The sequence below is a fragment of the Shouchella rhizosphaerae genome, from assembly GCF_900142675.1.
In the GTDB taxonomy this organism is placed as follows: domain Bacteria; phylum Bacillota; class Bacilli; order Bacillales; family Bacillaceae_D; genus Shouchella; species Shouchella rhizosphaerae.
The window spans coordinates 287473-345143 of record NZ_FRBS01000001.1; the positions used below are offsets into that span (position 1 = coordinate 287473).

General features: G+C 44.9%; 57 protein-coding genes and 1 riboswitch (1 of these 58 running past the window's edge). Of the genes, 31 read left to right on the forward strand and 26 right to left on the reverse strand.

Features of this window, described 5'->3' with window-relative positions; genetic code table 11:
- Window positions 1-133: 133 nt before the first annotated feature.
- The 7 genes from BUC05_RS01455 to BUC05_RS01485 all read right to left on the reverse strand — a co-directional run bounded on the left by BUC05_RS01455 (window position 134) and on the right by BUC05_RS01485 (window position 6294).
- Window positions 134-583: a hypothetical protein gene (locus tag BUC05_RS01455; protein ID WP_011246448.1), complete on the reverse strand. Its 450-nt coding sequence runs from the start codon at window positions 581-583 to the stop codon at window positions 134-136.
- A gap of 20 nt (window positions 584-603) precedes the next feature.
- A complete protein-coding gene (locus tag BUC05_RS01460) occupies window positions 604-2136 on the reverse strand; it encodes an ABC transporter substrate-binding protein (RefSeq protein ID WP_073303990.1) in 1533 nt (510 codons plus the stop codon).
- A 3-nt stretch (window positions 2137-2139) separates the two neighbouring features.
- Window positions 2140-2970 (reverse strand): ATP-binding cassette domain-containing protein, encoded by an 831-nt coding sequence (locus BUC05_RS01465; protein WP_011246450.1) that lies wholly within the window; start codon window positions 2968-2970, stop codon window positions 2140-2142.
- A 75-nt stretch (window positions 2971-3045) separates the two neighbouring features.
- Complete coding sequence (locus tag BUC05_RS01470) at window positions 3046-3849, reverse strand: ABC transporter ATP-binding protein (RefSeq protein ID WP_011246451.1); 804 nt, start codon at window positions 3847-3849, stop codon at window positions 3046-3048.
- Window positions 3839-4735 carry an ABC transporter permease gene (locus BUC05_RS01475; RefSeq protein WP_011246452.1) on the reverse strand — a complete coding sequence of 299 codons (897 nt, stop codon included), beginning with the start codon at window positions 4733-4735 and terminating at the stop codon, window positions 3839-3841. The genes BUC05_RS01470 and BUC05_RS01475 overlap by 11 nt, the downstream gene beginning before the upstream one ends.
- A 16-nt stretch (window positions 4736-4751) precedes the next feature.
- Window positions 4752-5666, reverse strand: coding sequence for an ABC transporter permease (locus BUC05_RS01480; RefSeq protein ID WP_011246453.1), 915 nt, complete (start codon window positions 5664-5666; stop codon window positions 4752-4754).
- A 16-nt stretch (window positions 5667-5682) separates the two neighbouring features.
- Window positions 5683-6294, reverse strand: a complete 612-nt coding sequence (locus BUC05_RS01485) for a TetR/AcrR family transcriptional regulator (RefSeq protein ID WP_011246454.1) — start codon at window positions 6292-6294, stop codon at window positions 5683-5685.
- A gap of 490 nt (window positions 6295-6784) precedes the next feature.
- Between BUC05_RS01485 and BUC05_RS01490 the strand changes: the two genes are divergently transcribed.
- Window positions 6785-9607, forward strand: coding sequence for an alpha-amylase family glycosyl hydrolase (locus BUC05_RS01490; RefSeq protein WP_244153276.1), 2823 nt, complete (start codon window positions 6785-6787; stop codon window positions 9605-9607).
- A 180-nt stretch (window positions 9608-9787) separates the two neighbouring features.
- A complete protein-coding gene (locus BUC05_RS01495; protein WP_244153277.1) occupies window positions 9788-9931 on the forward strand; it encodes an uL11 family ribosomal protein in 144 nt (47 codons plus the stop codon).
- 10 nt (window positions 9932-9941) lie between these two features.
- Here BUC05_RS01495 and BUC05_RS01500 read toward each other — a convergent pair whose 3' ends face one another.
- From BUC05_RS01500 to BUC05_RS01510, 3 genes are all read right to left on the reverse strand, one after another.
- Window positions 9942-10556 carry an NUDIX hydrolase gene (locus BUC05_RS01500; protein ID WP_035204566.1) on the reverse strand — a complete coding sequence of 205 codons (615 nt, stop codon included), beginning with the start codon at window positions 10554-10556 and terminating at the stop codon, window positions 9942-9944.
- Between the two features lie 181 nt (window positions 10557-10737).
- Entirely contained in the window at window positions 10738-11730 is a 993-nt protein-coding gene (locus tag BUC05_RS01505; RefSeq protein ID WP_011246457.1) for a lipoate--protein ligase, read from the reverse strand.
- Window positions 11731-11854: 124 nt separating this feature from the next.
- Entirely contained in the window at window positions 11855-13261 is a 1407-nt protein-coding gene (locus tag BUC05_RS01510; protein WP_063609700.1) for a YfcC family protein, read from the reverse strand.
- Between the two features lie 122 nt (window positions 13262-13383).
- On the opposite strand from BUC05_RS01510, the gene BUC05_RS01515 reads away from it, so the two are divergent.
- Together BUC05_RS01515 and BUC05_RS01520 are read left to right on the forward strand one after the other, a co-directional pair.
- A complete protein-coding gene (locus BUC05_RS01515) occupies window positions 13384-14556 on the forward strand; it encodes a M20 family metallopeptidase (protein WP_011246459.1) in 1173 nt (390 codons plus the stop codon).
- Between the two features lie 90 nt (window positions 14557-14646).
- Complete coding sequence (locus BUC05_RS01520) at window positions 14647-15609, forward strand: bile acid:sodium symporter family protein (protein ID WP_073303993.1); 963 nt, start codon at window positions 14647-14649, stop codon at window positions 15607-15609.
- 21 nt (window positions 15610-15630) lie between these two features.
- Here the strand turns inward: BUC05_RS01520 and sigK are convergent, their stop codons facing one another.
- Together sigK and BUC05_RS21375 are read right to left on the reverse strand one after the other, a co-directional pair.
- A complete protein-coding gene (gene sigK, locus BUC05_RS01525) occupies window positions 15631-16338 on the reverse strand; it encodes an RNA polymerase sporulation sigma factor SigK (RefSeq protein ID WP_011246461.1) in 708 nt (235 codons plus the stop codon).
- A 371-nt stretch (window positions 16339-16709) separates the two neighbouring features.
- A complete protein-coding gene (locus BUC05_RS21375; protein ID WP_011246462.1) occupies window positions 16710-16880 on the reverse strand; it encodes a hypothetical protein in 171 nt (56 codons plus the stop codon).
- 691 nt (window positions 16881-17571) lie between these two features.
- Here BUC05_RS21375 and BUC05_RS01530 point away from each other — a divergent pair.
- The 7 genes from BUC05_RS01530 to BUC05_RS01560 all read left to right on the forward strand — a co-directional run bounded on the left by BUC05_RS01530 (window position 17572) and on the right by BUC05_RS01560 (window position 28034).
- On the forward strand, window positions 17572-17922 hold the full coding sequence (locus tag BUC05_RS01530) for a hypothetical protein (RefSeq protein ID WP_073303995.1): 351 nt from the start codon (window positions 17572-17574) through the stop codon (window positions 17920-17922).
- Window positions 17923-18131: 209 nt separating this feature from the next.
- Window positions 18132-19505 carry a uroporphyrinogen-III C-methyltransferase gene (gene cobA, locus BUC05_RS01535; RefSeq protein ID WP_035203892.1) on the forward strand — a complete coding sequence of 458 codons (1374 nt, stop codon included), beginning with the start codon at window positions 18132-18134 and terminating at the stop codon, window positions 19503-19505.
- A gap of 39 nt (window positions 19506-19544) precedes the next feature.
- On the forward strand, window positions 19545-21986 hold the full coding sequence (gene nirB / locus BUC05_RS01540) for a nitrite reductase large subunit NirB (protein ID WP_035203895.1): 2442 nt from the start codon (window positions 19545-19547) through the stop codon (window positions 21984-21986).
- Entirely contained in the window at window positions 21986-22309 is a 324-nt protein-coding gene (gene nirD, locus BUC05_RS01545) for a nitrite reductase small subunit NirD (RefSeq protein ID WP_035203897.1), read from the forward strand. Before nirB (BUC05_RS01540) ends, nirD begins: the two co-directional genes overlap by 1 nt.
- 23 nt (window positions 22310-22332) lie before the next feature.
- Complete coding sequence (gene nirB, locus BUC05_RS01550) at window positions 22333-24636, forward strand: nitrite reductase large subunit NirB (RefSeq protein WP_073303997.1); 2304 nt, start codon at window positions 22333-22335, stop codon at window positions 24634-24636.
- A 36-nt stretch (window positions 24637-24672) separates the two neighbouring features.
- Window positions 24673-26832 (forward strand): assimilatory nitrate reductase catalytic subunit NasC, encoded by a 2160-nt coding sequence (nasC, locus tag BUC05_RS01555; RefSeq protein ID WP_073303999.1) that lies wholly within the window; start codon window positions 24673-24675, stop codon window positions 26830-26832.
- Window positions 26829-28034 carry a nitrate/nitrite transporter gene (locus tag BUC05_RS01560; RefSeq protein ID WP_011246469.1) on the forward strand — a complete coding sequence of 402 codons (1206 nt, stop codon included), beginning with the start codon at window positions 26829-26831 and terminating at the stop codon, window positions 28032-28034. Before nasC ends, BUC05_RS01560 begins: the two co-directional genes overlap by 4 nt.
- Window positions 28035-28109: 75 nt before the next feature.
- Here the strand turns inward: BUC05_RS01560 and BUC05_RS01565 are convergent, their stop codons facing one another.
- Window positions 28110-29771, reverse strand: coding sequence for a BCCT family transporter (locus BUC05_RS01565; protein ID WP_011246470.1), 1662 nt, complete (start codon window positions 29769-29771; stop codon window positions 28110-28112).
- 350 nt (window positions 29772-30121) lie between these two features.
- Here BUC05_RS01565 and BUC05_RS21990 point away from each other — a divergent pair, with 350 nt between their 5' ends.
- Complete coding sequence (locus tag BUC05_RS21990) at window positions 30122-30352, forward strand: WYL domain-containing protein (RefSeq protein WP_350006515.1); 231 nt, start codon at window positions 30122-30124, stop codon at window positions 30350-30352.
- On the opposite strand, the gene thiD is transcribed toward BUC05_RS21990, so the two are convergent.
- From thiD to BUC05_RS01620, 10 genes are all read right to left on the reverse strand, one after another.
- The gene (gene thiD / locus BUC05_RS01575; RefSeq protein WP_035203906.1) at window positions 30342-31169 is read right to left on the reverse strand and encodes a bifunctional hydroxymethylpyrimidine kinase/phosphomethylpyrimidine kinase; all 828 of its coding nucleotides are present in this window, start codon (window positions 31167-31169) and stop codon (window positions 30342-30344) included. The genes BUC05_RS21990 and thiD overlap by 11 nt on opposite strands.
- Before the next feature lie 85 nt (window positions 31170-31254).
- Window positions 31255-31353: riboswitch (TPP riboswitch) on the reverse strand.
- A 17-nt stretch (window positions 31354-31370) separates the two neighbouring features.
- A complete protein-coding gene (locus tag BUC05_RS01580) occupies window positions 31371-31646 on the reverse strand; it encodes an HU family DNA-binding protein (RefSeq protein ID WP_011246472.1) in 276 nt (91 codons plus the stop codon).
- A 240-nt stretch (window positions 31647-31886) separates the two neighbouring features.
- Window positions 31887-32309, reverse strand: a complete 423-nt coding sequence (gene mnhG / locus BUC05_RS01585) for a monovalent cation/H(+) antiporter subunit G (RefSeq protein WP_011246473.1) — start codon at window positions 32307-32309, stop codon at window positions 31887-31889.
- Entirely contained in the window at window positions 32296-32571 is a 276-nt protein-coding gene (locus tag BUC05_RS01590) for a Na(+)/H(+) antiporter subunit F1 (RefSeq protein WP_011246474.1), read from the reverse strand. The genes mnhG and BUC05_RS01590 overlap by 14 nt, the downstream gene beginning before the upstream one ends.
- A complete protein-coding gene (locus tag BUC05_RS01595; protein ID WP_011246475.1) occupies window positions 32564-33052 on the reverse strand; it encodes a Na+/H+ antiporter subunit E in 489 nt (162 codons plus the stop codon). The genes BUC05_RS01590 and BUC05_RS01595 overlap by 8 nt, the downstream gene beginning before the upstream one ends.
- A gap of 4 nt (window positions 33053-33056) precedes the next feature.
- The gene (locus tag BUC05_RS01600) at window positions 33057-34538 is read right to left on the reverse strand and encodes a Na+/H+ antiporter subunit D (protein ID WP_011246476.1); all 1482 of its coding nucleotides are present in this window, start codon (window positions 34536-34538) and stop codon (window positions 33057-33059) included.
- Window positions 34531-34869: a Na(+)/H(+) antiporter subunit C gene (locus BUC05_RS01605; protein ID WP_073304001.1), complete on the reverse strand. Its 339-nt coding sequence runs from the start codon at window positions 34867-34869 to the stop codon at window positions 34531-34533. The genes BUC05_RS01600 and BUC05_RS01605 overlap by 8 nt, the downstream gene beginning before the upstream one ends.
- Window positions 34869-35303, reverse strand: a complete 435-nt coding sequence (locus tag BUC05_RS01610) for a Na(+)/H(+) antiporter subunit B (RefSeq protein WP_011246478.1) — start codon at window positions 35301-35303, stop codon at window positions 34869-34871. The genes BUC05_RS01605 and BUC05_RS01610 overlap by 1 nt, the downstream gene beginning before the upstream one ends.
- Entirely contained in the window at window positions 35300-37711 is a 2412-nt protein-coding gene (locus BUC05_RS01615) for a Na+/H+ antiporter subunit A (protein ID WP_073304002.1), read from the reverse strand. The genes BUC05_RS01610 and BUC05_RS01615 overlap by 4 nt, the downstream gene beginning before the upstream one ends.
- Before the next feature lie 489 nt (window positions 37712-38200).
- Window positions 38201-38341: a sporulation histidine kinase inhibitor Sda gene (locus BUC05_RS01620; protein WP_035203910.1), complete on the reverse strand. Its 141-nt coding sequence runs from the start codon at window positions 38339-38341 to the stop codon at window positions 38201-38203.
- A gap of 391 nt (window positions 38342-38732) precedes the next feature.
- Here BUC05_RS01620 and BUC05_RS01625 point away from each other — a divergent pair, with 391 nt between their 5' ends.
- Genes BUC05_RS01625 through BUC05_RS01665 form a run of 9 tightly spaced genes read left to right on the forward strand, consistent with a single transcriptional unit; the run spans window position 38733 to window position 44631 of the window.
- On the forward strand, window positions 38733-39254 hold the full coding sequence (locus BUC05_RS01625) for a YqeG family HAD IIIA-type phosphatase (RefSeq protein ID WP_011246480.1): 522 nt from the start codon (window positions 38733-38735) through the stop codon (window positions 39252-39254).
- Window positions 39251-40369 (forward strand): ribosome biogenesis GTPase YqeH, encoded by a 1119-nt coding sequence (gene yqeH / locus BUC05_RS01630; RefSeq protein ID WP_073304003.1) that lies wholly within the window; start codon window positions 39251-39253, stop codon window positions 40367-40369. Before BUC05_RS01625 ends, yqeH begins: the two co-directional genes overlap by 4 nt.
- Before the next feature lie 23 nt (window positions 40370-40392).
- Entirely contained in the window at window positions 40393-41220 is an 828-nt protein-coding gene (aroE, locus tag BUC05_RS01635) for a shikimate dehydrogenase (protein ID WP_073304004.1), read from the forward strand.
- An 18-nt stretch (window positions 41221-41238) separates the two neighbouring features.
- Complete coding sequence (gene yhbY, locus BUC05_RS01640) at window positions 41239-41535, forward strand: ribosome assembly RNA-binding protein YhbY (protein ID WP_073304005.1); 297 nt, start codon at window positions 41239-41241, stop codon at window positions 41533-41535.
- An 18-nt stretch (window positions 41536-41553) separates the two neighbouring features.
- The gene (locus tag BUC05_RS01645) at window positions 41554-42132 is read left to right on the forward strand and encodes a nicotinate-nucleotide adenylyltransferase (protein ID WP_073304007.1); all 579 of its coding nucleotides are present in this window, start codon (window positions 41554-41556) and stop codon (window positions 42130-42132) included.
- Window positions 42113-42697 carry a bis(5'-nucleosyl)-tetraphosphatase (symmetrical) YqeK gene (yqeK, locus tag BUC05_RS01650; protein ID WP_035203918.1) on the forward strand — a complete coding sequence of 195 codons (585 nt, stop codon included), beginning with the start codon at window positions 42113-42115 and terminating at the stop codon, window positions 42695-42697. Before BUC05_RS01645 ends, yqeK begins: the two co-directional genes overlap by 20 nt.
- A gap of 10 nt (window positions 42698-42707) precedes the next feature.
- Window positions 42708-43043, forward strand: a complete 336-nt coding sequence (gene rsfS / locus BUC05_RS01655) for a ribosome silencing factor (RefSeq protein WP_035204205.1) — start codon at window positions 42708-42710, stop codon at window positions 43041-43043.
- A complete protein-coding gene (locus tag BUC05_RS01660; RefSeq protein WP_035203920.1) occupies window positions 43037-43894 on the forward strand; it encodes a CvfB family protein in 858 nt (285 codons plus the stop codon). Before rsfS ends, BUC05_RS01660 begins: the two co-directional genes overlap by 7 nt.
- Window positions 43891-44631: a class I SAM-dependent DNA methyltransferase gene (locus tag BUC05_RS01665; protein ID WP_073304009.1), complete on the forward strand. Its 741-nt coding sequence runs from the start codon at window positions 43891-43893 to the stop codon at window positions 44629-44631. The genes BUC05_RS01660 and BUC05_RS01665 overlap by 4 nt, the downstream gene beginning before the upstream one ends.
- A 60-nt stretch (window positions 44632-44691) precedes the next feature.
- On the opposite strand, the gene comER is transcribed toward BUC05_RS01665, so the two are convergent.
- Window positions 44692-45540: a late competence protein ComER gene (gene comER / locus BUC05_RS01670; RefSeq protein WP_257006673.1), complete on the reverse strand. Its 849-nt coding sequence runs from the start codon at window positions 45538-45540 to the stop codon at window positions 44692-44694.
- Window positions 45541-45601: 61 nt separating this feature from the next.
- Here comER and BUC05_RS01675 point away from each other — a divergent pair, with 61 nt between their 5' ends.
- From BUC05_RS01675 to BUC05_RS01685, 3 genes are read left to right on the forward strand one after another with little or no spacing between them, the layout of a single operon-like run.
- On the forward strand, window positions 45602-46216 hold the full coding sequence (locus BUC05_RS01675; RefSeq protein WP_011246490.1) for a helix-hairpin-helix domain-containing protein: 615 nt from the start codon (window positions 45602-45604) through the stop codon (window positions 46214-46216).
- A 54-nt stretch (window positions 46217-46270) separates the two neighbouring features.
- Window positions 46271-46861, forward strand: a complete 591-nt coding sequence (locus tag BUC05_RS01680; protein ID WP_011246491.1) for a ComE operon protein 2 — start codon at window positions 46271-46273, stop codon at window positions 46859-46861.
- Complete coding sequence (locus tag BUC05_RS01685) at window positions 46858-49164, forward strand: DNA internalization-related competence protein ComEC/Rec2 (protein ID WP_073304011.1); 2307 nt, start codon at window positions 46858-46860, stop codon at window positions 49162-49164. Before BUC05_RS01680 ends, BUC05_RS01685 begins: the two co-directional genes overlap by 4 nt.
- A gap of 109 nt (window positions 49165-49273) precedes the next feature.
- Here BUC05_RS01685 and BUC05_RS01690 read toward each other — a convergent pair whose 3' ends face one another.
- Window positions 49274-49411 (reverse strand): YqzM family protein, encoded by a 138-nt coding sequence (locus BUC05_RS01690; protein ID WP_011246493.1) that lies wholly within the window; start codon window positions 49409-49411, stop codon window positions 49274-49276.
- A 549-nt stretch (window positions 49412-49960) separates the two neighbouring features.
- On the opposite strand from BUC05_RS01690, the gene holA reads away from it, so the two are divergent.
- Complete coding sequence (gene holA / locus BUC05_RS01695; RefSeq protein ID WP_011246494.1) at window positions 49961-50983, forward strand: DNA polymerase III subunit delta; 1023 nt, start codon at window positions 49961-49963, stop codon at window positions 50981-50983.
- An 84-nt stretch (window positions 50984-51067) separates the two neighbouring features.
- On the opposite strand, the gene rpsT is transcribed toward holA, so the two are convergent.
- Window positions 51068-51334, reverse strand: coding sequence for a 30S ribosomal protein S20 (gene rpsT, locus BUC05_RS01700; RefSeq protein ID WP_011246495.1), 267 nt, complete (start codon window positions 51332-51334; stop codon window positions 51068-51070).
- A gap of 195 nt (window positions 51335-51529) precedes the next feature.
- Here rpsT and gpr point away from each other — a divergent pair, with 195 nt between their 5' ends.
- The 6 genes from gpr to hrcA form a co-directional block, all read left to right on the forward strand.
- Window positions 51530-52648 carry a GPR endopeptidase gene (gene gpr, locus BUC05_RS01705; RefSeq protein ID WP_011246496.1) on the forward strand — a complete coding sequence of 373 codons (1119 nt, stop codon included), beginning with the start codon at window positions 51530-51532 and terminating at the stop codon, window positions 52646-52648.
- Between the two features lie 98 nt (window positions 52649-52746).
- Entirely contained in the window at window positions 52747-53925 is a 1179-nt protein-coding gene (locus BUC05_RS01710) for a stage II sporulation protein P (protein WP_035203933.1), read from the forward strand.
- A complete protein-coding gene (locus BUC05_RS01715; protein WP_035203934.1) occupies window positions 53922-54269 on the forward strand; it encodes a hypothetical protein in 348 nt (115 codons plus the stop codon). The genes BUC05_RS01710 and BUC05_RS01715 overlap by 4 nt, the downstream gene beginning before the upstream one ends.
- Window positions 54270-54339: 70 nt before the next feature.
- Window positions 54340-56163: a translation elongation factor 4 gene (lepA, locus tag BUC05_RS01720; RefSeq protein ID WP_011246499.1), complete on the forward strand. Its 1824-nt coding sequence runs from the start codon at window positions 54340-54342 to the stop codon at window positions 56161-56163.
- A gap of 218 nt (window positions 56164-56381) precedes the next feature.
- On the forward strand, window positions 56382-57548 hold the full coding sequence (hemW, locus tag BUC05_RS01725) for a radical SAM family heme chaperone HemW (RefSeq protein WP_084140010.1): 1167 nt from the start codon (window positions 56382-56384) through the stop codon (window positions 57546-57548).
- A gap of 91 nt (window positions 57549-57639) precedes the next feature.
- On the forward strand, window positions 57640-57671 hold the 5' end (the start) of the coding sequence (gene hrcA / locus BUC05_RS01730; protein ID WP_011246501.1) for a heat-inducible transcriptional repressor HrcA. Its footprint extends 997 nt past the window's final position; the window shows 32 of its 1029 coding nt (coding positions 1-32); the start codon lies at window positions 57640-57642; its stop codon lies off the right edge, out of view.

Sequence of the window (57671 nt, forward strand, 5' to 3'; positions counted from 1 at the left end):
GTGCAGCCGAGGGAAGATGCGAATAGAACGGGGGTTCATGAGCATATGAGTGAGGCAAACGACGAAGTATGCGAGCGTTTGTCTACAGTCTGAAGCCCTAAGCAAAAAAGCTTAGGGCTTCATTTTGATAAGGTTAGGTGTTGTGTACAAGGGTTGCATGGAGAATGGAGACGGTAAAAGTCCCATTTCCATTAATTTCGTTAAACACTTTCCAGTTTGGCGACAACATTGCTTTAAATTCAGCTAATTGTGCCGCTGTAAGCGTAAGATTGTCAAACCGGTCGTCTGCCATTTGGTAGTCGATGCCTTCCTCCAGTCCATATTTTAAACCAAGCAAGCGTTTAATTCCGAATTTCGACACAAACTTAATGGTGTAGCCTACTTGCACTGCTTGCGTAAGGTTGTCGAAAGCTGTTTCAGCAGCTGTAATCAGTTCATGATAATCGAAGGTGTCATCAAAGTTGTTCAGTGTTTCCGCATCTTTTGCTTTCAGCAAGTTAATGAGTGTTTGTCGCTCCATGCCTTTGGCAAGCAACGTTTCCACCATAAAAGCTTCCCATTGCGATAAAGCTGGAAGGTCCATGAGTTTATTCTCCTTATGCCTTATTCGGCCAATTTGATTTCGTTTGCGTAATAGAGCTCATCAAGTCTTGGTTTGTAATCCAAACGGTCACTCACCCCGTAGCGGCCTTGAAGTTGGAATAAATAAACAGCGCCGCGATCTTCAGCTAATTGTTGTTGAACTTGTTGATATTGGTCGGCACGTTCTTCCTCATCCATATTATAGGCAGCATCTTCAAGCAGCTGTTCAATCTCAGGGTTGGTATAAGGGGCGACCCCTTCTTCTTTAAAGAAATCGAGCACGCTTGCATCAAACATGTCATTTCCCCAGCCGACAAAGATCGCTTCTTCTAATTCACCGTTAAATAATCGGTTGGCAAACTGGCTTTGTTCAATTAGTTCGATATTGGCTGTAATGCCGACATCGGCTAGCATGCCGCCAACCACTTCCGCCATTTCCGTATAGTAATTATTAACAGACATATTGATTGTTACGCCATCTTCATAGCCAGCGTCAGCAAGAATTTCTTTTGCTCGTTCTGGATCGTACTCGTACGTGTCATATAAAGATGGATCAGCGCCAAAGTTTCCGGGCGTGATATGAGTCCGTGTGGCTGTAGCGCTGCCTTGAAGAATTTCATCGATAATCACCTGATTGTCGATAGCCAAATCAATCGCTTCTCTTACTGCCGGGTCAGCTGTAGTTTCTCCTTCCTCATTAGACAGCCAAATTTGAATAACACGTTGAATCGGTTCTAATGCCATATGGGTGCCATCATTGTTGTCAATCCGTTCCATGTCAGCGGTAGGAATATTGAAGGCGATATCGACGCCGCCGGTAAGAAGTTCAGATACACGGGTTGAGTCTTCAGGCACCACGCTAAAGCGAACAGTTTCCCAATTTGGCTCACCTTCAAAATAGCCTTCATATTTGCTTAATACAACAGCCTCATCTTGTTGCCAAGATTCAAATTGAAATGGTCCTGTTCCAACCGGGGCTTTGAAAAACTCATCAGCGCCTACTTCTTCAAAATAGTCTTTCGGCAACATGCTTGCTGCTGGAGTAGAGAGGCGACTGAGCAATTGTGGGTCAGGTTCAGCAGTTGTAATTTGAATGGTATGGTCATCCACTACGTCCACGTTTTCAATTTGGCTAAATGTGGCATATTGCTGGAGCGTCGTATCGTTGGCAACTCGTTCCAATGAGAATTTCACATCTTCCGCGGTAAATGGATCGCCGTTATGAAAAGTAACATCATCACGTAATTGGAATTCCCAAGTTACATCATCTATCGTGTCCCAACTCTCCGCCAACTCAGGAATGATTTCTCCTGCTTCATCCCGTTTTAACAACTTACTGTATACATTTACGAGTACAGCCGAAGTCGTAATGACGCTATTATTATGAGGGTCAAACGTAGTGATGTCGGCAGGGTTAGCAATCGTCAGCTGGCCATTGCCAGACGCTGTATCGTCATTGGTTGTTTCGTTTGCATCAGGATCTTCAAAACCGCAGGAAGCAAGGAGCGCCAGTGAAACAGCAGAAATGGTTATAAAAGAAACTGGTTTTTTCATGTTTTATCCTCCAATAGATGGTTTGTGCCTGTCTCTAGGATGAGAGGGCGGCACGGCTTTTAACAGTGATTTTGTATAAGTGTGTTTCGGCGACTGGAAAATGTCGTTTGTTTCTCCGATCTCGACAATCTTGCCTTTATGCATAATCGCGACACGGTTGCTAAGCTGTTTCACAGTCGGCAATCCATGGGCAATAAAAATATAAGAGAGCCCATATGATGTTTGCAGGGACTTGAGCAATTTTAAAATTTGCGCTTGGATCGAGACGTCAAGGGCAGAGACAGCCTCATCACATATGATGAGATCTGGTTTTAAGGCGATCGCTCTGGCAATGCTTAACCGTTGGCGCTGCCCACCGCTAAATTCGTGTGGGAACCGATTTAAATGCTGTTCACTTAAACCAACCTCATGCAACAATTCTAGCGCCTTGTCGTCCCGTTTTTTCTTGTTTAATTGCTTATGGAGAATGAGCGGTTCTGTGACAATTTCCTTAGCTCTCATTCTCGGGTTTAACGACGCATATGGGTCTTGGAACACTGCCTGCATACGCCTTTTAGTCGCTTTGCTTTCCGCTTTTGACTGGTTGGCAAGGTTTTGCCCTAAAAAATAAATTTCCCCGCTAGTTGGTTCCAAGAGCTGCAAAATCATTTTTGCCACCGTTGATTTTCCACTGCCTGACTCGCCGACAATCCCCAATGTTTCTCCTTTAAAAACTTGGAAACTGACGTCATCTACTGCTTTAAAGGAAGATGCTTTGTTTGTTTTGCTCTTTTTCAATGGAAATGTTTTGCTTAGATGACGTACATCAAGAAGCGATTCACTCGTCGGTTCCATTTTTTGTTTCCTCCTTTCCTGGATACTGACAATCCATTGGCCAAGCTTGGGGGATTGCCAAGAATGGGCTAAGGACTAAAAACTTGTGTCTAATGTCGGCATTGCCTTTAACAGGCCAAGTGTATAAGGGTGTTGCGGTTTGTCAAATAAATCAAACACCGTCGCTTCTTCGACAATTTTGCCGGTGCGCATTACAAGAACTCGGTCAGCGATATCAGCGACGACACTTAAATCATGAGTTATAAATACGATTCCAGTGCCGTTTTGTTTGTTTAACCGTTTCATAAGCGCTAAGATTTGTGCTTGCGTCGTGACATCGAGTGCTGTTGTCGGTTCATCTGCAATTAACAATTTTGGTTGACAGGCGATGGCGATGGCAATCATCACCCGTTGCCTCATGCCTCCAGACAATTGGTGTGGAAAGCGTTTTGCTGTTTCTTCAGGGTTTGGAATGTCCACTTGTTCAAGCAAATCAATGACTTTTTTAGCAATCGCTGATTTACTCCAGCTACGGTTATGGATTTTAAGCACTTCGGCAATTTGCGTCTGAATGCGCAGCATTGGATTTAAAGAGGACATCGGCTCTTGGAAAATCATCGACATTTCTTTGCCACGTAACCGTCTGCGTTCAGTTGCCGACATAGTCAGTAACTCTTGTCCTTCATAAAGGATCGATCCGCTGATCGTGGCGTTTCGATTTAACAGCCCCATAATTGAAAGAGAGGTCACACTTTTACCGCTACCTGATTCGCCGACAATGGCTACAATTTCACCCGGATAAACATGAAAGGAAAGGCCATTGACAACTGGTTTGAAGTCGCTGCCAGAAGCAAATGTTGCGACAAGGTCTTTTACACGAAGCAAAGGGCTATTTGTCATCCTTTATGCCTCCTCGTATGAAGCGTGGGTCTAATAAGTCCCGTAACCAATCTCCTAGAAAGGTAAAGGAAAGAACGGTGACTGTAATGGCTATACCAGGAAATGTCGCAACCCACCAGCTTGTGGCAAGGTAGTTGCGCCCGTCGTTTAGCATTCCTCCCCAAGTGATGTCAGGGGGCTGGACGCCAAAGCCAAGAAAACTAAGAGAGGACTCTGTTAAAATGGCTGTGCCGATCCCAATGGTCGCGATCACAATAAAAGAAGACAAAACGTTTGGCAAAATATGTTTTCGAACAATATAAGTGTTGCTTGCTCCAAGCGTGTTGGCAGACTGGACAAACTCCCTTTCCTTTACACTAAGCACTTCCCCACGGACAACGCGAGTATACTGAACCCAACTTGTCAGTCCAATGATCAAAATGAGTGTGGCAATCGACGGTTCAAGCATTACCATTGCTACAAGGACAAGCAACAACGTTGGAATGGCAAGCATAGCGTCAACAAAGCGCATGATGAGTGCATCGAGCCAACCGCCTAAATAGCCAGAGGCAAGGCCAAGTGTCAGACCAATGAAACCAGCAATCACAACAGAGACGATGCCGACAAAAAGGGAAACACGTCCTCCGTAAATAAGACGGCTGAGCACATCTCTCCCTAGATGGTCGGTGCCGAGCCAATGCAAGCTGGAGCCATTTTCCATCCATGCTGGCGGGATTAGGCGTTGTGTCGCATCAATTTGAAAAGGATCGTGAGGAACAATCCACGGTGCAAAGATAGCAAGTACGGCGATTAGGAAAACAGTGACCAACCCTGCCAAGCCTAAAGGAGAGAGGTGGGCAAAAAAACGAGCCTGATTCGCTTTCTTTTGTTTAGAAGTAGCCTCCATGAACGATTCTCCTAGCCTAGTTGTATTTAATGCGTGGGTCAAGCACGCGATAAAGCAAATCGGTCAATAAATTTACAACAATCGTAATGAGCGCAATGACAAATACAATGGCTTGAATGACTGCCATATCGCTTACTCCCATTGAGGAAAGCAACAAGCGGCCAACCCCTGGCCATGAAAAAACGGTTTCGACAACAATGGCACCGCCAATCAACTGTGGAAATTGTAGACCGATGATCGTTATAACGGGAATTAACGCATTTAAAAACACATGTTTAAAAATGACAATGCTCTCTTTTTGACCTTTGCTTCTCGCTGTTTGGACATATTCTTGGTCGATTACTTCCAAAATACTAGCCCGTGTGAGCCGCGTCATTTCCGCCGCTAGGGCGATGCCAAGCGTAAAGGCTGGCAATACAAAATGAAGCGGTGTCGCTGCGCCTGAAACGGGAAAGATGGGAATGGCGACAGCTAGAAAGAGAATCAGCATAATCCCAATCCAAAAATTAGGCATCGCCTTGCCGACAATCGACAATCCTGAAATGAGTACATCAACAAACGTATTCCGCTTAATGGCAGCATAAATGCCTAGGGGGATGGAAATCGCAATCGCGATTAGCATCGCTACAATCGACAGAGCTAACGTTGCCCACAAACGGCTGAACACAAGGTCAATGGCTGGCTGCTGGTATTGCAGGGACATCCCAAAATCGCCACGGAGAAGGTCACTTAAAAAATGCAAATATTGCACGTGAAAAGGTTCATTTAAACCTAAGGCTTCACGTAACACTTCACGGTCTGCCGCAGTCGCATTTTCAGGAAGCATCACGGACACAGGATCACCAGCAACATAAACAAGGAAAAAAATGATCAATGTTAAAATGAGCAAGCTCGGTATGACTTGCACGACGACTTTTTTCAAAAATCCCAAAAAAGGTCACCTCCACTCACTTTGTTTTGCCGAGTAGCCCAAAAAATTCAAAAGAAACGATTTCAACTGCCAACGATTCAGCTGCAATATTGTCTAAATGGGGTGATTCCGAAAACAGCCAACGCTCAAGTGTTCCGAGCACTAAACTAACGAGCATAGCAGCAAGTCTTTTGCTGGAACTATCTTTTGGCAACATCTCTAGTTCTTGGGCCCGTTTAATGTTACGTTCGAACGCTTCTTCAATAGCGATGAGCGTATGGGAGATATGCCGGCAAATTTTTTCTTCTGCATCTTGCCCTGTTTTGAATAACAACCGCATATAATCTGGATTTGCTTGCGCAAAAGAGAAGAGGTCGGTCATTAATCGCCGCGAAGATTCAACCATATCATCGACATTTCCTTCTGTTTGGCGGTATCCGGAGCGAATGACATTCAAGAGTGCTTGTTCGCCTTCTTGCAAAATGCATAAAACAATCTCCTCTTTGTTTTTAAAGTGCCAGTAGAAAGTGCCTTGGGCAACGCCGACTTGTTTGACAATGTCGGATACTTTCGTTTTGTGGTAGCCTTCTTGGGCGAAAAGCGCCAAGGCAGCCTCCATTAAATGGCGCCTGTTATCAAGTGTGCTCATAAACATCCCCTTTTTATTACTGATTGATGCGTCAGTCAATTATCTGATAAACCTAATATATTTACTCGGGTTTGAGAAGTCAAGCACTTTGTTCTATGAGGAAAGCTGAGTGGTGGAGAAGCGAGCGAATGACTGTTCGACGGATTAAAATAAAAATGAGCGTGCCTTCAATAAAATCTAGAGCAACTGTATCCACACAAAAGAAAAATAGAGACGATCTATTGATTTTTAAGAAAAATCAATTTAGAATGAATAGGAAATGAAAGGAGGAGTGGGAAGAAAAAGCAATGTTCTCTATCCATACTGGCTCAATCTGCTTATTTATAGGATATTGAGTGGCTGGTTGGTTTTCAATTATGAAAGCCTTTTCTAAAGGTGGGTTCCACTTGCTTTTTGTCTGTTTGTGCAAACGTTTGCTTAAAAATAATAAAGGAGAGGAAAAATCTTGATTAATATAAGGAAAACAAAAGTTTTTTTAGCATGCATAGTTATGGTAACGTTTTCATTTTTGTTATCTACTTCCTCTGTGAATGACGCATATGCTTCGCAAAACAGCGACCAGAAACCATTTTCATGGGATAATGCAACGGTTTATTTTGCCATTACTGACCGCTTTAACGACGGTAATCGAGGCAATAACGATTCATATGGCCGGCCACAAAAAGACGCTTGGGGCCAAAACATCGGAACGTTTCATGGTGGGGATCTCCAAGGGTTAACCGATAAGCTCAATGAAGGGTATTTCACAGATCTAGGGATCAATACGATTTGGATTTCGGCTCCTTATGAACAGATCCACGGCTGGGTCGGCGGCGGCTCAGATGGCGATTTTGCTCATTATGCATACCATGGCTATTATGCGTTGGATTATACGACGGTCGATCAAAATATGGGGACAGTCGAGGAAATGCGAGAGTTCGTCAACACAGCCCACGAACAAGGAATTCGCGTCGTCTTAGATGTGGTGATGAACCATCCAGGCTACAACACCATTAAAGATATGAATGAATATGGCTTCGGAAATCCAGGCGTATCCGAGGATTGGACACCAGGTGAAGGGCAAACTTGGCACGATGTCCACAACCATATTCATTATGATGATGCTTCGGCGTGGAGCACATGGTGGGGACCTTGGGTTCGCGCAGGAATTGGCGGATATGAATCGTGTGGAAACAGTGAAACCACAATGTGCTTAGCCGGTTTGCCCGACTTCCGGACCGAGCTCACACATAGTGTCGGCTTGCCTCCCTTGTTAGAGACGAAGTGGAGCCAAGAGCGACGAGAGGGGTATGAGGACTGGATCGTTCCAACTGCGAGCGACCTACGCCGTGATCTAGACATAGCTCCGGCAGATTATATTGTGCAATGGCTCGCCGCTTGGGTCGAGGAATTTGGAATTGATGGCTTTCGTATCGACACGGCCAAACATGTGGAGTTGTTCCGTTGGCAGCAGTTAAAGGATGCAGCGAATGAAGCGCTGTGGTCATGGCGTGAAGAAAACCCAGATGCACCAGGGGCGAGCTGGACGGATGACTTTTGGATGGTAGGCGAAGTGTGGGGCCATGGTGTCGGACGGAGCGAATACTTTGATTACGGATTCGATTCAATCATTAATTTTACATTCCAAGGGGAACATGGGAACGGTCCCGCTTACCGATTGGACACAATGGAAGACACTTTTTCCCACTATGCAAATCAGATCAATACGGACGCGTCTTTCAATGTGCTAAGCTATCTTTCTCAGCATGATACGCACTTATATCCACGGGAGCGCCTAGTTGATGGCGGCACGTATTTAATGCTCCTTCCTGGCGGGGTCAAATTGTTTTATGGCGATGAGACAGCACGGCCATTTGGGCCGACTGGATCTGATCCCCAGCAAGGCACACGTTCATCGATGAACTGGGATTCTGTGCATGAGGATGTATTAAGCCATTGGCAAAAGATGGGGCAATTTCGAAATAACCATTTAGCGATAGGGGCAGGAGCGCACAAGCAAATTGGCACAAATCCGTATACATTTAGCCGCACCTACGTGGAGGATGGGGTCGATGATCGTGTTGTCGTGACAGTCGGGGCAACGGGTGAAACGACGATTGATGTTTCCTCTGTTTTTTCCGACGGGCAGACAGTCCGTGACTTTTATACGGGAGACAGCACGGTCGTTGAAAACGGGAAAGCGACATTTGCAGCCCATCAAAATGGCGTCATTTTAGTGGAAACCGAAGGAGAGACGATTCCTTCCGTATCTGCTTCGCCTCAAGGCGGGGAGTTTTCTAGTGAAGAACTTGAAGTCACACTCAGTGTGCTGCAAGCGGAGTCGGGCGCATATACAATCGACGGTTCCGATCCGAAGGAAAAGGGAACACCCTTTGCCGATGGGGAGGTGCTGACCATCGGGAGTGACTTGGCTATTGATGAGTCGCTGACATTGCGGCTTTTTGCAAAAAATGAAGCAGGTGAAGCGGAAGCGGAATATACCTTTACGAAGGTACCGCCTTATCCCCACGTTTTTGCTGATCCGCCTGGCGGTTCCTTTTCCGGTGATTCGTTAGAGGTGACGCTGCACGTGCAAAACGTAGGAGAAGGGGCATACTCGGTTAATGGAGCTGCCGAACAATCCTTTATGGATGGCGATGCCATTACGATTGGGGAAGGGACGGAAGCCGGAGAAGAGGTAACGCTTCAGCTCAAGGCGGAGAACGAATTCGGCTCTACTGAAGAAATGTATGCGTTTACAAAATCGCCAGGGCTAACCGTTTACTTCAAAAACCCTGACACATGGGGGACACCGCACATTTACTATTACGAAACAGAGCCTAAAGTGGAGGAACCATCATGGGGTTCAGCGCCAGAAATGGAGCTTGTCGAGAATGGCTGGTATAAGTACACAATCGAAGGGGCAGAAAGTGCGCGCGTGTTATTTAAAGATGCTGGCGCTAATCAATGGCCAGGGCCTGGAGAGGAGGGGTTTTATCGAGACCAAGACGGGTGGTTTGATGGGGAATGGCATTCCGAAAAACCTGTCCAAGCAAATGACATTACGATTTACTATAAGACTAGTTGGACCAATCCATACATTCATTACTCTCTCAACCAAGAAGCTTGGACCACTTTGCCAGGGGTGCCGCTAAATTCGTCGGAGTATGAAGGCTACGCGAAAATAACAATTGAAACAGAAGAGGGAAGCCAGCTCAGGGCAGCTTTTAATAATGGGCGTGGACAATGGGATAACAATCAGGGAAGAGACTACGTCTTCCATTCAGGAATAAATACATTAGCAGATGGCGTGATAGTCAGGGGCACGCCTTAGGAAGGGACCGCTTGGAACCTACTACCGCCTTGGGTACGCTGACAAAAGAGGTGGAGGCGGCGCAAAAAGGCGATATCGGAAAATAGCTCGGTTTTTGTGTAGGTTAAGGCTGTTTGTTGAGTTGAAAACAGCCTTGACCTTAACGTAACACCAACCATCATACTCAAAGCGTGAATGGCAATGGAAAAATCAATAAAACGAATTATGACCATTTATTTGCAAGCAGGCAAAGCCAACCCAGCAAAAGTTGGGAAAGATCTTGCTCCAACGGGGATGAACATTCTCAGCTTTTGCAATCAAAGGATAGCTCGCTATGTCAATTAACCATACCTACTCATGGTTCAAGCATGTCAAGAAAGTGTTTTAATATCCGGCCTGTCAACCCCCAAATGATATAGTCGTTGTATTCGTAAAAGTATTCTGGCATTTGGTAGATCCGCCCTTCGTAAGCATCTCGGTTTGCTATCTTTTCAATCGGAAAGCCTTTGCCTGGTTGGACCGTTATATTCATATAGCCTTGCAATGGGGGATGACTGAGTAAATAAGCGACTGGAATAGTAAACCAGCTATCAACCTCTGCATCGTTAATAGAAATATCTTCTATTGACGAAATTTCTGCTAAAAACGGAAAGATGAATGTGCGCTGTGGCGTGTGTACAGGAGGAAGGGCAGCGATGACGCTAATGTCCGATTCGTCAATGCCTAACTCTTCCGTGCATTCGCGAATGGCCGCTGCTTTTGCATCATGATCCGATGGCTCAATCTTTCCTCCTGGGAAGCAGATTTCTCCAGGTTGAGCTCTTAAAGCCAAAGACCGGACTTGAAAGAGGATATGGAGTTCCCGATTGATCGTAATGAGGGGAAGAAGGACGGCTGCTTCTCTTCCCACTTGCTTGTTACATGTGTCCGCTGCCTTCAATTTGGCTTTAATCTCATCAATTGTTAACACCGGTATTCTCCTTATCAAAAGTAATGTGTCAGATCTTATGACAATTGTGCTGCAAAAACGAAAGAAGTGAAGTACATTAGAAACAAGGAAAGGATGCAACCCTTGCTTCCGAATTGTTCTTTCTTGTCTCTCTCCCCAATTGGGCGGCCTTAAAGGCCGCCATTTTTTTTGCTACAGAATTTTAATAGATTAATGATAAGAAATCCTCTTTATCGATGTTTCCAAAATAAGCTTTAATTTCCGTGTCGTTTAATGCATCTCTAAGTTCGTCCGCATCGTAGCGTTTGCCGACAAGCTTGTTTTCCAGTTCAGCCACGTCTGCTACGCCAAAAAAGTCACCATAAATTTTGCATTCCACAATGACGCCTTTTTTCACATTTAAACGCAAATCGATCGAACCGATCGGAAAACGCTTGGAGCGTTGAATGTCAAAGGCAGGCGATTTGCCATAATTCCAATCCCAGTTTTGATAGCGCTCTTTTGACAAAGCGTGGATTTGCTCCCATTCTGTCTCTGTTAATGTATGTTCAGGAACGGCGCCGCTCTTCGTATTAAAAATATAACGCAACAGCATCGTTTTGAATTCTTCCATTGTCAGTGGCTCACTTAAAAATTCAGCAATGTTGGCTACTCGGCTGCGAATCGATTTGATTCCTTTTGATTTAATTTTGTCATCTTTCACTTTCAACGCGGAAACGACGTTTTCAATCTCTGAGTTGAGCATGAGCGTGCCATGGGAAAACATACGGCCTTTTGTCGTAAATTGGGCATTGCCGGAAATTTTACGTTCGCCTACTTGAAGGTCATTTCGTCCACTTAATTGCGCATTTACGCCAAGTTTTTGCAGTGCTTGAACAACGGGCTCAGTGAATTTTTTGAAATTGTGAAAGGAATCGCCATCATCTTTCGTGATAAAGCTAAAATTCAAATTGCCCAAGTCATGGTAGACCGCGCCGCCGCCTGATAAACGCCGAACAACATGGAGGTTGTTGTCGTTTACATAATCTAAATTAATTTCCTCAAACGTATTTTGGTTTTTGCCAATAATGATCGAAGGCTCATTTATATAGAAGAGAAGGTATGTTTCTTCTGGGTCTAAGTTTTTTAGCGCCCACTCTTCAATCGCTAAGTTTATTCGTGGATCTGTAATGCCTGCATTGTCAATGAATTTCATTGGTTCATGTCTCCTTTCGTGTGACGATCTCCTTTAGTATACTGATTTGGCCCCTGGAAATCGAGTTATTCGCATGGAAAAAGCCGCTAGCAAACGGCTAGCGGCAAACAGGCAGACGAATCTTTTAGGAGATATTAAGCGCTACAGCGACTAGCAAAGCGATCGCTGAAATCACAAACCAAATAACGACAAGTTTCCAAATGAATTTCACCCACCGTAAATAAGGGATGCCAGCAATTGCTAGAAAGGCCATCAGCGGCGCAGAAGTGGGGTTAATGGTGTTCATGATGCCATCTCCATACTGGAACGCCAGTACAGCTGCTTGCCGTTGGATGTCCAACATGTCGGCAAGAGGGGTCATTAACGGCATCGTGACTGCTGCTTGTCCACTTCCTGATGGAATAAAAAAGTTAATAATCAACTGCAAAATAAACATGCCGATAACTGTCAGTTGGCTAGGGATGACGCTAATCCAATTGGAAAGCTGATAAACAAGTGTATCCATGATTTGGCCTTGTTCCATTACCACTAAAATCGCTCTGGCAAAACCAACGACGAGAGCGCCGAATGTGACCATTTTCATTCCGTCCGTAAAGGCGGTAAACATACCATTTACGCCAAGTCCGCCAGTGAGGCCGACGAGAAAGCCAATAATAATAAAGATAGCTGCCATTTCTGTTAAATACCAGTCCCATTGGAATACACCATACATATTAAGGGCAAAACCGACAGCAATAATTGCTAGCACACAGGCGTGCCGCCCAGAAAAACGCGGGGCTGCTTGTGCGCTTGCCTGTTTCCCAGATTCAAAGCCATACATAAGGCTAGCAGACGGATCTTTTGTTACTTTCAGAGCATAGCGGACAACCAACCAGATCGCAGAGCCTAGAAACAACAAAAATACAGCGAAACGAAAAGCGATCCCGCTAAAAAGAGGCAATTCAGCAATCGATTGGGCAACGCCGACAGTAAACGGGTTCATCATGCCGCCGACAAAACCGGCCATAGCACCGAGGCTGACCATAGCTGTTCCAGTGATCGTGTCGTATCCAAGAGCTTTCGCTACGGCAATGCCAATTGGTACAAATATAATAATTTCCTCAGACATGCCAATCGTCGCGCCAGGAATGGAAAAAACAATCATCATCGCTGGAATTAAATAAATCCCTTTTGATTGTAGCCTGCCAATCAAACTATAAACAGTCGCGTCAATCGTTCCCGTTTTTAAAATAACGCCGAACGTGCCACCTACTAGAAAAATATAAAAAACAATTTGTGCAGAATCCATAAGGCCTGTTGGAATGGCTTGAAACATTTCAAATGGGGTAACAGGACTCGCTTCAAGGGGCGTGTAACTGTCTTCGACAAGGAGTGTCCGTCCGTCTTGTTCAACCCGCTCAAACGCGCCTGGAGAAACGAAGTACGTGGCTAACGCTGCCAGGACAATCATTGCAAACAAAATTGCGTACGTATGGGGGACTTTCGAAATTGGTGCTGTGTTTTCTGAGTTGCTGGTGTCTTTCTGTTCCATTGTTGAAAGCTCCTATCGGTATAAATATTCATATGAATTTATATTTAACTTTATTTTAATATAAAGTATAATAGATAAATGTCAAGTAGCGAATAAAGATACGATGAATCGAGGAGAACCAAATGAAAGAACAAATTAGTGAAAAACTGGAACAGCTTCGTTTAACATTTTGGGAAGTAAGCCAGCATATTGGCCACAATCCAGAACTTGGACATGAAGAGTTTATTGCTTGCAAAACATTGACTGACTTATTAAAATCACATGGATTTACAGTAGAAGTGGGAACATGCGGGTTAGAAACGGCTTTTACAGCGACATTTGACAGCGGCCAACCTGGGCCGAAAGTGGGCTTTATGGCTGAATATGATGCCCTCCCGCAAATTGGTCATGCTTGCGGCCATAATTTAATTGGCACGATGTCGGCTGCAGCAGCGATTGGTCTCAGTGACGTTTTGCATAAAACAGGGGGCAAGATATATGTCTATGGCACACCAGCGGAAGAGACACGTGGAGCGAAAGTGACCATGGCAGACGCAGGATTGTTTGATGATCTTGACGTAGCCATGATGGTCCATCCGAATGCCCATTATGAGGAAAGCGGAACTTCGTTGGCAATGGACGCCATTCAGTTCGACTTTTTTGGAAAGGCGGCCCATGCAGCGGCTAGCCCCCATGAGGGAATCAATGCATTGGATGCAGTCATAGCGACATTTAACCAAATCAATGCACTTAGGCAGCATGTTACGCCAGATGTGCGTATACATGGCATTATCCCAGAAGGGGGACAGGCTGCAAATGTCGTTCCCGATTTTGCCAGAGCACAATTTTATGTGCGCGCTGCATCACGAAAAACGCTTCAACCTTTGCTTGAAAAGGTGAAAAACTGTGCGAAGGCAGCAGCTCTTGCGACTGGCGCACAGTTGGAAATTTCGTTCTACGAGTTTTCCTATGACGATATGAATACAAATGAAGCGCTATCCAAACAATTTACCGCTAATTTGGTTGCGTTGGGCGTTGACGTCGACGATATTCGCGAAAAAACACTTGGAGGCTCGTTGGATATGGGCAATGTCAGCCAGCGCGTGCCCGCCATCCATCCGTACGTGAAAATTACAGATGGCGGTTATGCGTGCCATACGCCTGAATTCCGTGATGCCGCATTAAGCGAGCAAGGATTTGAAGGGCTGATGCTTGGCGCAAAAACGATGGCGCATACGGCCTTTGATGTGTTGACTGATCAAGCGCTTCTAGAAACAATTAAACAAGAATATAAAACGTGGAAAGAAAAACAGTAAGAGAGCGTTCGAAAGGAGAAGCGCTATGCAAGAAGCAATGAGCCTCATCAAACGGCGAGTACGAGCGGAAAATAGAAAGAGAACAAAGCGATGAACCAATTCCTACAAAAGTGGCTCCCAGCCATGACACCACTAGCTGTTATTGCTGGCGTACTTGCGAATCAAATGCTCGAACCTGCAGCCTTTTTGGTGCCATGGATTTTTGCCTGTATGTCGTTTGCAAACAGCATTACAATCCATCCGCGGGAAATAAAGCAAGTCTTTCGATTCCCACGATCCTTTTTTCTAACTTTTGTCTCGCTGCAGCTCATTTTGCCGTTTTGTGCTTATATTGCTGGCATTTTGTTGTTTCCAGATGACGTATGGACACAAACAGGCCTTTTGCTCGCTTTTTCCATTCCTACAGGCATCGTTTCCCTCATGTGGATTTCGATTTATGGGGGAAACCGGTCGTTGGCGCTTTGTTTAATTTTGGCAAACACATTGGTTGCGCCCATCTTCATACCGTTAACGCTAGCTGTGTTTCTCGGAACCGAGCTGCCCCTTGATACATTCGGGATTTTTATGGGCGTCTTTTGGATGGTCGTGGCGCCATCCCTTGCCGCATTGGCTATTAACGCTACAAAACCGGCATGGGTCGACGTCATACACGTAGTCGGCGCGCCCTTTACAAAGCTTGGCTTACTTGCGGTCATCCTGTTAAATAGTTCAGTCGCAGCACCTTATTTTTTGGCGCTTGATATAAAACTGGCCATGATTGTTGCAACGGTACTAGCTTTGGCCATTATCGGCTACTTAACAGGGTTATATTTTGCAAAGGCGACAGGCTCTCCTAAAGAGGACCAGGTTAGCATGATGCTGCTTTCAGGAATGCGCAATATCGGTGTCGGGGCAGCGATTGCGATTGTTTACTTTCCACCAGCTGCCACATTGCCTGTCATTGCCGGGACATTGTTTCAACAAATATTGGCGGCTTCGTTTGGAAAATGGCAGTCGCTGGCGCCTAAGCGCTCTACCAATCAATATGACGCCGCGAAAAACAGAGATGCCTGAATATCAGGCATCTCTGTTTATTTAACTGCGGCCACGACTATGTTTGTAAAACTCATGAAACAGTTTCATTAACGCCCGTTTTTCAATCCGGGAGACATAGCTACGGGAAATATTTAATTCTTTCGCAATTTCCCGCTGTGTCCGCTCTTCCTCCATATTCAAACCGAATCGGCCAATAATGACCTCTTTTTCACGTTCATCGAGCACATGAATGTACTCGTAAATTTGCTTTTTTTCCATTTCCGTCTGCAAGACATCAACGATGTCTTCGCCGTCATCCTTGAGAATATCGATCAGTGTGATCTCGTTGCCTTCTTTGTCTGTACCGATTGGATCGTGCAAAGAAACGTCCTTTTTAACTTTTTTCAAAGCCCGCAAATGCATTAAAATCTCATTTTCGATACAGCGTGCCGCGTACGTCGCTAATTTCGTTCCCTTGCCTTCGGAATAACTTTCAATGGCTTTAATCAAGCCGATTGTGCCAATGGAAATTAAATCCTCGACATCTTCCCTTGTGTTTTCAAATTTTTTAACGATATGGGCAACAAGGCGAAGATTATGTTCAATTAACATGTTCCGTGCAGAAGCATCGCCTTCTGCCATCCGGGCTAAGTATTTTTTTTCGTCTTCTTTGCTTAATGGCTGCGGGAAAGCGTTGTTTTTGACATAGGAAACAAAAACAAACACTTCTTTCATAAAATATGTGAGTGCAGCGAGGATGCCGGACATAAGCTCACCTCCACAAGAATGGTTATATCTATGCAACACTGGGCTTGGTTGTGTCTGTACGAAGGAATGTTTTGCTGACGGTCCGGTTGCGTGGCTATAGGAAAAGGGGATAGGGCCAATGTTTAATCGATTGAAACGGATTAACAGATAGGTTGACCTTTTTTAGAGGAGAAGTAAGTGGTGGCTATCTACCTAAAATAATCAAAAGAGAATTAATAAGAATGAGGTACGTGGTAACGAGACGCTGTGGTTAAGGTATTTCTTAAAACAGCTGCGAACGAAAAAAAGTGCAGCAATGTACTCTGCACTTTTGGTATGTTTTAGCGAAGATAGAAGCTCTATCTTATAAAATGGGTTGCATTTCCCATGTGTTAATCATTCGGATTCGGACGCTTTTCGACAAATAGCAAGATTAATGTGGCCACTGGTCCTAGCAACAGTGAAAGCAAGAACCAATTGAGCCCTGTTCGGTTCTTTCCTTGTGCAAGGCCAGCATTAATTAAGGCAAGGGTGCCCCAGCCGACTACGTACTCGTTGTCCATTTTTTCTTCCTCCTCATTTTCTCTATGTTTTACGAAAACACGAGAAAGTTGGTTTCAACGAGGAGGGAAGTCAACGGGTTTAATTGTTAACCGAAGCATTTCTAAACCAGTGATGCGCATGAGCTAATGCTCGTCTTTTTTAGATTTCTACAACGGTCCAGATAAAATCAGGAGTGGTATTTGAGTTTAATTTCTCAGCCAGGCGCTTAGCTTCTTTGTAACACAAGAACGTTTTAATAACTGTACTGTTAGACTCACATAAATCTTTTAGTTTGCCGTTATTGTTGCAAATGATTTTATACATATAAACACTCCCCTATATATGGAATTTTAGCATGATGTAAAAGGACGGGGTAGTGGTGAATCTAAATTAGAACTTAAGTAATGGTGAGAAAAGCCTTGATTCTTGGATGGTTAATAAAAATAAACAATATTGTTTGATGTTAGAACAGCTAAAAGAGGAGAGAGCTGTCCTGGGATTTTTTCGCCAGTCCCCTGGGAGAACGAGGCGGATAAAAGCATTTCGTCATGGAAAGAGCAATATGTTACTGTAAGTTGTTAAGCCTTTTTGGCCGGACCTTTATTGATAAAAACATGGAAAAATTTAAATAAACAATGGAAAAAATAAGTAAATGCATGTAAAATGGAACGTGAACTGTTACAATATTTATCTAACTTTAGGAGGTTTTCAATGAAAACGTGGATTGCAGTTCTGTCTATTCTCGGAGGCATTTGTGGAATCGTTAGTGGCTTTCTTGTGACGGCTGGTGGGGTTGCTTTTGGTGAAGAAGCAATGGCAAATGATGGTTCCTCTGTGTTTTGGCTATCCTTTTTAGCGATTGCTTTAGGATTTTTATCATGGGCACCTAAGTTAAGAGTCATTAGCGGTATTGCATTAATTATTATTTCTGTTACAGGCTTCTTTTTAAATGGATTGTTTTTTACGCTAGCTTTTATTTTCTTGCTTATTGCCGGCATTTTAGCTTTAGTCAATAAGAAAAACGTTTCTCAAGTCCAAAAAAATCCAGAGGTTCAAGGTTAACGGTTGTAAGGAAATAGTCAAAAATAAGAACACGGGGCTAAGCCATGCTTAGCCCTGTTTTTCATTTAGAAGCGGGATAATGCTGTTCGGGTCAGCGGCGACTTTTGTCGAACGTTAGTATGTCACAAAATATTACAATCGGTGCCAGTAGAAAAACGATCCACGTTAGACTAGGGGAAATCATTTTAGGTATCAAAAAGGAGTTTTACATGTCCATACAAGGAAAAGTGTACCTCGTCGGTGCAGGGCCTGGAGACGCCGAACTGTTGACTGTTAAAGCACGAAAGGTATTACAACAAGCTGACGTTGTGATTTTTGACAGGCTTGCCAATCCGGCGCTCATCATGGAAGTTAGCGATCATGCCAAGTTGGTGTATGCAGGCAAGCAGCCGTGCAAACATGTGTTGCGCCAAGGAGACATCCAAACAGAAATGCTTGTCCACGCAAAAAAAGGAAAAACGGTTGTTCGCTTAAAAGGGGGCGATCCTGCCGTATTCGGCAGAGTAGGAGAGGAAGCTGCTTATTTAAAAACTCACCACATTCCATTTGAGATTGTCCCTGGTGTGACAGCGGGTACAGCCGCTTCTATTTATGCAGGTGTACCGGCAACCCATAGAACGCTTTCCAGTTCATTTGCAGTCGTAACTGCTCATCGCGACAGAGACGAAAAAAAAGAGCCCCCTAATTGGCGAGCACTTGCTCAATCGGTTGACACGCTAATGATCTATATGGGCATGAAACAATTAGCTGCCATTGTTGACCAGTTAATGACACATGGAAAACCAGCCGGTACGCCTGTGCTCATTGTCGAGTGGGGCACATACAGTCGACAGCGGTCCGTGGAAGGAACACTAGAAACGATTGTGACCAATGTCGCTAACGCTAACTTGGCGAATCCTGCTGTTATTTTAATCGGCGATGTTGTCGGTGTCCGTGGGGCTGTATCATGGTTTGAGCACAAGCCCCTTTCTGGCATGGGAATACTTTCGCTAAGAGGAGAAACTGAAATGACGGGAACGTTGCGGGCGCAAGGGGCGGATGTCTTTGCGGCCCCCCTCCAACAAAACAAGGGGAAAATTGTTACTGATACGGACATCGCTGCTGTGCTTCAAACTAGTAAAAATCAAGCAGTCTTGTTTTTTGCCAAGGAGGTGTTGTTCGCGTTTTTAGCAAAGCTTGGCGAGAAAGGCTATGATATTCGTTCTGTACAAGGGCAACTTATGGCGGGAACACAGGAGGTGGAGCAAATCGCTCGCTCACTCGGTTTGCAATTGGCGCGTTATTCGAAAAAATCAACTCTTTCGCCTGTCGTGATTGGTACAGATGCCATTAACCGCCGCTTGTTACCACAAAAAATAACTGTTGCGATTCGTCGTCTGCTAGAAGAAGGCCACTTAACTCATGCCTTTTGTGAAACAGAGCAAGAAATTGATGATTTGCGACTCGTTTTAGCAGAATGTGCAAATGAAGCTGTATTGCCTATTTTAACGACGAGCGATCAAGTTCAAGCATATGCTAAATCTCTTTCGATGTACGCTTCTGTCGTTCTGCACAATCAACCACTCGATCAGACAATGTCTTAAACGAGGTAATTGGATTTTTTTTAAAAGGAGTTTTGAGATGTGAATAAAGAAAAGGTTGTTTTAATTGGCAATGGCATGGCGGGCATCCGCACACTCGAAGAAATCATTAAACGAGAGCCTAATCGTTTTCAATTCACGGTTTTCGGTGCAGAACCCCATCCAAATTACAATCGAATATTGTTGTCGTCTGTTCTTCAAGGCGACGCAAGTGTAAGCGACATCGTCTTAAACGACTACGACTGGTATGAAAGAAACCAAATTGAATTGTTTACAGGTGACGCAGTCGTACGAGTTGATTGTCGCAAAAAAGAAGTGTGGAGCGCCAGTGGCATTAAACGGACCTATGACCGTTTGATCTTTGCCACAGGCTCCGACCCGTTTATGCTCCCTTTGCCTGGAGCAGAGAAAGAAGGTGTCATTGCGTTTCGCAACATCGCCGATTGCGAATCAATGATCAATGCTGCGAAATCGTATCAAAAAGCGGTGGTCATTGGTGGAGGGCTGCTAGGCCTTGAAGCAGCTAGAGGCCTGTTGAACTTAAAAATGGACGTTGATGTCATCCATATTGCCGATCATTTAATGGACCGGCAACTGGATTCAGGTGCAGGAAAGATGTTGAAGGCCGAGCTTGAACAACAAGGGATGCAGTTTCATTTAAATAAGAAAACGGTCAAAATCAATGGCCACAACCGGGTCAAGGGCATTTCCTTCAGTGACCAAACAAGTATAAAAGCTGATTTAGTTGTTATGGCTGTTGGCATTCGTCCGAATGTTCAATTGGCTAAGCAATCAGGACTTAAAGTAAATCAAGCAATCGTCGTCAATGATTATATGGAAACTAGCGAAGAAGATGTATATGCAGTTGGTGAATGTGCTGAACACCGTGGTATCGTTTATGGGCTTGTTGCTCCCTTGTACGAACAAGGCAAAGTGCTTGCTGAACACATCTGTACAAATACGAGCAACGAGGTCAGCGGCTATAAAGGGTCAATCGTCTCCACGAAATTAAAAGTTTCAGGGGTAAATGTCTTTTCTGCAGGGGCGTTTCGCGATCAAGACGAGACGAAATCGATTCGTATCCATGACGAATTTGCTGGAGTCTACAAAAAGCTAGTTGTTAAAAACAATCAAGTTGTAGGGGCCGTCTTATTTGGCGACACCAATGATGCCAATCGAATTCTTTCTCTCATTCGGTCTGGGGAAGACATTTCGGCCATAAGTAAAGCGGCACTGTTCCCATCTGAGACGAATGACAGCAGTCCATCAGTAGTAGCTACAATGGCAGACGAAGAAACGATTTGCGGCTGTAACGGTGTAAGCAAAGGTGAGATTGTCTGTGCAATTAAAGAGCAGGGGCTTTCTACGGTAGCAGAAATAAGGCAATGTACGAATGCGTCAAGGTCTTGTGGTGGCTGCAAGCCGGAAGTAGCTGAATTGTTGGCACTCACAACAGGAACGGACATAATGGCAAAACCAGAACCTCTTTGCGGCTGTACGGAATTAACCCATGAAGCAGTGGTAGCCTCGATCCGGGAAATGGGCTTGTCCTATGTTCGAGAAGTCATGAGCGTGCTTGGTTGGAAGTCAGAGGAAGGCTGTTCAAAGTGCCGCCCTGCTCTCAACTACTATCTAGGTCTCATTAGCCCCCTTGATTATACGGATGATGCTCATTCCCGGTTTGTTAATGAACGGGTCCATGCCAATATCCAGAAAGACGGCACGTTCTCTGTTGTGCCTCGGATGTATGGCGGGGTGACCAATCCAGAACAACTGCGGAAAATCGCTGATGTTGCTGAAAAATACAATGTCCCTTTATTAAAAGTCACCGGCGGTCAACGGATCGACTTGCTCGGCGTCGAAAAAGAAAAATTGCCTAACGTATGGCGTGATTTAGGGATGCGCTCCGGCTATGCGTATGGCAAAACATTGCGGACAGTCAAAACGTGCGTTGGTGAAGATTTTTGCCGTTTTGGCACGCAGGACTCGATTAGCCTTGGAATCGAAATTGAAAAAAAATACGAGGGCCTGAATACGCCCCATAAAGTAAAAATGGCTGTTTCCGCTTGCCCGCGTAATTGTGCGGAATCAGGAATAAAAGATGTTGGAATTGTGGGTGTAGAAGGAGCATGGGAAATCTATGTAGGTGGGAATGGAGGCGTTGATTTAAGAAGCGCTGAGCTGCTTTGCAAAGTGGCAACGAATGAAGAAGTAATGGAAACGATCAGTGCATTTTTGCAATATTATCGGGAACAAGCCACCTATTTAGAACGGACTTCCCATTGGATTGAGCGAGTCGGGCTTGAATCAATTAAAAAAGTGATTTTCGACGACAGCATCGAACGAGCAGCGCTAATCGAACGGATGGAAATGGCGCTATCTAGGCACAAAGATCCGTGGACGGAAATTGTTGAGAGTGAAGAAAAGCAGAATCAATTGTTTGAAAAGAAAAAAATTGCTGTTAAACAGGGAGGAGGTATGTGATGGCATTCGTGGAAGCGGGTAGAAAAGTGTTTGTCGCTAACCGAAATGAGCTGGCGGTCGGTTTAGGCAAGAAAGTTGAAATCGAAGGGAGGGAGCTTGCTTTATTTATGCAAGAGGATGGGTCCGTCCGGGTCCTTGACAATAAATGTCCTCATAAAGGCGGGCCACTGTCCGAAGGCATCGTTAGTGGAAATTATGTTTATTGCCCGCTGCATGATTGGAAAATTTGCATGAAAACGGGCAGCGCGCAAGGTGGAGACCAAGGAAATGTAGCTTGTTTTACTGTGAAAGTTGAAGGAGACGATATTTACGTGTTTATTTAATGCTTGTTAAAAGGAGTGATTGGATGGGCTCGAAGTCAAGACAGCGACTCGTCCTTATTGGCAATGGCATGGCAGGCGTCCGCGTGGTAGAGGAAGTGTTAAAACTTGCTCCGCGCCAGTTTGCGATTACGATTTTATCAGAAGAAGACCGCCCAAGCTATAACCGCATCTTGCTTTCCTCCGTTTTGCAAGGGAAACAGACGCTTCACAGCATCGGCATCCATCCGTTCCAATGGTATGTTGACCATGGCATTGAGCTGCGATTAGGTGAGAAAGCGACCAGAATCGATCCCGTTGCCCAGAAAGTATATACCGACAAAGGGGAACTTGCTTACGACAAGCTAGTGATCGCTACTGGTTCGGAACCTTTTGTCCTTCCAGTGCCAGGAGTGGAGAAAGAAGGCGTATTTGTTTTTCGCACAATCCGTGATTGTGAACGGTTAACTGAATGGGCGACTCGTTACCAAAAAGCGGCTGTCATTGGGGGCGGTTTGCTTGGTCTTGAAGCAGCCCAAGGGCTGGCTCATTTAGGCGTCGACGTAAGCGTCATTCATCTTTCTGACCGAATTATGGAGCGCCAGCTCGACGAAACGGCAGCCCGGCTGTTGAAACAGAGCCTTGAGAGCAAAGGGATTCACTTTCTGTTACAAAAACAAACAGCGGAAATTAGCGGCGAGGAGCGGGTAACAGGTCTTCGTTTTCAAGATGGAACCACTCTTTCTGCTGATTTTGTTGTCATGGCAGCTGGCGTCCAGCCGAACATTGCCATTGCCAAGGAAAGCAACATTCCAACAAAGCGAGGAATTGTTGTTGATGATCGTCTACGCACGGACGTTTCAGGTGTGTATGCCGTCGGCGAATGTGCCGAACATAACGGAATCAGCTATGGGTTAGTGGCCCCCTTATATGAACAAGCAAAAGTGCTGGCCCGTGAGCTTTGTGGACTGCCAGGCCTGTATTATAACGGCACTGTGTTAGCGACGCAATTGAAAATATCAGGAGTAAACGTCTTTTCTGCAGGCGAAACAATCTGTTCTGGCACTTGTACTGTTTTGAAAACTTTAAACGAAATTACGGGTCAGTATAAGAAGCTTCTGTTTAAAGGGAATTGCCTTGCCGGGGCAGTATTGTTTGGCAATACGCGACAAAGCGACCAGCTGTTGCAGTTGATTCGGGCAAACACGCCATTGTCAGATGACGAGAAGACGCAACTATTAACAGAAGATGGAACAGCATTTGAACGAGAGCTAGCCTCTCTGCCAGCTTCCCATCTCATTTGCAATTGTAATGCTGTATCAAAGGGCGACATTATGAGCGCAATGGCAGCCGGACAGCACACAATTGCACAGATAAAAGCGGGAACGAAAGCGGCAAGTTCATGCGGTGGATGCGAGGTCAGAGTGGCCGCTATGCTAGAAAGCTTTAAGCATGGACAACTGCTAGCGACTGTCGATATAGCCGAAAGAAAACCGTTGTGCCCATGCACGTCGCTAACCGAACAACAAGTCGCCAAATCAATCGCCGAGAAACGGCTCGTTGTGTTTTCTGACATGAGCGAAAAGCTAGGTTGGAAAAACAAAAATGGGTGCCGAGTCTGCCGAGAAGTGTCTGCTTATTATGCCGGATTGTTCTTTCCTGGGGGAGCACCAAAGGAACGGAATGGAAAACAAGAAAACGATGGCAGTTATACGATTACACTTCCACACATTGCTGGCAGATTGAGCACTGACCAATTAAAACAATTTGCCCTAATGGCTGAGGAACTGCAAGTGCCGAGAATTGATTTTTCAGCACGTAACCAAGTGCAGCTGAAAGGGTTGACGGAAAAGCAACTGCCTTACGTCTTTGAACAGCTTGATATGCCTCCTGCTGTTTTGGCAGGCAAGCGTTTGCAGGTTGTTATTGATGACAGCCACTATAACTGGCCGGAAGGGAGGCACTTGGCTGAAAGACTGCTCGATTTATTTAACTGTGTGCCTTTTCCTATGGAAACAGAAGTATGCGTTACGTTAGCTGCTCGTCGACACGAGCTCGCTGCTATTCGTCTCTCCCGGTCGCCATTAAATTGGGAAGTAGCGATTGGTTCTGAATTATTTTGTTCGAACGACTCCGTTGAAGGAACCTTTCAACTTGTTTGCGCTTTGCTGCAATACTTTAGGCAATCAGCGCAGTACAGTGAAAATATCCATGCTTGGCTTGTCCGTAAAGGCGCGGTCCATGTTCGCGAAGTCGTGTTTGACGCTGCTTGCCAGGCAAAATTAAATAAACAGCTAGCGGAAATAACGGCAGTTAGCCATGAGCATGCAGAACGAATGCCAGTCGTTTAAAGAGATAAAAATTTGGAGTGGAGGGATTGTACTCGAATGCAGTCGGGATATTTGCAAGAAAAAAGACAACTGCCTAATCGTGAAATCGTCTATAACAGCCAATGCCCTTTTTGCAGTGTACAATGCAAGGTGCAATTGATTAAGCGTAAGCATGGACAGGAAACATCATACGACGTTGTTGGCATAGAGAACCCCACGTCAAAAGGCCGTTTATGTGTAAAAGGGCTGAATGCTCACCAACACGCCTTTCATCCCGATCGGCTTACACAACCGCTGGCCAAAGTAAATGGAAAATGGCTGCCGATTAGTTGGGATGAAGCACTGAAACAAATCGCCGAAAACGTTCAAGCAATTCAGCAAGAAGATGGGCATGATGCAATGGCCGTATATGGAAGCGCCTCAATTACAAATGAAGAAGCATATTTGCTCGGTAAGTTTGCCCGTGTAGCCTTGAAAACAAGGCATATTGACTATAATGGCCGGCTCTGTATGTCGGCTGCTGCCTCCGCTGCTACAACAGCATTTGGAATAGATAGAGGCTTAACCAATTCCCTTGAAGACGTTCTGTTTGCGGAATGTCTGATGTTGGTAGGGACCAATTTAGCTGAATGCCAACCAACGCTGATGCCTTACATTGAACAAGCGAAAAAGAACGGCGCTTTTCTTATCGTCGTTGATCCAAGGGAAACGGCAACTGCACAGCTGGCTGACTTGCATATAAAGCTAAAACCTGGTACAGACGCTGCTTTAGCAAATGGGTTATTGAAATGTATCTTAGAAGGTGGCTACGAAGATGCCGCTTTCATCCAAAAACAGGTTGAAGGGTTTGCGGAAGTCAAAGCCCATATTGCCAAGCTCAAACTTGAAAACATAGCCGAGCAAACAGGGGTCAGCGGCGATGTGATCACCAAGGCTGCTGAAACGTTTGCTAAGGCAAGAACAGGGATGATTTTTACGGCAAGGGGCGTTGAGCAGCAAACAAACGGCTCCATGGCTGTCCGTAATTTCCTGAATGTTCTAATCGCTACAGGGAAGTTAGGCAAACACGCATGTGGATTTGCCGCGGTTACAGGACAAAGTAATGGCCAAGGGGCAAGGGAACATGGTCAAAAAGCCGATCAGCTTCCAGGATACCGTTCAATCGAAAATGAAGAGCATCGCGCTCATATTGCCGCTATTTGGGGGATTTCACCTGAACAGTTGCCAAGGAAGGGTGTCTCGGCTTTTGAAATGATGAAAAAAGCAGACAAGGGGGAAATTACCGGAATGTTTTTAATGTGCTCCAATCCGGTCGTATCCCATCCACAGGCCGATTTTGTCAAAAATGCTTTAAAAAAGCTAAAATTTCTGGTCGCTGTCGACTTATTTGTTTCTGAAACAGCTCAGCTTGCTGACTTGATCTTGCCGTCCACTTCTTATTTGGAAGATGAAGGCACGATGACAAATGTCGAAGGCAGAGTGACACTGCGTGAAGCCAGTATGCCTCCTTATGGGGAAGCCCGCCATGATTGGCAAATTATCTGTAACATTGCGGCTGTTCTTGGCAAAGGAACTGATTTTTCCTATTCCTGCTCGGAAGACATTTTTACTGAATTAAGAATGGCCAGCAAAGGTGGAATCGCTGATTACTATGGAATTACGTATGAGCGGCTTAGGAAAGAAAAGGGGATTTTTTGGCCATGCCCTAGCCTGGAACATCCAGGGACGCCACTGTTATTTACGGATTGTTTTTATCGGCCAAACAAAAAAGCGCTTATGACCGTTGTTCCGAACGACGCGCCTGTACCAAAAGAAAAACCAAGTCGAGATTACCCTCTTTATTTAACGACGGGCAGAGTGCTTGCTCACTATTTGACTGGCGTACAGACACGAAATAGCGCCTCCCTTATGGCACGAAACTTTGAATCTTTTGTAGAAATGCATCCAGAAACCGCTAAAAAGCATGGAATTGCTGATCGAACGCTTATCAAGCTGACTACCAAACAAGGCAGTATGATCGTCCGTTGTCACTTTACGGAAACGATTCGTGAAGATACTGTATTTGTCCCTTTTCACTGGAGTGGCAAACAAAACGTCAATCGTATAATTACAGGCAATTTAGACCCTGATTGCCGCATGCCAGCTTTTAAAGTCAGCGCAGTAAGGGCTGAACCATTAGTTGTTCATGAGCAAATGGAAGGAGTGTTGGGAACATGAAACTTTCTGAGTTACGCAAAAGCGGGCATGCGCCTTCGTTGTTTTCCGCTTTTTTATATTTCGATGTAAGCTTTATGATTTGGGTATTGCTTGGTGCCCTTGGCGCATACATTACTGCTGATTTTGGCTTGAGTGCTTCACAAATTGGGTTCATTGTCGGGATTCCGATTTTAGCAGGCTCTGTTTTCCGCATCCTTGTTGGCATTTTGACAGATCGTTATGGGCCAAAAAAGACGAGCATAGCAGGCATGGTTGTAACGATGGTACCGCTGTTGTGGGGCTGGCTATTTGGTACGAGCTTGTCAGAATTGATCGCGATCGGGCTGCTGCTTGGCGTTGCGGGTGCTAGTTTTTCTGCTTCGCTGCCAATGGCTAGCCGGTGGTACCCCCCTCATTTACAAGGAGTAGCAATGGGCATAGCAGGAGCCGGAAATAGTGGTACCTTATTTGCTACATTGTTCGGGCCAAGGCTGGCAGAAATTGTTGGTTGGAATGGGGTGATGGGACTAGCGCTTATTCCTCTTTCCCTTGTGCTCATCTCTTACATCCTGATGGCGAAGGAGCCACCAAACCAGCCAGCTCCAAAGCCGTTAAAAGCGTATTTCCGTGTATTCCAAGAGCGTGATACATGGTACTTTTGCTTGCTTTACAGTGTTACATTTGGTGGATTTGTAGGCTTGTCAAGCTTTTTAAGCTATTTCTTTGTAAACCAGTATGCTGTTTCAGGGGTCAGAGCAGGGGAGTTTGTCACACTTGTCGTTGCTGCCGGCAGCTTATTGCGCCCAATTGGCGGGTTGATTGCAGACAAAATTGGCGGTGCTCGCTTGCTTACTGTGCTTTTTGTTGGCGTAGCCCTTTGTATGTTTGCCGTTAGTTTTCTCCCGCCGATTGCGTTTGCTCTTACTGTGTTATTTATAGGCATGGGCTGCCTCGGCATGGGCAACGGTGCTGTGTTTCAACTTGTCCCGCAGCGTTTCCATAAAGAAATCGGCATGGTAACTGGCATCGTTGGAGCTGCTGGAGGCGTTGGCGGCTTTTTCTTGCCAAATATTCTCGGCTTGTTTAAGGATATAACGGGGACGTACGCTAGCGGATTTCTTCTGTTCGCCCTTTCTGCCTGTTTCGCCCTTGGGCTGTTACTGTTTGCTCAGCACTCATGGAAGAAGGCGTGGACAGAGACAAAGCAGACGACGTCTATTTAAGCGACTTGAAGATAAAATGGAGGCCAGCGAACGCTGGCCTCTGTTTTATTGGTGACGGTTTGTCTGTATCGATTGTTAATCGTTCTTTTTTGGTGGTTTGGTTTTCTGATGATTGCTTTTTGGCACGGCACGTTTGTGCTGTTTTTTTTGTTCCTGTTTTAAACGTTTTTTCTCTTCACGTTCATGCTTGTTTTTGAAGTTGCGGAGCTCAACGAGTTCACGACGTAGCCGCCGCTCTTTGACCTGCTCTTTTAGTCTTTCTTGGCGCAATGCTTTTAAAAGAGAAATGACCATAAGCACGATGATAATCGAAAAAGGAAACGCCACGACAATCATTGTGTTTTGCAATGCTTGCAGGCCGCCGCTATAGAGAAGAACAGCGGCCGTTGCTGACATTAACAGGCCCCATGTTATTTTAATTTTGTTAGCTGGATTTAATGATCCTTTTGTAGACTGGCTACCTAGCACAAATGTGGCTGAATCAGCTGACGTAATAAAAAATACAGCGATTAAAAAGATCGTTATAAAGGATGTAATGGTACTAAAGGGCATTGTACTTAGCACGCCAAACAACATCTCTTCATCAGCTAATGTTGAAATAGCGGCAGCCCCCGAAGACTCGGCAGCAATCGATGTCCCCCCTAAAAATGAAAACCAAACAAAGCCTAGCAGCGATGGGACTAGCAATACGCCAATGACGAATTCTCGCAGTGTCCGTCCTCGCGATACACGGGCAATGAATGTACCGACGTAAGGGGACCATGCCATCCACCAGGCCCAATAAAACAAGGTCCACGCGTTAATCCAAGCACGGTGTTCTGCACTGTTTGGCGCAATCGTAAAACTAAGTTCAGGCAAGGATTGTATGTACTGGCCAAGTGTATTTGTGAAAAGGTTTAACGAGTACATGGTTGCACCAAACACGGCGAAAAACAGCAACATAAGCACGACAAGTGTCATATTGACAATACTTAAAATGCGGATTCCCTTATCAAGCCCTGTACTTGCTGAAATAAGAAAGAGCACGGTAATCACAACAATAATCGCTAACTGGAGCATAAAGCTGTTTTCTAAGTTTGTCAGGAAGGAAATGCCGCCGTTCATTTGAGCGGCCCCAAATCCGAGCGTCGTTGCAATTCCTGACAATGTGGCAATAATAGCGATCACATCAATCGTTTTGCCAAAGAAGCCATTTGGATTAATTAATGGCGACAACGCTGCGCTAATCAGGCCAGGCTGTTCTTTGCGGAAATTAAAGTAAGCCAAACAAATCGCCACAATTGCATAAATGGCCCAACCATGAAAACCCCAATGGAGAAATACGTACTTCATGGACTCTAGCGCAGCTGCTCCCGTTCCTTCTTCTACAGTCGGTGAGCTCACTGCATAATGAGCAATTGGTTCGGCAGCTCCGAAAAACAGAAGCCCGACGCCGAGTCCTGCGCTAAATAAGAAAGCAAACCATGTTAAGTAACTGTATTCAGGACGGTCTTCATCTTTGCCTAAACGTATCTTTCCATAAGGGCTAAAGATAAAAAAGAGGCATACAAGCAAAAAGAAGGTAACGACGATTAAATAATACCAGCCAAACCGATCGGCGATAAAGGCCTGGGCAGCGGCTGTAATCGCTTCAAGGCGCGCTGGAGCAGAGATGCCAACAACAATAAAGATAAGGAGGATGCCAAGCACCCAGTAAAATACGGGGTCAATCTTCGTTCGTGTGTCATTTGAATTCATTGATGCGCTCCTTGTTTTAAATCAACTGTGATGACGGAATAAACTTTACTTACCCATTTATTCGCGTTTATAACCTGGGAGGTGATTTCCAAATACTTTTCCCATTATACTTAACTCCCATGTATGCGTCTATGAACTCGAACAAAAAGCGATGAAAATAGATAGTTGAACTTAGGAAGAAGGAATGAGAGGCAAGGAGGATTTACCCACAATGAATGATTGTTAAAACAGAAAGCCCGCATCTTTCTTAGTAAGATGCGGGAGAAAATACAACGAACAAACATTCTGTTTTTTTGTTGACGAACATTCGTTCGATCGTTATAATAATAATCAAAAGGAGTGTGATTATGATGATCCGGTTATTAAACAGAGCTGCTACTGAGCAAGGGCGGGTAGAACTCATCTATGAAGCAAAAAATAAAAAGCTAACCCAAAGGGAAGTTACAGTATACACCGTTACCGAGACGCATGTTTTTTGTTATTGCCATTTAAAAAATGCGTATCGAGCCTTTGCACTGGACCATATTCTCTCATGCGCTTGGTTGACAAATAAACGCGGGAATCGTTCCCTTATTGGTTAACGTTTTTGCCTGGTAACCCATTAAGTCGATGACCCCAATGGTTGGTTGGACCATAGCCATTCCCAATTTGTAAAGACCAAGTAATGGCATCTGCTGTAAAAGCTTTTGCTTTTTGGACTGCATCCAATAGCGCTATGCCTTTAGCCAATTGGGCACAAATCGCTGCTGAGAAGGTACAGCCTGTCCCATGTGTGTGTTTTGTATCCGTACGGGGCGCATCTAATTTAAACAATCCAGTCTCTCTACTGTAAAACACATCAACCGCATCGCCTGTTAAACTTCCCCCTTTTACAACAACGCTTTGTGCCCCTAATTCTTTAACAATCCGTATGGCTGCTTTTTCCATATCGTCAATATCATCAATTTGCATGTCAATTAAATCTTCCGCTTCAGCAATATTAGGTGTGACAATTGTTGCTAAAGGCACAAGTGTCTCGCGAAGCTTAGCGCGCACATGCTTTTCTAGCAATGGGTCGCCGTTTTTGGCCATCATCACTGGGTCGCAAACATAAGGGACGTTTTTGTGGGAATGTAGTTGTTGTTGCAGGAGTTCCATCATTTCTGGGAGCGCGATCATGCCTGTTTTAATAGCGCTTGGGTAAATATCATCGACAACCGCTTGGAACTGCTGGTCGATGAATTCAAGGGGTACGTGGTGGATAGCCCGCACACCTGTCGTATTTTGCGCCACTAGCGAGGTAATCACGCTCATTCCATACACTTCTAGTTCTTGAAACGTCTTGAGATCGGCTTGAATGCCAGCTCCTCCTGTAGGATCGGTTCCAGCGATCGTTAAAGCGCGATAAATCGTCGACAACGCCATCATCCTTTCTGTCTAAAATAAAAAAACAGCCGCCCGTACTTGTGGAGGCGACTGTTGTAATGTAAAAAAAACAAATGTATTTTTTACGTTTCCACTTCCCTACGCTAGTATGAACTAGATCAGGTTGAAGAGTTAAAGGCGAACCTTTTCTCAGCACGAAGCACCCCTAGTGGAATCTATGTGTTTGCTGTTGTTTTACTCGTTAACAGCGTCTTTTAACTGTTTACCTGGCTTGAAAGCAGGGTTTTTTGTTGCTGGGATTTCAATTTCTTCGCCAGTTTGCGGGTTGCGGCCTTTACGAGCAGAACGCTCGCGGACTTCAAAGCTACCAAAACCGACGAGTTGTACTTTTGCTCCTTTTACGAGTGATTCCGTAATGCCATTAAAAACAGCGTCAACTGCTTTGGAAGCGTCTTTTTTAGAGATTTCTGCTTGTTCTGATACTGCATTGATTAAATCTGTTTTGTTCATCTTAAAAAACTCCTTTTCTTATCGTAAAGTTGTTTCATTCTTTTCTTCTTACAGACCAACATATTGCTATATTCGCTGTATGCGGCTTATAGCGACAATGCCTGCCCTTAATTTACTCATGAATCCTTGTTGTGTCAAGACTTAAAGGCCAAAATAAGGCTGAACACCTGATTTTTAATCACTTTGTAACGTTTTTCCCCAAATTCAGCACTATTCTTGTCATCAAACGTGTCCTTTTATTTAGGGCCTATTTTCTGTAGGTAATGGTTTTGTAGGATTTTCCTTTGTTGTCTGTTTGCTGTTGTTCGCATATGTTTTCTTTTCTTTGTCATAAAAAGGCTTCATTTCGTCACAAACAGTGGAAGCGTCCATCGGAATGCCTATACGGTAAGCGGATCGAGAAATCATTAATGCTGCAATCGGCACCGTAATAAACACAAATAGAATCGTTAACAACAACTTGCCAATAAACTCGCCTTTTAATACAAAAAAGTAGAGGAATACAGCGGCCATGATCATCATAATGCCAAATGTCGAATTTTTTCCCGTCGCATGGAGACGGGAGTACACATCAGGCAATCGAACGATGCCGACAGCAGAAAGGAAGCCGAAAATAGATCCTAGTAATGCCAAAACTGCGATTAGCCATTCAATCGTCGTCAAACAAATTCCCCCTTTCAAGAAATTTCGCCATGGCGGCTGAGCCTACAAAAGCGAGAATGCCTACGACGAGAAGAATTTCGGTATAGGCGCGTGTGTCTTGAAGAATCATTAAGATGCCGACAAAGCCAATTAATAAGATGCCAACGGTATCAAGCGCCACAATGCGGTCATGATTGGTTGGTCCAAGAAGGGCACGGACAAAACAAAGGAGCGCGGCTAGGCTTAGTATGACTAAAGCAATAGAGAGCAACAAATTAAACATGATAGCGACGGGTCACCTCCAAAATGCCAGCCTCAAATGTATCTTTTGCTTGCTTCACCAGCCCATCTTTGTCTTCGGCATTTAAGGCATGGACAAAAATGTAGCGACCGTCTTCTGAAAACTCAATCGACATCGTTCCTGGTGTCAATGTCATCATGACGGCAAACAATGTTTTTTCCACCCTCGTCTCCAGTTCAGTTGGCACGGCAATGATCCCAGGAGCAATGTTCATTTTAGGGCTGATGACAATTTTGGCAACATCCAGGTTGGCAACCGTCAATTCCTTGGCAAACACACCCATTAGCTTTAAAAAGGACCAAACGCGAAGCATGTAAAAATAGCGGCCTTTAAAACGGATTAAACAAAGAACGACAAGCATCCCTATGACATAACCAAAAACGAAAGTTTGGGCGGTAAAACTGTTTTGAAAGAGCATCCACAAAAACGCAACTAACGTATTTATGATTAATTGAAACGCCATTTTCTCACTCTCCCAAAACAGATTGAATGTAAATTTCCGGATTGAGTAGCTGGTCTGCTACAGCAAGCGAATAAGTAAATACAGGTTCAGCAGCAACGCCTAGGGCAATCGTTAACATCACCAGTGGAACGATTGGCAGCAAAAGTTTTGTTACGGAAATAGAGGCCTGTTCGTCTGTATGTGCTTGTTTTCCCCAGAACGCATATACAAAAATCTTGATCATTGAAAACAACGTCAATAAGCCGACGAGCAACGCTACAAAGGCAATCCCGTAACTTTCGATCACTAAGCTTTCCAAGATGAGCGGGAATTTGCTGAAAAAGCCACTCAAAGGAGGAATCCCAGCAAGGGATAATGCGCAGATTAAAAAGAGCCACGCTAGCCAAGGGTGCGTCTTCAGCAAGCCGCCCATTTGCTTAATATCGGTTGTGCCTGTCACTTTTTGTGTTGCTCCAGCAAACAGAAAAAGTGCTGTTTTGACAATGATATGGTGAGCAATGTAAAAGACTGCCCCAGCAATAGCGGCTCGTGTATAGAGGCCAAGGCCCATTACCATATAACCTACTTGGCTAATGATATGGTAGGAAAGAATCCGTTTGAAATCAAATTGCGATACGGCTCCAAGGACGCCAAAAAACATCGTCAATCCTGCAATCCATAAAATAAACGTATGTGTAAATCCTGGATCATTTGTAAAAATGAGCGTAAATGTTCGGATGATCGCATAAATGCCAACCTTCGTCAACAATCCGCCAAACAGGGCGGCAATGGCAGCTGGCGGCCCGTAATAAGAGCGGGGAAGCCAGAAATAAAGGGGAAATAATGCTCCTTTCATCGCAAATACAATAAAGAAAATCATCGCTACCACTTGCAAAGCCCCTGTTTGTTCCATTTCCCCGATCCGAACTGCTAAGTGGGCCATATTTAACGTGCCTGTAATCCCATAAAGGTAGGCGACGCCAACTAAAAAGAGGATGGAAGCAAATACGTTGATCGCTGCATACTTAAACGATTCTCGCAATTGGTAGCCTGTTCCTCCAATAACGATTAACGCATAGGATGACAACAGCATCACTTCAAAGAAAACAAACAAGTTAAATAAATCCCCAGTGAGAAAAGCGCCGTTTACTCCAGTCAACAGAAAGAAGTAAAAGGGGTAGAAATAAAACTTTTCCCGTTCAGGATGGATGGTGTAAAAGGCGAAAAGCAAACAAATTAGCCCGATAATAGCAGAGAGAAGTACCATAAATGTGGAAAACAAATCTGATACGAATACAATGCCGAATGGGGCATTCCAATTTCCGAACTCGAGTGTTGTAATGCCATTTGTATAAGCGTCATATGCAAGAAACAGCGCGCTTGCCAATATCGCAATAGAGGCAAGCAAGCTAATGAAGCGCTGCACCTTGCGATAGTTGGCAAATAAAATCAACGTTGCTCCAATGGCAAATGGCAAAATAACAGGAATGATTAGCATATTATTCATCGGCAGAACCCCTTAATTTCTCTAAGTCGTCGGTGTTATGCACTTTGTATGTCCGGTAGCCAAGCACTACAAGAAAGGCAGTGATTCCAAAACTGATGACAATCGCTGTCAAAATAAGCGCTTGCGGGAGCGGGTCTGTGTAGCCGCCGTCTGCCATATGCTCAAGTGGTGGAGCTTCGGCATTTAGACCAGCCATCGTCAAAAGCAGCAAATGGGCGCCATGGGAAAGAATCATTAACGACACAATCACGCGAAGCAAGCTACGTGCTAGCAGAAGATAAATGCCGATCGTGAAAAGAACGCCGATGACGATAAACATTAAAATTTCCATTAGCCTTTATCCTCCGCAATCGTTAGGGTTACAACCATTGCCATCGCTACGACTACAAAAAAGATACCTAAGTCGAAAGGCAACGCTGTCGTTAATTCGACTTTACCGAAAAAAGGGAAATGGAAGTAATCAAAGAAATGTTCCAAGTAGGCTTGGCCAAACAGGATGCCGATAAAACCAACTGCAGCAGTCAGCAACAAGCCAATCGCAATAAATGGCACAAATGAAATCTTGATCGCTTCGTGGGCTTTTTTACGGTCAAAAACGACATAAATAAGAATAAAGGCACAGGCGGCCATTAACCCGCCAATGAACCCCCCACCTGGATCGTTATGTCCGGCAAAAAACAAGTAAAAGGCAAAGGCGAGAATAAAATAGGCGGCTACAGTAATAAGCGTTTGCTGAAGCACGTCATGGGATTTGGAATACTTCACACATCTTCCCCTCCTTTAAAGCGGTGTTTGATTAACATGATGACGGCAAGTGAAACAATGCCAAGCACAAGGACTTCAAGCATCGTATCAAGTCCCCGGAAATCAACGAGGATGACGTTTACCATATTGGTTCCGCCTCCAAGTTTATAAACGTTTTCGATGTAATAGTCGGAGATCGAAGAAAAATTAGCATCGGTGCCTAGCGAATAAGCGCTAATACCAACAACCGTAATGGTCACCCCGACAGCGGCTGAAATCACAATATTGCCCAGTTTCTTTGAAGGAGCCGCCTTTTCCGGCGCCATTTCTGGCAAGTGCCTGAATGCGAGCATTAATAGGACAACCGTTACCGTTTCAATTAAAAGCTGTGTAAGCGCCAAGTCCGGTGCGCGAAACATCGCAAAATAGAGTGCCATAATGTAGCCGATAATTCCTGCAAAGATAATCAATGTCATCCGTTTTTGAATAAACGGTAGGCACAAAGTGGTCACTATAAACACTGCTGTTACGATATAGACAAAAAACGGAGTTGTCGCTACAGTACTTATGTTAAAAGACCATGCATCAGCATACCAAAATGTCCAACCGAGGAGCAAAAGGATAAACGCACACATATAAACAAAATAATCCCTTAGCAACCCTGTCATTTGCGCTCTTGTGACAGTTTGCGAAAAGTGAATAAGACCGTCTAAGCCTTGATCGTAAAACCAATGGAGTGGGTCTCTTTCACGTTTATAGATGTTAAACTGCGACCATTTTTTCATCGTGATCAAGAGTACGCTTCCGCAAAAAATGATAGCCAATGTCATTAGCAATTCTGTATTAATCCCGTGCCAGAGCGAGAATTTGATGTCAAGCTCGTCCACAGAAAAACGGGGGAGTATGCTAGTGACAGCCGGAGCAACAAGCGATTGGGCGACGATGTTTGGAAATATACCGAGCGTAACAACTAAGGCTACTAGGATCACTGGGCTAATCAGCATTCCGAAAGGAGCTTCATGTACGGTTTTTTCGTAATGGCTTTGCTCGAATTTTCCGAAGAACGTCTTGAAAAATGTGACCGCACAGTACAGAAATGTAAATACACTAGCAATCCAAGCAATAACAGGAAGCAGAAAGCCTATCGTTCCCAATGAAAAGAAATCGCCCTCAGTTGCCCGTAGCAAGCTCGTAAAAAACATTTCTTTTGATAGAAAGCCGTTAAATGGCGGCAATCCAGCCATGGAAGCCAGCCCTATTGCTGAAATCGCAAAAGTGATGGGCATGATCGTCATTAATCCGCCTAATTTGCGGATATCCCTAGTGCCGGTTTCATGGTCGATAATGCCAACTGCCATAAACAAGCTGCCTTTAAAAGTCGCGTGGTTTAGCAAATGGAAGACTGCAGTCGTTATAGCTAGTGAATAAAAGACGGCCCCTTCTCCTGATTCCATATAAAGGGCAGCCGACCCAACTCCAAGCAAACTCATAATCAGCCCTAGTTGGCTGATGGTTGAGTAAGCCAAGATCCCTTTTAAATCTTTTTGGCGCACAGCCGTAATCGATCCGTACGTCAGTGTAACAAGCCCTGCAATCACCAATGCCCAAAACCATACAGCGTCGCCGCCGAACACAGGCGTTAACCGGGCTACTAAATAAATGCCCGCTTTTACCATCGTGGCTGAATGCAAATAGGCGGACACCGGAGTAGGCGCTTCCATTGCATCAGGCAACCAAATATGGAATGGGAATTGCGCTGACTTAGTAAAAGCGCCAAGCAGTACTAAAATCATCGCCGCTAAAAAGAGTGTGCTACCGGCCAGGCCTTCTGTTTGCGCAATGATGTCACGGACACTGAATGTGCCTGTCATACCGTAGAGAATACAGAAGCCGGCTAGCATTGCAAAGCCACCGAACACGGTGATTAACATTGATTTTTGGGCACCATATACGGACGCTTTGCGATGGAACCAATAGCTAATAAGCAGCGCTGAAGCAAGGCTGGTTAGTTCCCAAAAGATATACAAAACAATTAAATTATCGGACAATACGACGCCAACCATAGCCCCCATAAACATGAGCAAGTAAACGTAAAAGTGATGAAGGCGTTCTGACACTTTGTCCAAGTAGTAAATGGAATACAATACGACCAATCCACCAATCCCTGTAATTAACAAGGCAAATAATAAACTAAGGCCGTCAACATACAAATCGACATTAATCCCGAGTGAGGGAACCCAGGAAAGGGAGACGTACTCGTAACCGCCTTCCATCGTTGTCGGTAAAAACGTTAAAATGTACAGAAAAAGGGCAGTTGGAACCAATAGAACGAACCAACCAGTATGGATTTTTTTTGTATACGGGTAAATGATTGGTATAAGAATAGCCATCATAAATGGAATGAGGATGGCTATATGTAAACTGGACATGCCTGACCTCCTTTGAAATGAAAATAGGAACAATCGATTTAGTACGATCTCAGCCATTATAACGCAAAAAAAAAAGCCGTGCACCCTTAGTATACCAAGGATTTACGATGTTTGACTTATCTATTAAATAGGATAGAAGACGTAAGGGGAGCCTAAATTTTTTGTTATTAATTTTTAAAATGTATAAATCGACCCTTAATCAGACCACGCTATATGTAAAAAAAGAAGGCGGGGATGTTTCATTCGAACTCAAACGAAAGGGATCTTATGTGGGGGCGTATTTACGATCATTTTTCTAGGCAGTTGGTGGCTGGATCAGGATACGTGGAAAGAAAAAAGGGAAGGCTTTACTATACAAGGGTATGATTCAGTTGAATTTGCGCCGCGTGAATATATAAAGCTTTTGCCAAAAGAGACAGAAGAAAAAGACGACTTTTAAAAGTCGTCTTTTTCTTCAAGGCACACAAGGCGGGCGATTTCTATCAATCTTTATGAAGAGAGTTTAATCCTGTCCGTTAATGAACGCCTAAGGAGTTCATCGTGAATCAAATCAATGAAGTCTTGGTTAAGTTCAAGCTCAATGGCTTTATGGTACGTTTCGATTAGCAACTCGTCCGATAAATTTTCCATTGTCCCCCGCTAAAGCGTCAGCAGGTTCACCTCCTCGTCGATAGAAATGACCGCGACCTTAACAATCACTTATATGATTAATCAAATCCTATCATGTATCAGGAACTAGAACAACCGTTCGTTTATCCACATGGACTCGTTGATAACCTGTTAGCATTTTGTGGGTTTTTGTCTCAAACTCCTAATATACAAGTGTTTATAAAGTGAACAAAGTTATCCACAGGAATGGGCATGGGTGTATTTGTCGAAAAGTTTTTCGTTCGTAATGGTTTTTGTCGAATCATGAATAAGAAGCTTTATAAAAAAGGGTTTTGTTTGATAAAATGGGGGATGAACGGTATAGTTGATGATTGGTTAGTGAATGTGGAATGTTTAGAAATGAGGTGCTGATGTGTTCAGCGAGTTACTCCCTAATCAATACGTAAAAAGCATTTATGACATTGACTTGAATGCGCTCCGTGACCGTGGAATAAAAGCGGTCATTACCGATTTAGATAATACTTTAGTTGAATGGCACCGGCCAGGCGCGACACCAGAAGTCAAACAATGGTTGAAAGAACTGGAAAAAACAGGCTTACACGTAACGATTGTGTCAAACAACAATGAAAAGCGGGTAAAAACTTTTTGTGACCCTGAGAAAGTGGTTTTTATCCATAGCGCTAAAAAGCCTATGAGAAGAGCGTTTAGGCAGGCGTGCTCACAAATGGGGGTTCGTACTGATGAAGCAGTCGTTATTGGTGATCAAATATTCACAGATGTTCTCGGCGGTAACCGTGCGGGGCTGTATACGATTTTGGTCGTGCCTGTTGCAAGCACCGATGGTTGGATGACAAAAGTAAATCGACGTGTTGAACGGATTGTATTAAAATGGATGAGAAGAAAAGGGTACATACATTGGGAGGATGAGGCATGACGGAATCGAAGGAAGAATGGCACTGCTCAGGTTGTGGTGTCTCCATTCAAACGGAAGATCCGAAAAAGCTTGGTTACGCACCAGAATCGGCTTTAAAGCGAGACGTAGTAGTTTGCAAACGGTGTTACAGGCTTAAACATTACAATGAAATTGAGCCGGTTTCAATTGGCGATGAAGATTTTCAAGCGATGTTTGCGTCCCTTCACCATAAAAAGGCATTAATTGTAAAAGTTGTTGACGTCGTCGATTTCTATGGCAGTTGGATTTCAGGGGCCCAACGGTTTGTTGGTAAAAACCCTGTGTTGCTTGTGGCTAATAAAGTTGACCTTCTTCCTAAATCGACGAACCGCAACAAGTTGACAAACTGGCTTAAAAAATCAGCGAGTGACTTAGGGTTAAAGCCACTTGAAGTAAAATTAATGAGTACTGTGACCGGGGAAGGGATTGATGATGTCGCTTTAACGATTGACGACATGCGAAGAGGCCGAGATGTTTATGTCGTTGGCTGTACGAATGTTGGCAAGTCATCGTTTATCAACCGAATCCTCGCTATGCATGGACAAACGGGTGAAGCGATGATTACGACTTCTCACTTTCCAGGGACGACACTGGCGATGATTGATATTCCTCTAGGCGATGGCAAGTCGTTGGTGGATACACCTGGACTGGTTAATCGCCACCAATATGCCCATTTGCTTAGTGTAAAAGGGCTAAAGGAAATTACGCCCAAAAAAGAAATCAAACCAATTGTGTATCAACTAAAAGAAGGACAGACCCTTTTTTTAGGGGGCTTAGCCCGATTTGATTTTGTAAAGGGGGCCCCTTCCTCGTTTATTGTTTATGCGGCAAATCGTTTGCATATTCACCGCACCAAAATGGAAAAAGCAGATGACTTGTACAGCAAGCATGGAGGCGAACTGCTTGTCCCTCCGTATAAAGAAGACGGTGAACAAGTTCGCCCACTCGTGAAGCATTCGTTTAAAGTTGGCAAAGAGCCAATGGATATTGTCTTCTCAGGGTTAGGATGGATTCGGATTCAGACGGAAGGCGCCATCGTTGAAGCACACGCCCCAAAAGAAGTTGGCGTAGCGATTCGCCGTTCTATCCATACGTAAAAAGGGAGCAGGAGGTGGAGGAAATGACCCGCCAATTTGGTTTAATTGGTCATCCACTAGGCCATAGCAAAAGCCCAGTCATGCATGAAGCAGCCTACAAAGATATGGGGTTAGACGCTGTTTATTGTGCCTATGACATTTCTCCTCAGGAATTGGGAAATGCTATACGTACAATGAAAGTGCAAGGCATCGACGGGTTTAACGTAACCATTCCCCATAAAGTCGCAATCATCGACTATTTAGACGAAATTGATGAAGATGCCGAAGCGATGGGGGCGGTCAATACAGTCGTTTGTCAGGACGGCCGTTGGGTCGGCAAAAACACAGATGCGGATGGTTACATCGAATCCCTTCTGCCGGTTGTAAGCGACCAATCGCTTACAGGAAGGCGTGTGCTTGTCATTGGTGCAGGAGGCGCGGCGAGGGCTGTAATCCACGCCCTCGGCAAACAACGTGCCACTATTTCTGTTTCAAACCGGACGGCGGAAAAAGCCCAGGAGCTGGCGCAGCTGTTTAGCCATTTGACTATTGAGGCAATCCCGCTTAACGAGGCGGAATCAACGCTCGGAACATACGACGTATTAATTAATACGACTTCAGTCGGTATGTACCCTGATACGAGCAAACAGCCGATCGCTTTAGACCGTCTTAAGCAAGCAACGATTGTTAGTGATTTAATTTATAACCCATATGAGACAGCGCTTTTGCAAGAAGCGAAACAAAGAGGAAACCGGATTTTAAATGGCATTGGCATGTTTGTCAATCAAGGAGCGTTGTCCATTGAACACTGGACAGGGCGCAAACCAAACCGCAAATGCATGGAACGCGTTGTTCGTATGCATTTAACTTAATGGGAGAGGTACTAGCAAATGTTAACAAATAAACAGAAGCAGTTTTTACGGGCCAAGTCACATGCGGTCCAGCCGATTTTTCAAGTCGGCAAAGGGGGCGTCAACCAAAACATGGTTGTGCAAATCAACGAAGCCCTCGAAGCACGAGAATTAATTAAAATTAGCGTATTGCAAAACTGCCTTGATGATAAACATCACGTTGCGGAAGAAATTGTCAACCAAACACGCTCTTTTCTCGTGCAAGTCATTGGCAATATGATCATTCTTTATAAACCGTCAAAAGAAAACAAACAGATCGAGTTGCCTGGCCGGTAACAGAGGAGTGAGGTAAGAGTGAAGCGGATTGGATTATTTGGCGGCACGTTTGACCCTCCTCATCTCGGCCATTTGCTTATCGCGCAAGAGGCATTAACGGCAGTCAAATTGGATGAAGTCTGGTTTGTGCCTGTGTCGACACCTCCCCATAAAGAGCGTGCTGGTTTAACGTCTGGCAAAGACCGGTACGACATGGTGAAAGCTGCTCTCGTTCAAGAGGGGCGCTTTCGAGTTTGTGACATCGAACTAATCCGCAAAGGAAAATCGTATACGATTGATACAGTTCGCGAGTTGAAGCAAACCTATCCTGACGATGAGTTCTTTTTTTTGATTGGGGGCGACATGGTGGATATGTTGCCAGAATGGCGTGGGATCGATGAACTGAAACAATTGGTGACGTTTGTTGCCTTTAACCGTCCTGGTGCAAGCGCGAAAAGCCAGCCGGACATCCATTTCGTCCCGTTTGTCGAAGTCAACATCTCTTCTTCGCTAATAAGGGAACGGCTTGCAAAAGGCAAACCGATTCGCTATTTTGTTACGCCGGCAGTTGAACAATTGATTGAGGAGCGGAATCTTTATGGCGATAACAACGAATGAAGCACTCCATGAAGTCAAACAGCATTTGACCGATGTGCGTTATACCCACACTCTCGGCGTTCGGGATACGGCGCTAGCCCTTGCTAAGCAATATGGTGCTGATGAATCGAAGGCTGAACTTGCAGCGATTCTTCATGATATTTGTAAATACCACGATGTACAAACGATGCAAGACATTGTTCGAAACAAGCTACATGAGCCTCATTGGGGCGAATACGGAAACGAGCTGCTTCACGCCCCTTGTGGAGCCTACTTTGCAGAACGTCAATTAGGCGTTAAAGATAAAGACATTTTGCTTGCAATCCGTTTTCATACAACGGGGCGTGCCGGCATGGGTTTGTTGGAAAAAGTCTTATTTGTTGCCGATTATATTGAACCAAACCGGCGTTTTCCAGGTGTGGAACAAGCGAGAAAATTAGCTGAGGAAAGTTTAGACGCAGCTTGTTGTTTTGCCCTTAGGCAAACGATGTTTTTATTGTTAGATAGAAAACAGCTCATCCACCCGGAAACCGTATCCGCTTATAACGCTTTTTATAAACAGAAAGGAGCAATGGAATTTGAATGAACATTTAAAAATGGCGGTTGCCGCACTAGACGACAAAAAAGCGATGCAAATTACCGCACTAGATATGCGAGGCATTTCACCAATTGCCGATTATTTTATCATTTGCCACGGAAATTCTGAAAAGCAAGTGCAAGCAATTGCCCATGAATTGAAAAAAGTGTCCCAAGAAGCTGGGCTTGACATTAAACGGCTAGAAGGGTACGACGTAGCCCGTTGGGTGCTGATTGACATTGGCGATGTTGTCGTCCACATTTTCCATAAAGACGAACGTCTCTATTACAACCTCGAGAAGTTGTGGGGGGACGCAGCTCAAGTCGATTTGCAAGAGGTACTGAACGAATGCTAAAGCCAGGGATTACGGCGGACTTGGCTGTTGTACGGGAAGCGCCATTTGGTTATTTCTTAAGTGATGGGCATACCGATATCCTTCTCCATCAAAACGAGGCGACGAAGCCTCTCGAGTTGGAAGAAAAAGTGTGTGTGTTTCTATATCATGACCATCAAAATCGACTCTCAGCAACGATGCACGAACCGATTATTAAAAACGATGAAATGGGCTGGCTAAAGGTTGTCAGCGTGCGTCAAGGGCATGGCGTTTTTGTCGATAACGGAATTTCAAGGGACTTATTTGTGTCGATGGATGAATTGCCTTTTGATCGGCGTGAGTGGCCAGCGGCAGGGGATCGATTGTTTTGTTCATTGACGTGGGATAAAAAAGGGCGACTAATGGGCAAGTTGGTCAAAGGGTCGCCTGTCACTTCCCAAGCAATTGCGGCAGATCAATCATGGTTAAATAAAGAAGTCAAAGGCGTGGTTTACCACTTTCTTGATGAAGGGGCAGCGTTGCTCATTGAAAATGGTCCTGTCGGTTTCCTCCATCAAGATGAAGCTGCTGAAGTTCCCCGCCTTGGACAGACGATTCACGGCCGTGTCCAATTTGTACGAGACGATGGGCGTGTGAATATAACGCAACGGCTGCTTCGTACAGAACAACAAAAAGAAGACGCTGACCGCATTCTCGCTTTTTTGGCAGAACGTAAAGGCGGAATGCCTTATACGGATAAATCGCCTCCTGAAGACATTAAAGCCCGTTTTGGTATGAGCAAGGCGGCATTTAAACGGGCGCTTGGCAAACTGATCAAAGACGGCAAAGTCGAACAGCGTGACGGTTTTACGTATCGGGTGGAAAAGGAATGAGCTACAGCCATTTATCTTTCTGGTACGATGCATTCATGAGTCATGTTGATTACACAAAGTGGGCCACTTATTTTGAACGCACATGCAACATGTACGGCGTTCAGGCTAACCGAGTGCTAGATCTAGGCTGCGGTACAGGGGAATGGCTGTTAGAGATGCATGAACGTGGTTTGACGGCAGTAGGGGTTGACCTTTCAGAACAAATGCTTGCGGTAGCGCAGGCGAAATTGCAGGAAGCAGGTTACCAACCTCTGTTATATCAAGGCGATATGAGCGACTTGCCGCCAGTTGGTTCATTTGATGTCGTGACGATTTTTTGCGATTCATTAAACTACTTACAAGACGAGGACAGTGTGACACGCACTTTTGCCGCTTGTTATAACATGTTAACTAAGGGCGGCCTGCTTCTCTTTGATGTCCATTCTCCTACACGCATGGAAGCCTTTCCTGGAGAAGTGCACGCTCAGGCAGATGAAGAAGTTTCATACATTTGGCATAGTTTTGCAGGGGAAGATCCCTTAAGTGTCGTACACGAACTGACGTTTTTTGTTCGGCAACAAGATGGACGATATGAACGGCTGGAAGAAGCGCATTTTGAGCGAACGTATACAGTAGAAATGTATAAAGAAATGCTGAAACAGGCTGGATTCGCTGATCTAACCGTGACCGCGGACTTTACAAATGAACCACCGACAAGCAAGAGTGAACGGTTGTTTTTCTCTTGTCGAAAAGTTTAAGCAGGAAAAAGGCAAAATAACACGAAAAAAGCAGGAGGGAAAGCCAAACCTCCTGCTTTTTTACTTTGGTTCGTATAAAACTTCCGCCAATAGCTTTTCTTTTTCAGTTGCGTATTTTTCGTGTGTGCGTTTGAACAGAGAACCAAAACCATCCCCTAATTCATCATCTAAAACAGCAAGCCCTTCTCCAGTGATTCCCCCAGGGACGCAAACTCGTTTTTGCAATGCGGGAAGCGTGTAATGGCCACTCTCCAATAATTTTCCTAAGCCAATGATCATTGAAGTCGTCAACTCGGTCGCTTCTTCTTGTGAGATCGACGTTTCGCTTACCGCGCCATCGATAAATCGTTGCGCAAGGAAGGAAAAGAACGCAGGTCCGCAACTGACAATGTCGGACGCCACACGAGTAATCTCCTCTTCGATTTGCAAAGGCTCTGAAACAGCCGATACAAAACGCAATAAATTTGCTTGGTCTTCCTGTGTACATTTATTCCCGAATGTCACTAAAGTTGATCCAGACAAAGCACGGTTTAAAATGCTAGGGATAATACGGCATGTCTTGCAAGGCAAAGCAGCATCAAGGGACTCAACAGAAATAGGGCTAGTAATCGAAATGGCGATTTGATCAGCAGCCACATGGGGCTGGAGGGCGTGAAACAATGCGGGCATTTCCTTTGGCTTCACACAAAGGAACAGCCACTCGCATGTAGAGGCAATCTCTTCAAGAGAAGTAGACACCGTAATCCCTGGATACGTTGCTTTCAGCGCAGCCGCTTTTTCAGGGGAACGGTTAATGATGGAAATATTCGTCTGTTTCAGCGCCCCGGCATCAATAAATGATTCAATTAATAAACTTCCCATACTTCCTGTACCAATAAAACCGACATTCATATTCTCACACTCCTCGATAGCTGCTCTTTCATGAACGTATGCCAACCTGCCTGTTCATCATTCCAAAAAGGAGGAATTTATGAAGACGTTCCCGATAAAAAAGTATGCTTTGTATGGGGGCGGAGTCACGATTTGTACACTCATTGTCGTCGTTTTGGTGTTTGTCGACTTTCAAGGGGAAAATGACACTATCAATGAGATACCGCCATGGTTAGAGGAAAGCGAGGAAACAGAACTTGAAGAGGAAGCAGCGGATGGCGTTCTTGTCGTCGACGTAAAAGGAATGGTAGCTTCGCCAGGCGTGTACGAGCTGGAGGTGGGCAGCCGTTTATTTGAAGCAATTGAAAAAGCAGGTGGCTTTACGGACAGCGCCAACCGTGAGGCGGTCAATTTAGCTTTGCGCCTTGAAGATGAGATGGTTGTGTATGTGCCAAAAGAAGGTGAGGACGAAGGGGCAGGGCCGGTTCTTGCTGTTGAAATGAATGAGACAGATCATGAAGACACCATTAATATAAATGAAGCCACTGAAGCAGATTTGCTAACGTTACAAGGAATCGGCCCGTCAAAAGCGGCAGCGATCATTGGATACAGGGAAGAAAACGGCTCATTTGCCACAGTTGAAGAGCTAATGAATGTGAGCGGGATCGGCGAAAAAACATTCGAAGCACTTGAACCATTGATTCGGGTGAAGTAAAGATTGACTTATGTTGGCGATCGCTTCTACAATTTAAGCGAAAGGGGAAAAGCAATGGAACGTATTTCATGGGATCAATATTTTTTGGCGCAAAGCAAATTGCTTTCGCTGCGAAGCACATGCCCACGTTTAAAAGTAGGCGCCACAATTGTGAGAGACAAGCGGATTATTGCAGGCGGCTACAACGGCTCTGTTTCCGGGTCAGACCATTGTCTTGACAAAGGCTGTTATGTAGTCGACAACCATTGCATCCGTACCGTTCATGCAGAGGTAAATGCGTTGCTGCAATGCGCCAAATTTGGTGTGCCGACCGCTGGCGCGGAAATTTACATTACACATTTTCCTTGCATTCATTGTACCAAATCGCTGATTCAAGCTGGCATTGCCCGCGTTTATTATGCAAAGGACTATAAAAACCATCCTTATGCAGAAGAGTTGTTCAAAGAAGCGGGCATTCCATGCATAGAAGTGGAACTAGACGAAGCGGCCATTGATCAACAGTTCCATGAGAAGCTTGCCTTAACAACAGCGCTTTTGCAAGAAATTGAACGGTTAGGGGCAAGCGAAGAAGAATTGGATGCCTATGTAAAGCGAACAAAGAACTTGTATTTCTCAGCAAGCAATGATGTGCCAGAAGAGAAATGAACCGCCTGTGCATCAGTTTGCTCACAGCGAGCGCAGCTGTTGTGTTCGTTTTAAGCAGCCATGTTGGCGTTGCTGTCGCGTTGTTTATAGGAGCAATCGCTCTCCTGCCCGCGGCTTGGCGGAGCGGCCGGCTAGCAGCGGTGACGGCATTTGTACTGCCGTTGCTTCTGTTTGCTAGTGTGGCGACTGTGCACAAAAAAAGCAACGTCAGCATGCTTTCAGGTGAGGAAACGGCGTTTATTGTAGTGGTAAAAGAAACACCTCGCCTTGATGGAAATCGCTTCCGGGTAGTTGTTGAAACAACGGCCGGGGAGCGCTTGCAATTAGCAAGCCGTTTGCAATCAGAAAGCGAGCAACGTTTAGGAAAATTATTACCAGGAGACCATTGCCACGTAAATGGAAAGTTGAGCGAGCCAGCGCCTCCGCGCAACCGTTATGCATTTGACTATAGCCGCTATTTATATGAGCAACGAATTCACTGGCTGTTGGAGGCAGAGTCTGGGTCCTTTGTATGCAAACGCCCGGACGGGCTTTCGTTATTGACCCATTTGCAGGCATTTCGAGCACAATTGCTTCACGAGGCGGCTGCTGCCTTTCCAGAAGAAGCAGGAGGCATTGTGTTGGCGCTTACTCTTGGAGAGCGTTTCTATGTAGAAGAAGACGTGATTGAAGCTTACTCAACGCTTGGCATTATCCACTTGCTAGCGATCTCTGGCTTGCATGTTGGCTTGGTGACTGGAGCCGCTTTCTTTATCTGTATCCGCATCGGTTTGACGCGTGAGCGTGCCGCACTATTCATGCTTATTCCCTTGCCTATTTTTGCAATTCTCGCCGGGGCGGCGCCTCCGGTAGTACGCGCGTCCGCAATGGCATTCGTGTTTTTTCTATTTGCCTTACGCAAATGGCGAATTCACCCCTTATTCGGTTTTGCTACGATCTATTTCCTCTATCTGTTGTTGGATCCTTACAAACTGTTCCAACTCGGTTTTCAACTTTCGTTTCTCGTATCGTTTGCTCTGATTTTCGCGGCTAAAACGATTCAAACCGCAAACGGAGGGTATTTACGGCAAATGTGCACGGTCACAACAATTGCCCAGTTTGCCGGATTGCCACTTATCTTTTTCCATTTCTATGAATGGTCACCTTTCAGCCTTCTCCTCAACCTTGTGTATATTCCACTTGTTTCATTTATCGTTCTTCCCTTTAGTTTCCTCTCTCTGGTTGCGTTTGTATGGCTTCCTGAGCAAGTAAATCTGTTTATTGGATTGCTCGAATCGCTTTTGACGTTTGTTCATCCAACTCTTCTTAAGCTAAGTGAATCTACTTTTCAGCTTGTGCTTGGGAAACCTCCGGTATGGCTTGTAGTCGCAATGTATGGCGCCCTTGCTTTTGCTTTTGTCCATTGGCAGGAACAAAAATGGCCTTTGCCGATCGCTTTTTTGCCTTTTTTTGCCTGTTTAATCGTTGGAGCTGTAGCGCCTTACGTTCAGTCAAAAGCAGCTGTGACGATGATTGATGTCGGCCAAGGCGATAGTTTTTTGATTGAGCTCCCTTACCGAAAAGGGATTTATATGATCGATACTGGGGGAGTGGCAGCTTATGGCGAGGAAGAAGACTGGCAGCAACGGAAAAACACGTTCGACCCAGGCAGTGATGTCATTGCTCCATTTTTAAAAGCGAAAGGCATCAGCAAAATAGACATGCTTGTTTTAACACATGGCGATTACGACCATATTGGCGGGGCAACTGGATTGTTGAATGAAATCAATGTCGAACAGGTTATTTATCCGAAAGGGCCAGTTGAAAAGGAAACTGAAATTGAGCTCCTCGAAAACATTCACGCATCGCCAACCAACCTCCACTTTACGAGAGCAAACGAGGTGCTTGCTGAGAATTGGTATGTGTTGCATCCACCAGAGGGAGAACACTTTACAGGAAATGACGGTTCTATCGTAATATTTGCTGAAATTGAAGGGGTGACGTTTCTATTCACTGGAGATTTGGAAGAGGCAGGAGAACAGAGGCTTATGCGCTCGTATCCCGGCATGCAAGTAGATGTGCTAAAAGTTGGCCATCATGGCAGTTTATCGTCTACGACAGAACCGTTTATTAGCCAAGTGGCACCGCGCTATGCCTTCATCTCGGCAGGGGCCCAAAACCGCTTTGGCCACCCTCACCCTGAAGTGGTTGAGCGGCTAGAAAGGGCGAATATGATCGTGTGGCGAACAGATGTACATGGAATGGTTGAACTGACGCTTAGCAATGGGGAAATTGAGGCGGTGGAGACGATGCTAAAACCGTGAACATAAAAAAGGCAGAAAATAATCTGCCCCAGACTTTATAAGAAAACGCTCGCATCCTTCGTTGTTCCCCTCGGCTGACAAGCGTTTCCGATCAGTCTGAATCGATCCATTAGTAATAGCTTGCCACATCGACAATATTGGCGATAAGGAAGATGATTGTGAAAAAAGCAAATGAAGCAATAAAGCCGATACCTGAAGGGACGATGTCATTTGCTTTATCTTGAACGTCCTGTTCGAATTTGTTCATAAGGCACCTCCTTGTCTACGTCTAGTATACGCGATTCGCCTAAAAATGAAAAGGCTGTCTGAAAGCGTCTATAAAAAGCACCATTTCCTTTTTACATGCATACAATGCCATAGACGATAGGGTTGCCCGCATGCTATTAGAATACCTAGGGTTCTTGGCGGCATGCGTTCATTATAGATTAACTAGCAAAGAGGGAGGCGGAATGGCCTGCCTCTTGCTTTATGGGCAATAAAGGCTATCCAGGTCGCTTAAAGAGGGGCTTCTTGGGTGATCGCCCCTTTGCGAAAGAGACCAAGCGAACCCTCTTGTTCCAAGAGTTATCTTTTATTAGGCAATGGCTAATAAGCGAATCCCGTTGTTCAAGAGCTACTTTATCAAGCATTTGTCGATAAAAACTTCGGGCAATTGGCTTTCCCTTTACTATCGACAAATAACCCGTTCATCGCAACCGATATTATCCGTTAGGCTATGCTACGAAGAGGGAGATTTCTTTCGGAAATATGTTAAAATAAACATGAACAGGTCAGGAATATAGGGGATAGGTTGGATATGAGCATCATTACGGAAATGAAGCAATTGTCGAGTGAGACAATGGCACCGGTATACTTTTTGTATGGGACAGAACGTTATTTAATCGAGCAATTTTTACAAAAAGCAAGCGAAGCATTATTTGCAGGGGAAGAAGGCGAAATGAATGATATTCGCTTACGCTTACAAGATACGCCGTTAGGGGAAGTGGTGGAGGAAGCGGAGACTGTTCCGTTTTTCTCAAAGCGGAAACTTGTTGTGATCCAAGACTTTTATTTGGCAACGAGCCAGAAAGTAGCGACAAAACTGGAGCATGACATTCCCGCGCTGGAAGCCTATCTCGACTCGCCTGCACAAGAAACCGTGCTTGTCGTTGTCGCGCCGTATGAAAAATTAGATGAACGCAAGAAAATCACCAAAAAATTAAAAAAACAAACGAGCGCTATCGATGTGAATCCATTTGATGAAAAGGAAACATTTGCGTGGATGGAGGCGATTGCTAAACAGGAGGGCGTTGCGATCGAGCAAGACGCGAAGCAATTGCTGTATAAGCGTACAGGCCCTAACTTGATGTTGTTGCACCGTGAATTGGAGAAGTGCATGTTGTATAGCAAAGACGGGGACCCAGTCACAGCAAGCATTGTCGACGAACTCGTTGCTGAGACAGTGGAACAAAGTGTATTTACTGTTATTGACTACACGGCGAAAGGCCGTGCTGGTGACGCGGTCCGGCTTTACCACCAGCTGTTGCGGCAAAAAGAAGAGCCGCTAGCCATACTGGCGTTGTTGACGCGGCAATTTCGGCAATTTTTCCAGGTGAAAACGAGGCTAGCCAAAGGGTACACGCAAAAAGAGATGGCATCACAGCTTAAATTGCATCCTTATGTAGTAAAGCTCGCCATGCAGCAAGTCAAAGCGTTAACGACCAAGCAATTAAGACAAGCCCTTATCGTTTGCGAAGAAACTGACTATGCCATTAAGACAGGGCAGGCCGATAAAGAGTTGGCCGTCGAGCTGTTGCTGCTGCGATTGGCAAGCACGTAAAAAGCCTAAGACTAGCGTCTAAGGCTTTTTGTTTTTGCCATAAAAAAAGATCACGGGGCAATGCCCGAGATCTAGCAAGTCTTATTAAGCAGACAATCCGTTCAATTTTTTCGCTAGGCGCGACTTTTGACGGGATGCAGCGTTTTTATGGATAAGACCTTTTGTAGCGGCTTTATCAAGCTTTTTCGATGCTTCAACAAACGCAGCTTGCGCTTTTTCTACATCCCCATTTGCTGCAGCAGTTTCAAAATGTTTCACTGCTGTGCGGAGCGCTGATTTTTGCGCAGCATTTTGTGCGCGGCGTTTTTCGTTTGTTTTCACACGTTTGATCGCAGATTTAATATTTGGCATTTATTTCACCTCCAACTTAAATGGCTTATTCCACTTATAGCCATCATTAAGCGCTAGTACAACAATCTGCATTTTATCAAAACTAGAAGCCCATTGCAATACAAACGAGGGAAACAGCTTGCAAAAGGGGCGAATGTTTTTTCGCGCGTGAGAGACAATACAAGTAGTCCACTGATAAAAAGGAGGCGGTTTTGGATGCCTGATTTAAATATGGAACCATTTCAAATTAGAACGGATTTAGCGCTTGAAGCACATGAAATGGCGGTTGAAGAACAACGTGAAAAAGCCGGTCAAGAAAGTTCAAGTGCGGTAACGGACGTAGTGGTAAAAGAGGAAACGGTGGAAGGCGTTAAAATTACTACTGTAGAAATCGGGGAGGAAGGCGCGAAACGGTTAAATAAACGTGCTGGTCATTACTTAACGTTTGAAGCGCAAGGAATAAGGAAAAAAGACACGGCCCTCCAAGACAATATCGAACGCGTCTTTGCAAAAGAGTTTGCTGCTTTTTTACGCAATAAAGGAATTAAAGACTCGGACACTTGTTTAGTTGTTGGATTGGGCAATTGGAATGTGACGCCTGATGCGCTAGGGCCATTGGCGGTGGAAGAATTACTGGTTACTAGGCATTTGTTTCAATTGGCTCCCGAAGAAATAGAGGAGGGCTACCGACCAGTAAGTGCATTGACACCAGGCGTGATGGGGACGACTGGGATTGAAACAAGCGACATTGTTTTCGGCGTTATTGAAAAAACAAAACCGGACTTTGTCGTTGTCATTGACGCTCTTGCTTCTCGTTCCATTGAGCGGGTAAATACGACCATTCAAGTTGCAGATACAGGCATCCATCCAGGGAGTGGCGTCGGCAACAACCGCAAAGCAATGAACGAAGAAACACTAGGCATTCCTGTTATTGCAATCGGTATTCCTACGGTTGTAGACGCTGTGACGATTACGTCGGATGCGATTGATTATGTGATGAAACATTTGGGCAAAGAAATGCGTGAAGGCAACAAGCCGTCAAAAAGGTTAGCGCCAGCTGGGATGATGTTTGGCGAAAAGCGGCAACTAACCGATGAAGATTTGCCTGATGAAAAGGGCAGACAAGCCATTATGGGGATGGTCGGAGGGCTTGAAGGCCCTGAAAAGCGGCAATTGATCCAAGAAGTGCTCGCCCCTCTTGGCCATAACTTAATGGTAACACCAAAAGAAATAGACGTCTTTATTGAAGACATGGCCCATGTGGTAGCTGGCGGGCTAAATGCAGCTTTGCATGGCCAAGTCGATCAAAAAAACGTCGGCGCTTATACTCATTAATAAAAGAAAGCAGGCACTCGCCTGCTTTCTTTTCTGTTCTATGGCCTCTCCTTGATACATAAGATGGAAGGACAAGCACAACAGGGAGGTCGTCAAATATGAAACAAGGCCAATCACATTCGCGCTTTATGCGTATTGCAGCTAGCTTGGTCATTACGTTGATGGCGGTCTTTCTTTGCACGAGTGTATTGGTGTCATCGGGGCCAAGCAAAACATTCTCTTCCCGTGCGCTGGCAAATTGGACAACCACGTTAAGCGGGGGACATTTCCTAAAGTTGATGGGCACAGAAAACCGCGTTTTTACGGAAGCGTTGCCTGACGAAGAAAGGGAGTCGTTTTCGTTAGGCTCGTTGTTTTTTGCGATTACGACAAGCATTAACCCAGATGATCCAAGGAGCCTGCTTGGTCGTGAGCTTCCTGGTTTTTCATTGTTTGACACGACCATTCATATTGCCGGTGAAGGCACTGATTATACAAGTTTGCCTGTTGAATCATCGCCGCCGGACGATTTGCTCGCCAGTGAACAGAAAGCAAAACAAGAGGCGCTTGACCGTAAAAAGGCGGAAGAGGAAGCAGCCAAGAAAAAAGAAGCGGAGCAAGCAAACAAAGCGGACGAAGACAAAGTGGTCGATGTGTACATTGGCACAACGCATACGTATGAATCATTCTTTCCTGAATTGGAGATGGAGGATACAGAAAACGCCAATAAAGCGACGCACAAGGAGATCAATATGACAATGGTAGCGGATCGCTTAAAGCAAGCGTTGGAACAACATGGCATTTACGCCCAAGTAGAGGAGCGCGATGTCCAGGCAACGTTAGTGGAACGTGGATTAGGATATGAGGCTTCTTATGACGTTTCTCGTGAATTTATTAAGTCAGCGAAAGCTGACAACGACGACTTAATGTATTTCTTTGACTTGCACAGGGATTCGATCCGGAGAGATAAAACAACAGTGACGATCAATGGCGAAACATTTGCGCGTCCATTCTTTGTAGTCGGTCAAAACTACGCTGATTTTGAATCGAATTTGCAAATTGCAAATGAGCTTCATAAAAAGCTAGAGGAAATTTACCCGTCATTAAGCCGAGGCGTCTTTAAAAAGAGTGGAGCAAGTACAAACGGGCGGTTTAACCAAGATTTGTTTGCCAATTCGATTTTGCTTGAAGTTGGTGGTGTCGATAACTCGCTTGAAGAAGCGTACCGTTCAATCGATGCGTTTGCTGAAGTGTTCGCAGATTACTACTATAACGAGAAAGAAGGGGAGAACGAATGAAGCGCTTGGGGAAATTCGGGGTGTTGCTTATTGTGTGTATGCTGTTTGGCATGATGCTCGGAGTCCAGCTTATGAGCGAACACGCCGGCTTAAGCGAAACCAAACCACTTGAGTTGAACAAGGAAGAGCCTGTGAGGGAAATTTCGGCCACTCCTCCTACACCTACAGTAGCAGACGCAGAATTTGCAGGCACGACGAACTTTTTTTCTGAATTGGGATTAACACTTGCAAGTGGAGCTGAGTCTGCGGCGAGAAGCGGTTTAGAGGGGCTGATGACAGCAGTACGTAATGGAATCAATAAAGAAAGCGAACGCCATGACGAATCCGCTGAAAGCTCTTATTGAAGCGCCGCCATTGGCTTGCTATAATAAGGGGCAGTGTACATGTACGCATTTTAGGGGTGAGTCAAGAAAAATGAACAACGACCAACGACTTGAGCGGCAGTCGAGAATCCGAAACTTCTCGATTATCGCCCATATTGACCACGGGAAATCAACATTGGCAGACCGCATCCTTGAAAGGACCGGGGCATTGACTGACCGTGAAATGAAAGAACAAGCGCTTGATGCAATGGACTTGGAACGCGAGCGTGGCATAACGATTAAGCTGAACGCAGTCCAATTGAAATACAAAGCCAAAGACGGAAACGAGTATATTTTTCATTTAATTGATACGCCAGGACATGTCGATTTTACTTATGAAGTGTCCCGCAGCCTCGCTGCTTGTGAAGGGGCGCTTCTTATCGTTGATAGCGCCCAAGGAATTGAGGCGCAAACGCTCGCCAACGTTTACTTGGCATTAGACAATGACTTGGAAATTTTGCCTGTTATTAATAAAATCGACTTGCCAAGCGCAGAGCCAGAACGTGTGAAAAAAGAAGTGGAAGACGTCATTGGCCTTGATGCTTCCGATGCTGTATTGGCTTCTGCCAAAAATGGCATCGGCATTGAAGACATTTTGGAACAGGTCGTTGAGAAAGTGCCTGCCCCTGCTGGCGATCCAACAGCACCGCTTAAAGCGTTAATATTTGACTCGCTCTATGATCCATACCGTGGCGTCATTGCTTATATCCGTATCGTCGAGGGCACTGTTCGCCCTGGTGAAAAAATTAGGATGATGCAAACAGGGAAGGAATTTGAAGTGAATGAAGTTGGCGTATTTACGCCAAAAGCAGTCAAATGCGAAGAATTAACTGTAGGTGATGTAGGCTTTTTAACAGCAGCGATCAAAAATGTCAGCGACTCTCGTGTCGGCGACACGATAACAAGCGCCGTCAATCCAGCACAAGAGGCATTGCCTGGCTATCGGCGGATGAATCCAATGGTCTATTGCGGCCTTTATCCGATCGATACAAATGATTACAACGATCTACGCGAGGCATTGGAGCGCCTCGAGCTGAATGATGCTTCTCTCCAGTATGAACCAGAAACGTCACAAGCACTTGGTTTTGGCTTCCGCTGCGGCTTTTTAGGATTGCTTCACATGGAAATTATTCAGGAGCGGATTGAACGGGAATTTGGGATTTCCTTAATTACGACAGCGCCATCGGTTATTTACCATGTGACGCTTACAGACGGCAATACGATCCAAATTGACAACCCGACAAATATGCCTGATCCCCAAAAAATGGACCATGTCGAAGAGCCGTATGTCAAATCGACTGTGATGGTGCCTAATGACTATGTTGGTGCAGTCATGGAGCTTTGCCAAAGCAAGCGCGGCATTTTTGTGGACATGCAGTATTTAGATGAAAACCGCGTACAAATCATTTATGAGATCCCTTTATCGGAAATTGTCTACGATTTCTTTGATCAATTGAAATCGAATACGAAAGGGTATGCCTCTTTTGATTATGAACTAATCGGCTACAGGCAATCAAAATTAGTAAAAATGGACATTTTATTGAACGGCGAGAAAGTTGACGCTCTGTCCGTCATTGTCCACCGCGATTCGGCATATGAACGGGGGAAAGTGATCGTTGAAAAACTGAAAGAGTTAATTCCGCGCCAGCAATTTGAAGTGCCTGTCCAAGCAAGTATTGGCACAAAAATTATCGCTCGTTCGACGATCAAAGCAATCCGCAAAAATGTGTTAGCTAAATGTTATGGCGGCGACATTTCCCGTAAACGAAAGCTTCTTGAGAAGCAAAAAGAAGGCAAGAAGCGAATGAAAGCAGTTGGAAACGTCGAGATTCCACAGGAAGCTTTTATGGCTGTACTGCGCATGGACGACAAGTAAGCAATACTTGTGCATGATGCCCTTATAGAATTGCCCGCTTCCAGCCGTAAAAGAGCCGACCTCTAAATGAAAATACGTAGAGGCCACCTTCTGTATTTAGGAGGTCGGCTTTTTTCTGTCAAATCAATTCCTTTTGCTACAAATTTGCTGGGGCTGCTACGCCTCCTCCAGGGTAGGCTTGAGGAAAGGACACTTAAATGAGCAAGGAGGAGAGACGCGTGAGCCACTCGCTATATGTGCATATTCCATTTTGTGAACATATCTGTCATTATTGTGATTTTAATAAAGTATTTATTGAAAACCAGCCTGTGGATGCCTACATTGACGCTTTAATTGAAGAAATGAAACAAGCCCGTGCCCGTCGAAGAGATGGCCTAGTGAAAACGATTTATGTTGGTGGTGGCACGCCGACAGCGTTAACGGCTACACAACTAGAACGACTGTTTTCAGCGATAGAGAGCCTTTTCGATTTAAGCGGACTGGAAGAATGGACGGTTGAAGTGAACCCAGACAGCGCCGATGAAGATAAGCTCGGAGTTATGAAACGTTACGGTGTCAACCGCTTAAGCATAGGCGCGCAAACATTCAACCAAAAGCTGTTAGCGGATATTGGACGAACCCATTCGCCCGAAGGGGTGGAGCAGGCTGTTCGCAAGGCGCGTTCATTAGGGTTTACCAATCTTTCTATTGATTTAATGCTCGGCTTGCCAAACCAATCAGTTGCCGACTTTGAACGCTCAGTCGATCGCGCTTTGTCCTTAGACGTAGAACATATTTCCGCTTATGCATTAAAAATTGAAAAACAAACTGTCTTTTATAACCGTTACAAAAAAGGGCAGCTCCACTTGCCCCCTGAAGACGATGATGTAGCGATGTATGAGTTGCTTAAGAAAAAAACAGCCGCAGCTGGGCTTGACCAGTATGAAATTAGCAATTTCGGCAAACCTGGCTATGAGAGCAAACATAATCTTGTCTATTGGCGCAATGAACCATATGCCGGTTTTGGCGCCGGTGCTTCTGGCTATGAAAATCAAGTGCGCTACCAAAATATCAATCCCGTTGCAAAATATATTGAAGCTGTGTGGGCTACTGGAGAGCCGCGGTTGCGGACCCATGTCGTCAGTCGGGCCGAGTGTTTAGAAGAGGCTGTTTTTTTAGGGCTTCGTATTCGTAGCGGTATAAATAAAGCTGATTTTTTTGCGCGTTATGGGCTAGACGTGGAGTCGCTGTTTGCCAAAGAAATCGCAGAAGGGAAACGAAAAGGGCTTCTAGAAGAAAATGACCACGTGATTCGTTTGACAGAAAATGGGTTGTTGCTTGGGAATGAAGCATTTGCATTGTTTGTGGCTGTTTTAGAAGACAGCGAGCTGCAAGGCGATCATTGAGCGTTTTTTCATTGACAAATGGACACCTGTTTGATAGTGTATCAATAGTATTAGCACTCGTTGCATTTGAGTGCTAACAGGAGGTGCTGGGATGTTAACGGAAAGACAACTGTTGGTGTTACA

Excerpts from the sequence above, each read along its gene's own strand:
- BUC05_RS01455 (WP_011246448.1), bottom strand. The coding sequence starts at position 583 with ATGGACCTTCCAGCTTTATCGCAATGGGAAGCTTTTATGGTGGAAACG.
- BUC05_RS01460 (WP_073303990.1), bottom strand. The coding sequence starts at position 2,136 with ATGAAAAAACCAGTTTCTTTTATAACCATTTCTGCTGTTTCACTGGCG.
- BUC05_RS01465 (WP_011246450.1), bottom strand. The coding sequence starts at position 2,970 with ATGGAACCGACGAGTGAATCGCTTCTTGATGTACGTCATCTAAGCAAA.
- BUC05_RS01470 (WP_011246451.1), bottom strand. The coding sequence starts at position 3,849 with ATGACAAATAGCCCTTTGCTTCGTGTAAAAGACCTTGTCGCAACATTT.
- BUC05_RS01475 (WP_011246452.1), bottom strand. The coding sequence starts at position 4,735 with ATGGAGGCTACTTCTAAACAAAAGAAAGCGAATCAGGCTCGTTTTTTT.
- BUC05_RS01485 (WP_011246454.1), bottom strand. The coding sequence starts at position 6,294 with ATGAGCACACTTGATAACAGGCGCCATTTAATGGAGGCTGCCTTGGCG.
- BUC05_RS01490 (WP_244153276.1), top strand. The coding sequence starts at position 6,785 with ATGGTAACGTTTTCATTTTTGTTATCTACTTCCTCTGTGAATGACGCA.
- BUC05_RS01495 (WP_244153277.1), top strand. The coding sequence starts at position 9,788 with ATGGAAAAATCAATAAAACGAATTATGACCATTTATTTGCAAGCAGGC.
- BUC05_RS01505 (WP_011246457.1), bottom strand. The coding sequence starts at position 11,730 with ATGAAATTCATTGACAATGCAGGCATTACAGATCCACGAATAAACTTA.
- BUC05_RS01510 (WP_063609700.1), bottom strand. The coding sequence starts at position 13,261 with ATGGAACAGAAAGACACCAGCAACTCAGAAAACACAGCACCAATTTCG.
- BUC05_RS01515 (WP_011246459.1), top strand. The coding sequence starts at position 13,384 with ATGAAAGAACAAATTAGTGAAAAACTGGAACAGCTTCGTTTAACATTT.
- BUC05_RS01520 (WP_073303993.1), top strand. The coding sequence starts at position 14,647 with ATGAACCAATTCCTACAAAAGTGGCTCCCAGCCATGACACCACTAGCT.
- sigK (WP_011246461.1), bottom strand. The coding sequence starts at position 16,338 with ATGTCCGGCATCCTCGCTGCACTCACATATTTTATGAAAGAAGTGTTT.
- BUC05_RS21375 (WP_011246462.1), bottom strand. The coding sequence starts at position 16,880 with ATGGACAACGAGTACGTAGTCGGCTGGGGCACCCTTGCCTTAATTAAT.
- BUC05_RS01530 (WP_073303995.1), top strand. The coding sequence starts at position 17,572 with ATGAAAACGTGGATTGCAGTTCTGTCTATTCTCGGAGGCATTTGTGGA.
- cobA (WP_035203892.1), top strand. The coding sequence starts at position 18,132 with ATGTCCATACAAGGAAAAGTGTACCTCGTCGGTGCAGGGCCTGGAGAC.
- nirD (WP_035203897.1), top strand. The coding sequence starts at position 21,986 with ATGGCATTCGTGGAAGCGGGTAGAAAAGTGTTTGTCGCTAACCGAAAT.
- nirB (WP_073303997.1), top strand. The coding sequence starts at position 22,333 with ATGGGCTCGAAGTCAAGACAGCGACTCGTCCTTATTGGCAATGGCATG.
- nasC (WP_073303999.1), top strand. The coding sequence starts at position 24,673 with ATGCAGTCGGGATATTTGCAAGAAAAAAGACAACTGCCTAATCGTGAA.
- BUC05_RS01560 (WP_011246469.1), top strand. The coding sequence starts at position 26,829 with ATGAAACTTTCTGAGTTACGCAAAAGCGGGCATGCGCCTTCGTTGTTT.
- BUC05_RS01565 (WP_011246470.1), bottom strand. The coding sequence starts at position 29,771 with ATGAATTCAAATGACACACGAACGAAGATTGACCCCGTATTTTACTGG.
- BUC05_RS21990 (WP_350006515.1), top strand. The coding sequence starts at position 30,122 with ATGATCCGGTTATTAAACAGAGCTGCTACTGAGCAAGGGCGGGTAGAA.
- BUC05_RS01580 (WP_011246472.1), bottom strand. The coding sequence starts at position 31,646 with ATGAACAAAACAGATTTAATCAATGCAGTATCAGAACAAGCAGAAATC.
- BUC05_RS01590 (WP_011246474.1), bottom strand. The coding sequence starts at position 32,571 with ATGTTTAATTTGTTGCTCTCTATTGCTTTAGTCATACTAAGCCTAGCC.
- BUC05_RS01595 (WP_011246475.1), bottom strand. The coding sequence starts at position 33,052 with ATGGCGTTTCAATTAATCATAAATACGTTAGTTGCGTTTTTGTGGATG.
- BUC05_RS01600 (WP_011246476.1), bottom strand. The coding sequence starts at position 34,538 with ATGAATAATATGCTAATCATTCCTGTTATTTTGCCATTTGCCATTGGA.
- BUC05_RS01605 (WP_073304001.1), bottom strand. The coding sequence starts at position 34,869 with ATGGAAATTTTAATGTTTATCGTCATCGGCGTTCTTTTCACGATCGGC.
- BUC05_RS01615 (WP_073304002.1), bottom strand. The coding sequence starts at position 37,711 with ATGTCCAGTTTACATATAGCCATCCTCATTCCATTTATGATGGCTATT.
- BUC05_RS01620 (WP_035203910.1), bottom strand. The coding sequence starts at position 38,341 with ATGGAAAATTTATCGGACGAGTTGCTAATCGAAACGTACCATAAAGCC.
- yqeH (WP_073304003.1), top strand. The coding sequence starts at position 39,251 with ATGACGGAATCGAAGGAAGAATGGCACTGCTCAGGTTGTGGTGTCTCC.
- aroE (WP_073304004.1), top strand. The coding sequence starts at position 40,393 with ATGACCCGCCAATTTGGTTTAATTGGTCATCCACTAGGCCATAGCAAA.
- yhbY (WP_073304005.1), top strand. The coding sequence starts at position 41,239 with ATGTTAACAAATAAACAGAAGCAGTTTTTACGGGCCAAGTCACATGCG.
- yqeK (WP_035203918.1), top strand. The coding sequence starts at position 42,113 with ATGGCGATAACAACGAATGAAGCACTCCATGAAGTCAAACAGCATTTG.
- rsfS (WP_035204205.1), top strand. The coding sequence starts at position 42,708 with ATGGCGGTTGCCGCACTAGACGACAAAAAAGCGATGCAAATTACCGCA.
- BUC05_RS01660 (WP_035203920.1), top strand. The coding sequence starts at position 43,037 with ATGCTAAAGCCAGGGATTACGGCGGACTTGGCTGTTGTACGGGAAGCG.
- BUC05_RS01665 (WP_073304009.1), top strand. The coding sequence starts at position 43,891 with ATGAGCTACAGCCATTTATCTTTCTGGTACGATGCATTCATGAGTCAT.
- BUC05_RS01675 (WP_011246490.1), top strand. The coding sequence starts at position 45,602 with ATGAAGACGTTCCCGATAAAAAAGTATGCTTTGTATGGGGGCGGAGTC.
- BUC05_RS01680 (WP_011246491.1), top strand. The coding sequence starts at position 46,271 with ATGGAACGTATTTCATGGGATCAATATTTTTTGGCGCAAAGCAAATTG.
- BUC05_RS01685 (WP_073304011.1), top strand. The coding sequence starts at position 46,858 with ATGAACCGCCTGTGCATCAGTTTGCTCACAGCGAGCGCAGCTGTTGTG.
- BUC05_RS01690 (WP_011246493.1), bottom strand. The coding sequence starts at position 49,411 with ATGAACAAATTCGAACAGGACGTTCAAGATAAAGCAAATGACATCGTC.
- holA (WP_011246494.1), top strand. The coding sequence starts at position 49,961 with ATGAGCATCATTACGGAAATGAAGCAATTGTCGAGTGAGACAATGGCA.
- rpsT (WP_011246495.1), bottom strand. The coding sequence starts at position 51,334 with ATGCCAAATATTAAATCTGCGATCAAACGTGTGAAAACAAACGAAAAA.
- gpr (WP_011246496.1), top strand. The coding sequence starts at position 51,530 with ATGCCTGATTTAAATATGGAACCATTTCAAATTAGAACGGATTTAGCG.
- BUC05_RS01710 (WP_035203933.1), top strand. The coding sequence starts at position 52,747 with ATGAAACAAGGCCAATCACATTCGCGCTTTATGCGTATTGCAGCTAGC.
- BUC05_RS01715 (WP_035203934.1), top strand. The coding sequence starts at position 53,922 with ATGAAGCGCTTGGGGAAATTCGGGGTGTTGCTTATTGTGTGTATGCTG.
- lepA (WP_011246499.1), top strand. The coding sequence starts at position 54,340 with ATGAACAACGACCAACGACTTGAGCGGCAGTCGAGAATCCGAAACTTC.